Genomic DNA, 57,671 nt, shown 5'->3' with positions numbered 1-57,671 from the left:
TGATCGGCTGGGTCGTACGAGAGAAGTCTGTAAGGATTGGGTAAAATCGCTCCTTCTGTTCATCCAGATACTCTTTTTCCATCACGAGGATGTCTTCATTCACATGCAGGGTGCCGTGCGCACAGGTCACAGCAAGAAATCCTTCCGTGCATTGATAGATTTGGTGAATATTCTGGTGAAAGACTTGGCGAATGAAAGCTTCATCTAGCGGATCCAGCACTTCGGCTACCGAAATAATCTTGGCGGGAGACACCCGAAGCTCCCCTCTTTGTTTCGCTTCGGCTAACAAACGGAGCATTGAGGGTGGCGCCACGAGTACGGTTGGAAAAAACTCGTTTAGCCGTTGTATATGCTCTGAAATCGGATGTAACAGATCAAAAAAGGAAAAGCCAATGCGCCGCCGATTCACAGAGGTATAGAGATTGCTGTTGGCACGAAGGAAAAAGGCAATTCGATGCTCGTTCCACAGCTGCCCAGGAAGCGCCTTTGCCAAAATCATTCCCGCCCATCTCGCCCGCTCCTGTGGCCCGACGAGAAAAATCCCTCGGTTCCCCGACGTTCCCGAAGACAATCCAACTGTCACTTTTCCGATCTGCGGTGTAAAATCTCGTGAATCCTCCGCTTGAAAAGCGACTTGAAACGCATCCTCTTTGTGGATTCCAAGCGTATTTAGGGAACTGAAATTTTCCATCATAAGCTGTTTATCGATGGGTGCAAGCTCCCTCCACGCATCCGGCAGGAGATCTCCAAACCTTTCCTGGTAAAAGGGAGATCGGGGCAAAATAGTGCGCAGCAGCTTTTGTACCTGCTGCTCTTGCCAGGCTTCCAGCTGGCTGCGTGTAGCCCACTTTTTCTGTAGACGCTTGGTCATCCAGTATTGCCACAGTAACGTTACGATCTCCATGCAAACACTCCTTGGCTCATTTGCCATACTTCCGCACAATGCGTTGGCAAAATTTTCAGACTAGGCCAATGAACAGACAGCTCATGGAGTCGTTTCAGATTTTCCCTGTAAGAGCGAATATCTCCCATAATGAACTGAGCTAGAGCATGCGGGAGCAAGTTTTGCCTATAAGCTGTGCTCGACCATGCCGCATCTGCACAGAGAAGTACGTCGCCTTGCTCCTGATCACGCAAAAACAAGCCAAATTGGCCGATAGCATGTCCGCTCAGATCAACCAAGAGCATACTTCCATCTCCAAAGAAATCATAGGCCTGCGAAAACGGCTGATAGGTTTGCGAGAGTGCTTTTGGGACCCCATGATCTACAAATGTCACGCGCTTTTCAAAATCGGAAGGCAGTAAATCAGGCAGATACCCTTCGCGAAGGGCACTGAGCCCCCGCTTTCCTTTTATATGCTCGTATGCAGCGGAAAAACAGAAAAGCTTTGCGCCTGGGAAATCCTGCAGGCCACCGATATGATCTGCATGGAAATGCGAGAGCAGCACCCCCGAAATACGCTGTGCTTCGATCCCGTGAGCCGACAGCTGTGCCTTTATACTTTGCTGCGGCGTTGTCACAACCGGGGTGATTTTTTGGTAAAGCGCATAGGGAAACAAACGGGTCGCCTCGAAAAAACGTGGAGAGTAACCCGTATCAAATAAATACAAGCCATGTACCGGATGCTCAATGAGCGCAGCTATGGCATGAAAATCAATAGACTTCAGCCTCCCCCCTTTTATCGAAAACATCTCCAGCTGCCGGCAATAGCCTGTGTCCAAAAGGGTTAGCTTAACGTTCATGCTGTGTCCTCCACCATTTCGTAAACAATTCGATTCCTTCTTGCATGCTCACCCTCGGTTGGTAGCCAAGCTCGTCTTTCGCTCGTGAAATATCTAGCGTCTGGCTTTTTGCCAGCACCCCGACTGAGTAACGCGTCAATACTGGCTCTCGGTATCCCAGAACCGTTTTGGATGCCAGCTCGAGCATCCATGCTGCTGCATATGCCTCCCTGTATGATATTTGCTTGGCTCGCAGTGGCATGCCTAGTCGCTGGAAGACCTCTCTGAGCACATCGATCATCGTCACAGGCTCTCCATTGGTGATGTTAAAAGCCCGCCCCAGTGTCCGAGTAGGTGAATCCATACAAAGCAGCAGGGCATCGACGACATTTTCTACATAAGTCAAATCGATTGTTGCTTTTCCGCCATTCACCAAAGGCACGAATTTCTCCTCGTTTGCCCGAATCAACCTGGGAAGAACCGCGTTATCTCCCGGACCGAAAAGCCCCCGCGGCCTGATCGTGATCGTCGCCAGCCCTCCTTGAAAAGCCTTTTCGATCTCAAGCTCGGCCAAATATTTCGTTTGTGCGTATGAATTGGCAAAGCGCCTGGGAAGCGGTGCGGATTCTTTTATGTCCAGTCGGTCTTCAAAGTCAAAATAGATGCTGGGCGTGGAGACATGAACCAATCTCTCTACTCCATGTGCTTTGCAGCCCTCGATGGTATGGATCGTCCCTTCTACATTTGTCGCGTACATATCGGTGTATTTTCCCCATGGGGAGGAAAACGCTGCAGCGTGAAAGACGATTTCCTGACCTTTGCAGGCATGTCGAATCGCTTCCCTATCCGTGATATCCGCTTGGACAAACGCAATGCCACGATCGGTTAAATAGCGGCCAGCGATCTCGTTTCGCCCAATAACGGTAACGAGATGGCCATTGTCCTGGAGGCGCGTCGCCAGTTTTTGTCCGAGGAACCCTGTTCCGCCTGTCACCAATACTCGTTTCATCATGCCTCACCATTCCATTCTATATCGCTCGTGCTGCATTCCATCATACTTTTGCCAGTCTTTCGAGACTGCATCGCTAGATCAGTCAGCATGCGTACCTGTTGCAAGAACGGGAAAGGGTCTGTCCTGCTCCATACGACATCCCGCGCCGAACGAAAGTCCTGCAAAAAGCGCCGGCCATCTGCTGATGACCGTACCGCCGGAAGACCGTACGCCATCATTGCGATCCCCAGCATAGACGGATGATTGCCGTGAGGAACGAATAACTCTGATTGTGTTCCAAAAAACGCTGCCGTTGCTGCAGGCTGATCTGCAAATAAATGAATGCCGCTGGTAAGGCGTGGGTTACACTCGATCACGTAAAGCTCGCCTGTTTCGCCTTCTATGAAATCAAAGGCAATCTGCCCCGAAAACTGCTGTCCATGGACAAATCGGTGAACAAAGTCCTTGACCTTGAAGTGATTGGCGTATGAAAAATGAATCGTGGCCCCTTGTCCAGCCGTATAAGAGGTCTCGTAATCTGCATAAAGGGCCAGTCTCCCTTCATGCGCCACAGCGTAGCTACAGATTTGCCTGCCTTTGATGAAATCCTGGACAAGCCATGGCTCTTGTTTGGAAACGGCCGGCAATTTCCCAAGCGCTGCCGAACGTGGGTCTGTTACGATCCGTATGCGTGAGGCAAATCGGGAAAAAACGGGCTTCAGTACGACCTGCCTGCTCGAATGCTTCAACGCTTCCCTCAGCTGCTCTTCTGTCTCTACCTTACGAGTAAGAGGCACAGCAGCCCCCGCCTGTTTCGCCAATTGCTGAAAGCTCCATTTATCATGAAGAGGTCGCAGTATTTCTAGCCCTTCTGTCAGGACCCGCCCTTTCTCCAATAACCCATTCAGGCCACGCGAGACGTAGAATATCTCTTCGCAGGTTGGCAGGAGCATATCTACTTTTTCCTGTTCCATGATCCTTTGCAGCGCTTGGATATACCCCTCAGACTGTTGCCGCGGAGAAGGTACCCGATAGGATCGGGACACGGCCCGGGAACCCTGGCAAAGATGGTGACGGGCACTTTCCGCCACGATGACCCGATGCCCTGCCTGATGAAACAGGCGAGCGAGCTCCAGTGTAGCGGGCGCTCTCCCTCCTGTCAGTAATACCGTTTTTCTAGTACTCAAGGAGGAGTCCTCCAAGCGATAATCCTGCCGATGTTCCTAATAGCAGCAGGAGATCACCTCGCTGGACTTTTTCCTGCACGATTGCCTCATGCAAAGCCATTGGAATGGAGGCAGCAATCACGTTTCCATGGTTTTCGATGATATTCATCATTTGACTGCTGGAAAAACCCAGCTTGGTTCCCATGATTCTCAAAGCCATTCCACTTGCCTGATGCGGAACAACCAGCCGTAAGTCTTGCTTATTGATACGAACTGAATTCAGCAGCTCTTCGACAAAGCCGGTGATGAGCTGGGAAGTCATTCGAAATATCTTCTTCCCATCCATGTCAAACTGAAAGTCTGCCTCTCGTCCTTGTCCATATTGGCTCGGGTGTACCAGCGTTCCTCCTCCCCTGATTTCCGAATAATGAGCTCCTTCGCTGTAGGTTTGCATGCGAGAAGACAGGATACGGGAATTCTCCCCTTCCCCTGTTCGCCCGATCACCACGGCAGCAGCTCCATCGCCAAAAAGGACACAGCTCTCTTTTTGACCCCAATTTAGCCCTACGGAGGATACTTCGGTTGAGACGATGAGAATCCGCTGGTAGCATCCAATGGCTAATGAGCAGGATAACATATCCAAAGCCGTCACAAAGCTCAGGCAGGTCGAGTTCATATCAAAGCAGGGAATACCCGAATGGGATTGATGCAATTCTTTCTGAATGAGTGCTGCTGTGCAGGGAATTTCCTGCTGAGAGGTTCCACTTGCGCAAACGAGACAGTCGATATCAGAAAAGTCGAGCCCAGCCATTTCCAATGCTCGCTGCGCCGCGATGGCTCCCATCTGGGATGCCGTTTCGTCCGTCACGAAGTGCCTGATCCGCACTCCCGATTTTTTTGCAACCCACCCTGCAGAGAGGCCAAGCTTTTCATCAAGCTCCTCTGCCGTCACTTGTCGCTGGGGCAAGTATTTACCTGTCCCCAAGATTTTTACTTTTCTTTCCATGCTGCTGTTCTCCTCTACTTCGTTCACAATCTCTCTTTTCTTCCTACAATTTACAATATATGAATGGAGTGGTATGTCAATCTATCTTTCGATTCATAGAAATAATGCTCTCAAGTTGCTCGAATCTTATCGCTTTACCAAAATCCGCATAAGGAAGCCCTGAAAATGGCATCATTACCCATATAGTCAAAAAGGAAGGTTGTCCTCATAAGTGGGTAATGAATCAAGCGGAATCTCTGTGATTCAATTGTTTACGATATTCGCCCTGATGATTGGGCTTAAGAACCATGTGATCATCAATCCTATGCTGCTTGACGCTTCTGGAAGAGATGCTTGGATTACCGTTCTGGTGACCGGGGAAGGGGATCTTTTTCTTTTTTTTGTAAACGAATTCCGATTCTACCGAATGCATTTGAACAGCGTACCCAAGCGTCCACCCGAAGAGTCGAGTACAGAAATCTCCATCAAAGGGCCGAAAGACGGTTTTACGGAGGATATCACGACCAGCGTGGCGCTTATTCGCAAACGAATCCGCAGCCACTCCCTACACGTGGAAGAGTTTGTCATCGGCAAACGAACAAAGACCAAGGTAGCCTTGCTCTATTTTACTGATATTATCAGCCCCAAAATATTAGCAGAAGTAAAAACAAGACTTACCTCGATCGTAACCGATGGCCTTTACAGCATAAACCAGCTGGAAGAAGCTTTAACTGGCTCTAAGCTAAAAATTTTGCCGCTCATCGAATACACAGGCAGAACAGACTTTTGCGTGAATGCTTTACTGGCTGGAAGATTTGTGCTTGTCCTTGACGGAAATCCGATGGTTTTAGTCGGACCTGCAGGGTTAAGCTTGATTTTGAAGTCTCCTGAAGATATACATTTCAATTATACCTACATCTCTTTCGCGAGGGTCATTCGAATTTTCAGCCTTTTTCTCTCTGTCTTTTTACCAGCCGTATGGGTCGCTTTGATGGCGTTTCATCAAGATCAGCTTCCCTTTCGAATCATGGCTACCATTGCCGTTTCACGTTTGGGGCTACCCTTCTCCTCGCAGATTGAGATGTTCATCCTGCTGATGCTCCTGGAGATATTTCGGGAAGCAGGGATTCGTCTGCCCAATGCGATTGGCCAAACACTGACTTCTATCGGAGGGTTAATTATTGGCGATGCCGCTATTCGAGCAGGGCTCGTCTCCCCCTCGGTGGTTGTTGTCGGGGCCATCACAGCTATTTGCAGTGTAACATTGGTCAACCAATCACTCAGCTCCGTCAGCAGTATTTTGCGTTTCTTTTTCTTCTTTCTCGCTTGTTTTCTCGGGATGTAAGGGGTCATTCTGGGCATCGTCTTATTTGTCGCCTATATGGCAAGCCAGCGATCGTTTGGAGTAAGTTATTTGGCGCCGCTCTCCCCGTTGCTCTTGAAAACAGTCGTTCAGTCTTTTTTGCGAGTGCCATGGGAGATGCTGCGCCGCCGGCCAACCAGCATCCGAACACAGGACGATGATCGGTAAGGAGGGTGTGTGCATTGAAGGTAGATCGCATTTTTGTCCATTCCCTGCTCGTCCTTCTCTTGTTCCTTCCCGGATGCGGAAACTCGCGGGACATTCAGAATTTGGCCTATGTGACTGCTCTTGGTGTTGATTATGTCAATGGCAAGTATGTATCCTATGTGCAAGTTTTGAATTTCAGCAATATCGCCCGCTCAGAGGATTCCGTGCTAGGAAAGCCCGTTCCGATATGGATTGGTGTTGGAGATGGACAAAGTCTGTCCGGCTCCCTCACGGAAATCAACGCAACCTCACAATACCCTTTGTTTTGGGGACATCTCAAATCTGTGGTCGTGACGGAGAGAGCCTTGAAACAGGGAGTTGCCGAAATATGCAGTACGTTAAATCGCAATCGTGAAATTCGCTACAATATCCTCGTATACGGTACCAAAGATAATTTGACGGACATTTTGACGCAAAAGTCGATCTTTAACCTCTCTCCCCTGGACACGATCATGTTTACTGGCGTGCAAATGAGTAGCCAAAAATCTTTTTTAGTCCCCTTGAACGGAAACCATGCCATCGCGAATCTTCATGAAAAAGGGAACCCGGCCATGATCCCCTCTATCGCCATCTCCAAGAAGAACTGGCGGGAGGATCACCTGAAAAAAGGAATGTTTATGATTTCTGGCGCTTACTTTTTCGAGAATGAGCGGTTAAACACGTGGATGCCACTCTACGAGCTAAAAGGCATACGCTGGACGAATCACGAACTCGAAAAAACTCCTCTCCGCATACCGTCAAAAACTCCTGCGGGTATCGTGATCATGATGACTCATCCTCGCTTTAAAGTGAAACCTCACATCAAGGGAAATACCGTGACGTTTGATATACACGTAAAAGTAGAAGGAACGATTTATGAGCAGTTCGATGATATTCCGACAAGCACGCTTGAGCGGCATGCCGCCGAGGCCATCGAAGCGGAGCTGAGAAAAACGTTTGCGAAAAGCGTGGCCCTCAAATGCGATCCTTACCAATTACGCGAAATCATCTACCGTGATTTCCCTGCTGATTTTCATCGCCTGACCAAAAATAAGCCCTTCTTTTTAGACAAAAATTCGCTCGGAAGTGTAAAGGTAGAGGTGAAGGTGACTAGCACAGGCAAAATGAAAGGAGGATTTAATCGCAAACCGTAACAGCAGGCCCTTCAAGCTTAGAGGTGCCTGCTGTTTTTCTCGAGCAAAGCTTGTTTTCCTTTCAACAAGGCATTCAGCTTTTCCGTAAAAAAGAGCATTCCCGCAGCGCTCAGGACAATTGCCCACGGAAAAATGGCAATGGATGTTTGGGACGCCAAAAAACCAAAAAGCGGCGGCAGACAAGTACTTCCCGTATAAGCGAACGCCATTTGATAGCCTATCATGGACGGAGCGTTTTCCCTTCCAAAGCGTCTCGGTGTTTCATGGAGCATGCATGGATAGATCGGAGCAAAGCCGAGCCCCGTAATGATTATGCCTGCCAGTGAAAAGAAGGGCGGCAATGGCAGGATCAGCAAGCACGCCCCAAATAACGCTATCCACTGGCCGAGACGGATGAGGGATTGATTTTTTATCGTAAAGGTAACAAATCCCGTAATGAACCTGCCTACCGTAATGCCCGCATAGTAGAAGGAAATCCATTGAGCAGCAACAGCTGCAGGAACTTCTTTCACATAGACGACAAAGCTGCTCCCCCATAAACCAATCATCGCTTCGACTCCGCAGTACAGCAAAAAAGAAGCGAGTGCCAATCGCCCCCCTTTGATTTGAAGCGGATGAGAAGTATGGACACCTTCTGTCTCGATAAGAGGCGCTTCGATTAAGGGAGCCTTTGCTCGATTGGCTCCTGCTCGCTCCCATAAAGGGAGTGTAAGGAACAAAATCACCACTAACACAAATTGAACGCAGGCAACAATGAAATAGCCCTGCCTCCATAGGGTTTCCTCAGATATATAAGGCGCCATGATCAGCGGTCCAAGCATTGCCCCGACACCCCAAAAGCAATGCAGCCAGCTCATATGATGCGCTTTGTAATGGGCAGCTACGTAATGGTTCAATCCCGCGTCTACTGCTCCACCCCCTAGCCCAAGCGGAATGGCGAGTATCCATAGCCATAACAGCGATGGGGCAAAAGCCATTCCGAGCAAAGCGGTGGCAGTCATGATGCAGCTAACCAAAGTGACTTTACCAGTACCGAACCGCTTCAATACTGTTCCACTCGCTAAACTGGATACAATGGTGCCGGCAGCAATGCTCATAAAGAGGAAGCCAGCCATCTCCATCGGGGCCTTCAAATCCTTTTGCATCACCGGCCATGCTGCACCGAGCAACGAGTCAGGCAAGCCCAGGCTGATGAAAGCCAAGTAGATCAGGACTAAAAAGAAAGTCGCCATCCTTACCCCCCGCTTATATCTTCCCGTAGTCGGTCAAAAAACAGAACCTGCAACCATACCTATTCAGCGCCATTGGTTTCATTACGGAAAGGAGCAAATCAAAAAAGCGCTATCTTCCTCAAGCTGGTCGAGCTTTTCAACGGAGAGGCTGCTCAAGACCTGCGTGAGATTGTGTTGTGCGCTTTCCGCTCCCCATCGAGATGATGTGGCCATGTGGCCATTCCGGGAGGCTTTCAATTCGCCTGATCAGCAGCAAGTCCTTGTATGGCATGCTGAAAAGGTGCGTACCAGCTCTCTTTATCGAATGTGGAATCTAGGACCTTCAGTAGCAAATCCATTCGGCTCACAGACAGCTCCTCCTTGTTGGTTGGATTTCTTCAAGTATCTTCCCGTAATCGACTGCTCGGCATGGATGATCTGCTCAGGTATACCCTCGAACACGACCTGACCGCCCTTGCTTCCTCCATCCGGTCCACTATCGATAATCCAATCCGCTTGGCTGATCACTTCCAGATTGTGCTCGATCACGCCCTCCACCGTAATATTCGTGGCCTTCCCGGCGAAATCCATCTTCACTATCCTCCTTATAGTCCGGCAGCAAGATGGCCCCTTCATTTAATGATTTTGACATGTCCAGCGCCTTGCTCATGTCTACGACCAGCTTGCGTCCAATCCCGTTACACTCGGGACACATACCTTGTGGATCGTTGAACGAGCCACCCAGCCGCTTTTGATCCACGATCACAGCCATGCTCAGGTTTCGATCGCGTCTGTATCCGGCTGCGGATAGCGGGGCAGGAACGTACGCACGAACATGCTGAAGTTCTCGTTTAGCAAACGCGTAGACTCTGCGGCGGTCGTATCGAAGACGATCGAGGATTTCCATGGCACCATTCTTCGGGCTGGGAAAGTCGACTGCCCGACACGGGGGCTCGTACATGAAAAAACCGGGGGCAAATATACCCTCGGCTAGCTGATTCTTATTGTGGATTCAATAGAGGACTTCAAAGCAGCTTCAGAATCGGCCTATCGTTGTGCCAATCCAACTGAAGCGGTACGTGATAAGCACGCGACAGGTTTTCTGTGGTCAAAACCTCATGCTTTGCACCAGCCGCTATGATTTTCCCTCTTTCGAATAACGCGCAATGGGTAAACAGGGGGACAATTTCATCCAAATGATGGGTAACATAGATCAAAGTGGACTCAGCAACCGTTTTTTCTAAGGTCGACAGCACTTGCTCACGCTCGTATAAGTCAAGCCCGGAGCAGACCTCATCCAGTACCAATAGATCCGGAGATTTCATGAGCGCGCGGGCAAGCATGACTTTTTTCCGTTCTCCTTGGGAAAGAGAGCCAATCAACTGATCTTTCAGATGCGCCAAGCCGAATTGCTTGAGCTTCTCATACGCTTTTTCCTTCAGCTTTGGAGGCATTTCCTCATACATCCGCAAGTAGCTGTATTCACCGGTGGCGACGACTTCCCATACAGGGTCGTGAGAGGTCAGTCTTTCAAATAACGATTGGCTGACATACCCGATGCGCTTCCGAATCTCTCGTACATCGCATTCACCGTATGTATGTCCCAGTACCTTCACACTCCCCTTGCTGGGAAACAAGTAGCCTGTGATCAGCTCTAGAATCGTTGTCTTGCCAGAGCCATTTCTCCCTAGAAAGACCCACCGCTCCCCTTGATCAATCTGGAGATGCACATCTGTAATAACCTCGCGCTCCTGGCGTTGAAAAAAAATCTCTTCCAAGCGAACTACGCTGCTCATCAGCCGATTCCCCCGTTTTTCATACTCCGTCTTTTTTTCTTTCTACTTGTCCCGTCAAAACCCGATGAGACTCTTCACCGTCAAATATACCACTGGAAAGAGCAACGCGGGTATCAGATTCATCGTTTTAAACTTCTTCACCCCAAGAATGCTAAGTCCTGAGCTCAGAATCAAGACACCGCCGATAATTGAAATTTCCGTGAGCAGCTCAGGAGTAATAAAATCGGCAACATACCCTGCTGCCAAGTAGAAAAAGCCTTGCCAACAAAACAAAACGATGGCAGATAAAGCAATCCCGATGCCGAAAGTGACAGCCAGCACCATGGATGTGATCAAGTCCAAGATCGCATTGGTAAACAAATAGGTCTGATTGCCGTTCAATGCACTCTCAATCGGTCCGACTATGGACAAGGTACCGATGCAGAATAGCAGTACAGCCGTCGATAAGCCCTCAGCCAGGTTTCCTTTGGAGATACGAGAGACGAGGTTCTTAAATCGGCTCTCCATATCCAGCTTTTCACCAACAATACTCCCTACTGCGAGACTTACGATGAACAAAACCGGGTATTGACTATTCCCCATATGCTTCGAGATGGAAAAAACACCAAGCGCCGTGACGGCGAGCCCCATTCCCTGCATCAGGATGTCTTGATAGGATTCTTTCATCCCTCTCTTGAAAATACTTCCAATCATACTGCCAATGATGATCAATACAACGTTCACAATGGTTCCGAGCACAGTGATTTTCCTCTCCTTCATTTATTCTTGGAGAAAGAATAAACCCTCCAGTAGATGGAGGGTCAATAAAAAGTTGCTGCTCGCTTATAAGTCGACTTCTTTGGTTTCGGGACCGATCAGTGCGCCTATTGTAATGAAGAGTCCGCCTATGACCAGAATCACGATCGGGGTATAGACATACGGCATGAAGCGTTGCAAACCGAGCATGATAAATGGCGTTAGCGCTGGAATGATAAGTGCCAGACTGTAGCCTACTCCATAGCCGGAAGCTCGTACTCCGGTATGAAAGCGCTCCGTGATGTACGAGGTCAAGACGCCAAAGACCGGAATCACCAGCGAGTTCACCAGCAAAACCAAAAGGATGAGAGAACCAGCACTCTGGTAGCCGCTGCTGAGCAGATAATAGTAGAGAATCGGAGAAACGGTAAAGCCCAAGATGCCGAATAGAATGAGGACTGCTTTTCGTCCGATTTTTTGGCTGATGGCTCCTGCAAAAATAAACAGAAAGAACATGACAATGTTTGTGATGAGTTGTGCATTGGTGGAAAGGGTACTGTCTACCTTCAGCATCTTCAGCATACCAGGCAACGACGAAATGATTGCGTTGGTTGCAAACCACACACCGCTCATGACCAGAAATACTTGGCCGAGCTGGGCCAGATTTGCTTTGCTGAATAGATCCTTGAGAGGGTTATCCGCCTTTTTGGATTCTTTCCATACCTCTGATTCTGGTACTTTATAATAGGAGTAAATAAATAGGGCAAAAGATAGCATGGCACCGATGATAAAAGGAATTCTCCACCCCCACACGGCATAAGCGGAGGTCGCGTCTCCCGCCGGGAATAGCTTCAGGGTAGCCAGCGTCACAACGGATACGATAATCGTTCCAGCTGGAAAGCCGGCATTGATAAATCCGCCAAACAGTCCACGCTTTTGCTTGGGTGCGTACTCCATAGCCAAAGGATTCGCTGACGTATACTCGCCTCCCATAAAAATACCCGCAAACAGTCGGAGGATCGCCATTGTGATAATACCGCCGAGTCCCCAGGCAGCATACCCGGGCAATAGCGCAATCAACAGTGTCGAGACCGCAATGCCGAGAATGGATACCAGGGTCGTTTTTCTCCGCCCGATCTTGTCTCCGTAATAACCGAAGATCATCGAACCAATCGGCCGTCCAATCAGCGACAGGACAAATACCAGGAAATAGAGCGTCGTTTCTACTGTCGGCGAAAGATCTGCCGGCTGAAAATACACCATCGCAGGCGCTAGGGCAATAATCGGCAAATACACGTCAATCATATCGACTGTAAATCCAAAGAAGGCTGCCAGTAACGTTTTCTTTCCCTCTTCACTCAGCTTCACGCTGGATTGGTCTTTCGTTACAAGGATGCTGTCTGTTGCTGCTTTCCCCATGGATAACCCCCCTTAGGCTCTATCATGCTTGGAAACTGCGCCTTACGCGTTTTTACGCAAGGCACAGACTTTGACGATACCTTCTATTCCCTGTTTGAACAAAGCTACATCGGACGCCCATACGATATAGGGAATTTGATGTTGGAGCGCAAAACGATACTGCTCTTCATTAGTGACGGCGATTCCCGCTTGTTTCCCTCGCTGCTGACAAACCTCCAAAATGCGATGGACAGGCTGGGCGAGCCCTCCGTGCAAATAGTCGGCTCCAACTCCCAAGGATATTCCCAAATCGACTGGCCCGATAAATGCTACATCCCATCCCTCTACCTGGCAGATCGCATCCACCTGATCGTAAGCGCTTTCAGTTTCGATATGAATGGCTATCGTTGTCTGCTGGTTGGCTTTTGCCAAATAGTTTGGCGGTGTATTCCCGAAACCTGCTGCGCGGTGGGCGTAAGTTACTCCACGTGACCCTTCCGGCGGATATTTCGCTTTGTCTACAGCATCCTTGACCTCTTCCACTCCGTACAGCTGCGGGATCTGGATGCCTGTCGCACCCAAATCCAACGCTCTGAGCACGGAGCTCCTGGTCGCATCCGGTATCCTCACCATGCTCGTCATTCCATGGAGATCTGCTACGCGAACCATCTGCTCCACCTGAGAGAAGCTCAGGGTGGTATGCTCCATATCGATCACGATAAAATCAAAACCTGCCATCCCTAACAGCTCAATGATCTCAGCGGAATATATCTTCACAAAAGTCCCCAGCTGCGGCGCGCCCACTCTCAGTCTTTCTTTGAATGAAGAGTCCCTCTCCTGTCTATGCATCGTACTCTGCTCTTTTTGGTGTAAAGATGTCCAGATTGTATACAGGCTCATCGCCAACGACTTCTGCGTAATGTTCTACGTCTGGCGGCACCACGAGAAGTCCTCCTGCCTCCAGATAGACGATCTCTGCACCCACATGAAAATTCACCTTGCCGCTCACGATGTAGACAATCTGCTCGTAGGAATGATGATGCGGCTTCGGTTCATGTCCGGGGTGAAGTACGTGCAGGGCGAGCGTAGCCCCTTCCCCGCTGAATGCTTTTCGAGTCACTCCTTCGCGTACTAGCACTTCCTGCATCGTGTTCCAGTTTGCTGCCTTAATGGTTGCGTTCCCCATATTTTCCCTCCTGTGTATGTGGATTTCTAGCCTTCTACCAAAAACGTCGTGTTGGTGGCAGTCATTTGCTTGATTTCTTCTTTTCCAAAGCCATTGTTCAGCAGATTGGTAACAAAAGTGATCATTCCTTCATCTGGGAACGGATTGTTCACTTGTCCAAGGTCGCTGGAAAGGATCGTATGCTCCGGTCCGACATAGCGAATCATTTCATACAGCTGTTCCCAGTCCACTCCATACGTCGGTGTAATGACACCAAAGCACTGCTCCATGTAAGCTCCTAGCTGCACAAGCTCCTTCTGCTCCTCTTTGGAAAGGCTTACAGAAGAAAACGTGGGATGGGTGACCACGACCTTTTTCACGCCGTGTTCGCGTGCGGCACGTACCAGATGATAAATTTCTTCCTTGCCCAAGTGACCCGTGGCGAGGATCAGATCTCGCTGCGCCACGATCTCCACTACCTCTTGGGCGGCTGCCGTCAGCTTGCCATCCTCTAGAACGGAAAGACCAGCCTGTGTTTTGCCCTGCTGATTCAGCTCCAGCTGTACCTTCGCCCAAGGGGGTAGCTCTTCATAGCTGTTTTGCGCCAATAAGTATCGGAGCTCATTGGCGGCATCAAAAGTAGGCATCCAAACAATTTTGGCTCCATCGCGCGCTGCCATCTCGACAGCCATCGGATTGATTCCGCCTGTCGGATAGTTCAGGGCAATCGCCCCGATCGGATTGACGTCAGGATACAGCTTCTTCACCAATCTCGCCCGCTCTGCTGTACAGAAGTAATGAGATTTGATCCCGAAGCCTTTCATTCCTAGACGTTGAACCCGCTCCGCCATCTCGAGGTCATCGAGCTTTCGTTCGTTGACATCAGGTCCTGTGTGTACATGGAGGTCATACGCTCCCTCAAGCAACTCAGCGTACATCGTATCAGCTCACCTTCTGCTCAAAATGATATGGAAAATTTCCACCATTACATATGATGATGAGTCAAATTATATATAATCTGAATCATGACTGTATATTATAAAAAATATTGCGAAACTTCAAGAGCTTTTTTCCATGAATTTTCTCACAACGCGTTTGCGAAAATACCCTTCGTTTACGAATCATGTACAAAATTGACGAAATCATATATAATTACTATACGACATGATATATTTTTAGTGGATTCTTTATGAAAAGATTCCTACTTCTTACATCTATAGAATAACTAGAATGGGATTTGCGAGAATCATATTTCGAGGGAGCGTTTATTCCATGACAATCGGAGATTTTGAGGGGAATACCAAATCAGATAAAGTATACGAGTATTTGAAGGAGAGGATTTTGACCGGAGCCTATAATCCTGGAGATCGTCTCGTCATTCGAGAGGTATCTCGCCAGCTCGGTGTTAGTGACATTCCCGTACGTGAAGCGATCAAGAAGCTGGCTTCCGATGGTTTGCTCGAGCTGAAATCACATAGTGGCGCACGAATTGCACCTCTGAATATCAAAAACCTGGAGGAGATCTTCACGATTCGCGTTGAACTAGAGACGCTAGCCACTAGACTTGCCGTAGATGCAGCGACTTCCGAGGAGCTGGACCTCTTAGAAAGCCATGTACAGAGCATGGATGAAAGCATCCAGAATAACGACATTCCCACCTACACCGCGAGCAACCGCCAGTTCCACCAGCTGCTCTACCGCGCCTCCCACGCTCCTATTCTGGTAGAAATGATTGAGAATCTGTTCATGAGAAGCGAAAATTCAAAGATGATTTTCCACCATGATCCCGCTCGTCTACGCGCGTCCAATGAAGAGCACCGCGCCGTTGTAGAGGCGCTGCGCAGCAAGGACCGGGAAAAAGCCGTTTCCGTCATTCGGGCACAGAAAGAGAGTGGATTTAAAATCGTGATCGATGCCTTAAAGCTATCCAGATCACTGCTCGGGGGGTAAACCTGCCTCTCTGCTCGTTTTGACTCGTATCTGGATTTCGGTGACAAATTTGGATCTGTCATTCGTAAGACCATAATCGATCAACGTAATTTCAATTGCATCCTCTGTCATTTCGTAGCCTTTCCGCTTGAAATAATCCAAGAGCTTTTCATAGTAGAAAGAGGCGTCGGCATGCGTCCCTGTAAAGCGAATCGTGGCGTATTGGCCAGCAGGGAGCGTCGTTGCCTGCGCCTCCTCCATTTCCAAGCTTTCATTTTCCATGATGACAAAGATAGAGTCATACTCCTCAAAGCTCCGTTCCTTGACCTTTTCCACGTCAAGCAATAACCCGACTTTCCCCAGAAAAATCGTGGATTTCATCCTCGTACTGTTTTCCAGCAGGCGTATAGACATTTCCAGGCTGTCGTTCTTTTGAATTTTTTGTTTCAGACGTACGATCATGCGTTCCGGAATGGAAACTTCTTTGATCTTTTCCAGCTCTTCCTTCTGTGTGGCGTCCATGATCTGATGGATGCGGCTCGCAATCTTTTTTTCAATCTGCATAAATTCCTGGATGCGCCTTTGTGTTTCCCGCTGCTGTTCTTCCAGTAACTGCAGGATTCGGTCGATATCCCGGTTTTCCAAAAAGTACTTCACATTTTTCAGCGGGATGTTCAATGCTTTTAAGTACAGGATGGTATTGAGCTGTTCAAATTGCTCGATCGAGTAGTAGCGGTAGCCCGTTTTTTCATCGACGTGGGCAGGCTTAAACAAGTCGATATCATCGTAATATCGCAAGGTGCGGATATCGATTTGGAAGAGCTTTGAGATTTCTCCTATTAAAAACATCAGGCAGCACGTCCCTTGGACACTTTTCTCCAGCAGCGGAAAAAGCGAAGATAAAATTAGTATAGAAGCTAGCATACAATCATTCAATCTCCGCAATCTCTATGCCCTGTGTTGTTCCTTCTCCCTTCGAAAACCGTGAGCTTCAATGAAAAGCATTTGGACTGTGCTGGCTCGATGCGCATCGCCACTCCTTTTTCTATCGAGTCTAGCAAGCCTTCCTCTGAAAACGTACTGCAAGGCTCCACTCCCATGACGTAGCAGCGCCCGTAAAACGGGTAGTCTTTGAGTCCCTGAAATTCAAGCAATATGCTGCCCCCACTCGCAGTCCATGGCTTCCCTACCCAGGTTTGTGATCTTCTCTTCGATCGTCAGAGTCGCCGTGTTCGACTCCAGCTGCAGTACCCGCTCCAGACGAAAGGGAGATCTCGTTAAATCGGTACAAAATCGTACACGCAGCTTTTCGCCTGTTTTCTCAACCTGATACTTCCAGGGCACCATGCTTGCTTCTCCATGAAAGCCGTACAGTGCGCCTTTATAGTGGCATTCAATCCCCGCATTCGGAAACATGAGCTGCCAGCCTCCATGATAGGCATCCAGCCATCGCTGCTTGGAGCCCTCGCTGTGAAGCCTGCTCATTCCCGGCGCGCTCACACCCCAAGGGGCTTTCCACAAAAGCTCCAGATTTTCGCGTTTTTTGTACTGAATGCTGTGTATATCCGCTCCCTTCGCTGGCAGGACAACTACCCGCAGCAGCGGGGTATGCATCTCGATAGCGATCATTCCGTTTTCCAGTTTGCTTTCCTTGACGATGCACAGATTGTTAGGCATTGCCATCTGCCCCCCTTTTTCCTACTGAAAAAAACAGCCCAAGAAAAGAATCGGGCTGCTTCCATTCTAACGGGCACGCTTTTTCTGAAATTGGATAGCCGTAATGAGAACAGCAATGAGAATCAACAGTCCTCGAACGATGTATTGCACGTATTCGTTAATATTTAATAGCACCATGGCGTTGATCAGTACCCCGAGAAAAATCAGCCCGATAAAGGTGCCCCACACCTTGCCAATTCCACCCATCAAGCTGGTTCCCCCGATAATAACGGCCGCAATGACTAGCATCTCCCACCCTTTTCCAAAGTTGAATGATCCAGACATCACTTGCGATGACACGAGGATTCCGCTCAAGGCTGCACAAAGCTGAACGGCAACCATGCAAATGATCTTCACCCGGGTAACATGGATTCCAGAGAGACGTGCGGACTCGGGATTGCCTCCGACGGCATACACCTCACGCCCAAATTTCGTATGGTTCATGATGACAAAAACGACAGCGAAGACCAAGAGCAGAATGATCGCCGGGATTGGTATCGACCAAATCTTCCCCGAGCCAATCACGCTGTACCAGGATGGAAGCGTCGTAACGGGAAACCCTTTTGATACAACAGCAGCCAGTCCGTAGATAACATTGAGCATCGCGAGGGTGATGATAAACGAAGGCAGCTTGTATTTTGTCAGTATCCATCCGTTAAAAAGTCCTAGCAAGCCGGCTGCGAAAAAAGCGACAACGATTCCTACGAGGGCTGCTTGATCGATTCCCATCCAGCCTGCTTCGGACAACCATCCGCTCACCAAACCGACAATCACCCCTGTTAAAGCAACCGTCGAGCCAATCGACAAATCAATCTCGCCTGCAATAATCACCATCGTCATGCCAAACGCGATGCATCCCTGCAGGGCCATGTTCCTCAGGATGTTCAGCAGATTATCCGTCGTGAGAAAGCCAGGAGAAGCGAAGGTCATCGACAGAATAATCACGAGGAGGATGATCTCCAGCACGTATTTGTTGACGATTTTGCTCCATAGGGCTGCTTGGCCCTGCTTCGTAGTATGGTTAACCTCGATCGGGGTCGATTTCACGTTCCTCGCCTCCCATACTCAGCGCATACACATCTTCCATCCGCAGCTCTTCCGGTTCGTATTCTCCCACAATCTGTCCATCGCGCAGGATCAAAATGCGGTGACACACCTCCAGCAGCTCCTCCAGCTCGGATGAAACGATGATGCTGGACACACCTTTGCGCGACTGATCCCAAATGATTTGAAAGATTTGTTGCTTGGCGTTCACATCGATACCTCGGGTCGGCTCGTCAAAGAAAATGACGCGGGGGTTGCTATTCAACCAGTTTCCCACGACCACTTTCTGCTGATTGCCACCCGATAAAGAAGAGATCGGATGCTCGATGTCGGTCACCTTGATTTGCAGATCAGTCAGTTGACGATCGACAAGCTGGAGTTCCTTTTGACGATCCAGAAAAAGACCTTTTCGGATCTGGTCGAAATTGGCAAGACATAGATTTTCACGGATGGAATGGATTTGAATCAAGCCTTCTTGTTTTCTGTCCTCCGGGGTCAGGGCAAACCCCCTTTTTTTCATTTTTTCAGGAGTAGGGGCAGGAATGCACTCCCCTTGATACATAATCTCTCCGCTGTCAAAACGCTCTGCGCCAAAGATGGATTTTAACAGCTCTGTACGCCCTGAGCCGAGCATCCCAGCAATTCCGAGAATTTCTCCTTCATGCAGCTGAAAGGAAATGTCTTTCCATTTGTTTTTTCGGGTTAATCCTTTTACCTCCAGGACAATCCGTTCCGATCGGCGTAAATCACTCGGACGCGTCCGAATTTCCACATCGCCAAACATCATGCTGATCAGCTCACGCCGGGATAGCTTTGCCATAGGTGCTGTACCAATCAACTGGCCCTCTCGCAATACCGTGCAGCTGTCCGCTATTTCCCATAGCTCGTGCAAGCGATGCGAAACGTAGATGATAATCACGTCCTGCTTTTTTAATTCGCGGATCATCGCAAAGAGCGCTTCTACCTCGTTCTTCGCCAAGGCTGAGGTGGGTTCATCCAACTGCAGCACCTTTGGCCGAAAGCTCATCGCCTTTACGATTTCGATCATCTGCGCTTGCCCGACACTTAAGTTGTAGACCATTTCGTCTGCGGGTATATCAACGCGCAGCTCTTGCATTAGCTCCTTTGCCTTCGCATACGTTTGCTTCCAGTTGACGAGTGGACCACGCATGGGGGTTCGGCCAAGCAGAATATTTTCCGCTACGGACATCCCGGGAACGAGGCTTAGCTCCTGATACACGGTAGCAATTCCTTTGGCAAATGCTTGACTCGGGTCTGTGAACTTCAAGGGAGTGCCATCGAGCACGACCTCGCCGCTGGTCGGCTGGACAGCTCCCGAAAAGATTTTGAGCAGAGTGGACTTTCCAGAGCCATTTTTCCCGAGCAGCGCATGCACCTTGCCACTTTCAAAGGAAGCGGATACTTGCTGCAAGGCAACCGTGCCAGGGTATATTTTGGTTATGCTTCTCGTCTCCAATCTCGTCACATGGGGCCACCACCATTCCCTTGCAAAAATAGAAAGCGGGCCCTGCAGAATCGGGAAGAGGCATACTGCAGGAACCCTGGAAATGCGAACCGAACACCTATTTCCCCATCTTTGCTTTCAGGTCTGCTTCAAATTTGGCGATGCCATCTGGATTGGAGCGGCTGAGCAAGATTCCGTCTACAATCTCGGTCTTCCCTTTGCTCGCACTGACGTCTTCTCCCTTTACTTGCTTGATCAAAAGCTCCATTGCCTTGTAGCCCATGGTGTATGGATCTTGACCGGTTATCGCCTGCAGGATGTCGTCATCTGCTTTCAGCATAAAGATTAGCTGGTCGCTGGCATCGGTGCCAAAGACTTTGATCTTCCCTGCTTTTCCAGCATTCTTAACGGCCATGACCGCACCGATCGTCCCGCCTTCATTTGCGGCCCAGATGATGTCGACATCTGGATGAGCGGTCAGTACGTCACCTGTCACAGCTACTGCTTTATCCTGGATCCATGCGTCCTGATCGGCCACAATCTCGACGTCCGGATTTTCCTTTTTTACTTCTTCCACAAACCCCGTATAGCGTGCCGCACTTTGCTCAGGGAGTAGCGACTTGTATTGGATGATCGCAATCTTCGCTTTGCCGCCCAATTTTTCTTTGATATAGGCAGCTGCTGCTTTGCCTGTAATCTGCCCGATGTTCTGATTGTCGGATGTAAAACCACCAACAATGAATGGGGCATTGCTCAAGGAAATATTCGTGACCGCTACCTTCACCCCTTGCTCATCTGCCCGCTGCAATGCCGCTATGGAGGACTCCTGATTCAATGGGGCAATTGCAATTCCGTTCACCTTTTGAGCAACGTAAGTATTGATCAGCTCTGCCTCTTTTCCTTGATCGTTTCCTGTATTGCTCGTCAAAATTTTCACTCCGGCAGCTTTGGCAGCATCCTCATACCCAATGGAGAGCAGCTTCATGAATTGGTCTTCCTGAAAAACGACACCCGCAACAGTCAACTCCCCTCCGCCCGATGAGCCTGATGAGCCAGATGCTCCACTTCCAGCACTGCCACTGCCATTCCCGCCAGCAGGTGTACTACTGCATGCGGCGAGCATAACCGTCAGGAGTGTTGAGACACCAATCAGAAGCGATTTCCTCCACTGCTTCATTGCCGATTACCCCTTTCCATTTGTAAGGAATCTGACAAAGCGAAAGTAAGCGCTTACTAAAACACCTCAGCTGCTGTTTTGGGAATTTTCCGTCAAAACGGCGCCTTACGTATTGATACCTTCCAATCGATTTACTCCTGGGTCAGTAAACACATCGAACTCATCCCGGCTCGTACTGGAAAATTCGGAAACGATTGCCCCTTCGTCGCTCGCCTGAAACCAGTGCTTCGTATGCGGGGGAATCGTGTATTGCTCGCCTGGCCTCAAAACGATTTCGTGTCTGGCTGTGTAAAAGGCTTCTTTTCCTGCGGGAGGAATGCCTTGAATGTTTGGCGTTTCCTCCCCTTCCACGTACAGATAGACAGTTCCCCAACGGCAGCGAAACGTTTCCATTTTCCCATCTTCGCCATTTACTGGTGGATGCAGATGCTCCGGGCACGTTTGTCTTGGGAAAAGCACCAGCTCCTTGGCGCAGTAACGATCAGTATTGATGTACGTAAACAGCTGCAGCCCTTCGATCTCAAGATGCCCCAATCCCATATCCGCAATCTCGATTTGTTTCTGCTCTTCTTCTGTCAGCAATAATCCCGCTTTGTGTAAAAGCTCTACCGTGCGCTGCTTTACTTCTTCACGATTGGCCATGGACAAAAACCTCCCTGAAATTTAGACGAGAACGAGCTTCGGACTTTCTTTTTCCTGGAACTCGCGCTGGTACTCCTCTTTTACTTGCTTGGTCGAAATCACGGCATCGACGTGCTCCCATCCAGCGAATCTGTTGAAGGCTGTTTGTTCAAATTTTGTATGATCCGCGACTACATAGACGTGACGGGTCACGGTCATCATTGTACGTTTGACTTCTCCTTCGACCATGTTGGAATTCATGAGACCGCGCTGCTGGGAAAGCCCGCTGCAGCCAATAAAGGCGTGATCCACCTGCAGCTGCCGTAAAAACTGAACGGTTGTGGGGCCGACCAGCGATTGCGTGGAATGACGTACATCGCCTCCCGTCATAATGACCTGCAGATTCACATTTTGCGACAGCAAAGAAGCAATATTAATCGCATTAGTAATGACCGTGATGTTTTTTTGAGCGAGCAGACCTCTAGCGATTTCGAGAGTGGTCGAGCCTGCATCCAGCAGCACAGACTGCCCCTCCTGAACGAGGGAAACCGCCTTTTCGGCAATTCTCTCCTTTTCCGGCTTGTGCGAATCCTCGCGAATGGAAAGCAGGATGTCTTCTTCCAAATCTTCGGTGTAAACGACGCCGCCATGAACCCGCTTAAAGGTGCCCAGTTTTTCCAGCTGCACCAAGTCGCGGCGAACAGTCATATCCGATACCCGAAAATGCTCGATCAATTGTTGAACCGTAACGTTTTTCTGTTTCTCGATAAACTCTTTCATCTGTATTTGTCTCGTGCTGTTCAGCATGATTTTCCCCCTCGAAAGCGAAAGCACTTGCCTCGATTCATTCAATTCCACAAACAAACATTTTCAAACAACATTAAACGCGCGATCGATCCTTGGGTCCGATCCATACCGTTGCCGCCTCCTGCCACTCCCAGCAGGCTGGAGCCTGTCGCAGAGGAAGTCGATCGCCCCTCTCACGTACCCGCACGGATACTTGCTCCCACGGAACCACGCCGCTTGTAGCATCGATCGCTTCCACACAAAAAGCACCGACGGCAACGGCATGATTCATCGCGCTCTTTGGTGAAAGCCCTTTGAGCAAACCCGCCAAAAATCCAGCGATGGTGCAATCTCCTGCACCTGTCGTTCCTTTTACATTTGTTTCAAAGCAAGGTGCCCACAGCTGCCTTTCGGACCAGCTTTCCACGTCACCAATCAGTCCTGCCCCTATTTCTAATAGCCGCTTTTTGGAGCCTGTTTGCAAATACAAACCGGATTCTCCCAGCTTGATGACAACCATTCCACATCCCATACCAAGCAGCTCTTCCGCAAGCTCGCCAATCACTTCTTCTCCGACGAGAGACAACATTCCGTCCTGGCCCGTCCGAAGCTGCAGCTCATCATAGAAAGGGCGCTTCAGCATAAACAGGATTTCCTCCAAGCTGGGCAAGAAAATATCTACATGCGGCAAGGTTTTGCGCAGCACGCCTACCCAGTCGATGCTCCCAGATTCTGCATCCGGGTCAGGCATCGCCATGTCCAAAGAAGTGGCTACCCCTAAACCTTTTACTCTTTCCATGAGCTGCGCAAGATTATGCCCTTCACGTTCACGAATTCGTTTCATTTGTGGCGGATAGCCAAAATGGAACAGCTTTGCTCGCTCGACCTGTTCGGTTTTGATGTCCTCAACAGCAAATGTATCATTGGCGCCAGGACAATGCAGAAAGATGCGATCAACACCAGGAATGCTCAAGACGATGGAGTAAGAGGTGTGCTGTCCCTCTTCTACGATCATGGTCTCAGCCAAACGAGGATCCACTCTCTTCAAGGAATCAAGGAGAATCCTGCCGAATTCATCATTGCCCACCTTGCCCATGAGACTCGTCGATATCCCCAAACGATGCAGGGCAACCCCCGTATTGGCAACGGCTCCGCCTGTTGCGATCGTCGCAGCTCCTACCTCGATCAGCTTGCCTGGCAAGAAAAATTGCTTTAGTAATTTCCCTTCCTGGATGGAAGGGATGACATCCAGACAAACAAGTCCAGCGACTACGACTTCCGGTATATTAGGGGTCATTTCGTTACCACTCCTTATTCCAGGTTGACAATCACACCCTTCCGATGGGATTCCAAAGCAGCTGAAAATAACTGATGGGTAAAAGCAGCTTCTTGTGGAGTGGCACATGTGAAGGGCTGGTGCATATTTGGGCCATTTACGACTTCATCGCAAAACGCTGCCCACATCTGCAAAATCGCATCGGAAAAGCCAAATTCAAAAATATTTCCGGTAATCGTCGGGTATGCAGAAGCATAGGGCAAATCTTCCGTGCGCCAAGCCTGCTCTCCTCCGGGCCGATAAAGCATCGTACGTAATTCTTTCGGATTTTTGGTACTGAATTCGACGGAGCCTTCCATCCCAAGCACACGTATGAACCAGGTATTGTTATGACCTGGAGCAATGCGCTTCATCGATAGACTCATGGGGAAAGCATGTGAATCCGCTTTCACCTCGCAAAGCAAGGTAGCGTTGTCCCACGTCTCACAAGGGACCAGACTGCCGTCTGCTTCTGGCCTTTGCTCCACCAGATTACTTAGGATCGCTCGCACATTTCGCGGCTTCCACCCTAGACGCAGCGGTAAGTGCAGGACGTGCATCCCCAGATCCCCCATGCAGCCGTATTCGCCATTCGTAGCGATCCGGCGCTTCCAGTTGATCGGCTTTTGCGGATTCAAGTCGCTGCTATGTAAAAATCCTGCTTCCACCTCGATGACTTTCCCCACGTTTCCTTTTCGCACAAAATCATAGACCTTCAAGCCCCCTGGAAAAAAAGGCAGCTCAGAGGAGCAGCGCACCACCACATCTGGACGCTCCGAGATGGCTTCCTGCACTTGCTCATTTGCTACCCGATCGATACCAAACGGTTTTTCGCCCAGCAAATGCTTGCCTGCCCGAATAATCGCTGTGTATAGCTCTGCGTGCAAGTGATGGGGAACCGCACAGTAGATGGCATCGATTTCTGCCAGCGAAAGCAGCTCCCGGTAATGCTTTGTCACATGACGAATGCTGGGGAAATGGGAAGTGAACCACATTGCAGCAGCCAGATTGGCGTCACAAACAGCGACGATCTGCGGCTCGGCTTCCGTATCCAAAAGATGACACCAGCGCGAAACGGCACTGGCAAACTCCTTGCCCATCAAACCGCATCCGATGACTCCGAATCTCACCTTCTTTTTTGACATCGTCAGCGATTCTCCTCTTTCAAGATTTGCAGCGCGTGCTCGACAGTCGCTCCTTCATGAACAATTGCCATGAAGGCCCGGGTTATTTCCCTTGGTTTCGGATGTTGGACGACATTTCGCCCATAAACAATTCCGGATGCACCTTGTTGCATGAGCTGAAAGGTCCTTGTGAGAATCTCCTCCTCCGACGCTTTTCCGCCTCCACGTACCAAGACAGGAATTCCAGAAGCGGCTTCAATCACCCGATGATACTCCGTGATGTCATCGCAGGGATCTGCTTTGATGATGTCTGCCCCCAGTTCTACCGCCTGTCGCACAAGCGGGATAATTTTCTCGATGTTCCCGTCCACCATATAACCACCGCCCTGCTCATTTGGCAGCATGACCAACGGTTCAACCATCAGCGGCATCCCGTATTTTTCACAGGCGGGTTTGATTGCACAGACGTTCTGGATACATTGATGATAAACCTCAGGCTGGTTCGGAATAAAGAACACATTGACCACGACACAAGCAGCATCCAGCGAGAGAGCCTGCTCCACCGGATTTCGAATCATCTCGCTGAACAAATGTCTTGGCAGCTCTTTTCCGTAAACATTGGCAACATCAGTACGCAAAACAAGGGACGGTTTTTGTCTGCCGGAAACTCGCTGCAAATACTTCGCCTGACCGACGCTGAGCTGAATCGCATCCGGATCGGCCGCCACGACCGTCTTTACAGCGCGCTCCATCGACTCGATCCCGGACAGAAAAGCATACTCATTGAAAAAGCCGTGATCCATGGCCACATCAAAGCATTTTCCATCAGCAGCAAAGAGCCGGTTGAGCCGGGCAGAAGGCGACATCTCCATCACTCCATTAACGGAATATTTTCGTTTGTAAGATATATGCCTATCATAGACAGGAGATAACTGGAAATCAACATAATTATCACAAACAAACATTAACAAACAAACAACTTGTTTATCGCTAAGGAATGTCGTTCACTCTGTTCACTTCTACTACAATTTCACCCGCTGCCTTCTAGCCTCGATACTTCGGCATACGATGTTAGCACGGTGAGATGGGAGGTACGACTATTGGGTATCAAAAGGACGATGGAGTGTTTCCATCATTTTGTTATGTGCCTATCGATCGCGATCGAGCTTTTGATTGATTTTTAGCTCATTCGCTTTTCCTATTTTTCGCACAGTCATTTGTTTACATAATAAATGTTATGTTGTCCGAATGGCCTTACCCGCACCCTGTTGACCTAGTCATGCTTAAAACGCAAAAAGAAAAAGCTTCATCCGCGATTGGACGAAGCTTTGTTATTAAGCAGATTCCGAGCTGCTTGGAAATATGAGCTTGTACTCGGTTCCTTTCCCAGGCTCACTGGTGATTTCAATCTTGCCGTTCATTTTTTTGATGATCCCAAATGAGACCATTGTCCCCAGACCTGTCCCTTTTTCCTTGGTGGAATAATACGGTGTTCCCAGTCTCTTGATCTGTTCCGCAGTCATCCCAATCCCTGTATCGTTCAGATTGATGATGATATGATCATTCTTTTTGCTTGCCTTTATCTCCAGCATTCCCCCATCACGGAGGGCCTCGATCGCATTTTTCCCAATATTGATTAAAGCTTGACGGAATTTGTAGCGATCCCCGATGATCTGGAGCACTTGATCTTCAGGAAGCACTTTGTGAATTTGGATATTGTTGTAATTGGCATACGTGATCAGTAGATTCGATAAATAGGTGATCTCTTCGTGTACGCTGATGGCTTCAATCGATTCCGGATCTGGCTTTGCCAAGGATAAATAATCACTGATGATGAGCTGCGCACGATCCAGTTCTTCCAAACAAATTCTTTGATAGAACTGCTTCTTTTGCTTGTCCACATCATCGGCAGCGAGCAATTGGATAAAGCCTCTTACGGTTGTCAGCGGGTTGCGGATCTCATGGGCGACCGAAGCCGCCATGTCACTGACGATTTTGGTTTTTTCGCTTTTAATGACCTCTTCTTGCATATAAAAGTACGATTGCAAAAACTCTATGGCATACACGCAAACGCCAATAATGACCGCTTGCAGGATATAGGTATTCAGGGTTGCGAGCGGATACTGCAATACTTGCTGCAAGCTCCCTTGCGTGATGAAAAAATACGTCGAAAATGTAGTGAGCTTTATCGCCGTACACAACAGAATCGCGACGGCAATTTTTTGATACAGCTTTTGATAAGGATAGTTTTTGTACAGCAAAAGAACAAAGGCGAAGCTCGGCAGTATGGATACTGCATAAAGAAAATTGTTGGGATTGCCTAACAAAAATCGATAAATGAGTAAGGTCAAGTAGAGCAGAATAGAGACGACGGGCCCACCGTATAGAGAAGCGATCGCCAAGGGAACCGACCGAAAATCATACGTGACTTCATTTACTTTTACCGGAAACGACATGCTCAGCAGCAAGGCTGTTGCGAAGAGGACATAAAATAGTAACCGGTGATAAAATACGTTGCTTCTGTTTTTATACAGATAGGGATAGAAGACAAGCGGGGAAAAAATGATAAAAATATTGAGTAAAAAATCCTTGAGGTAAACGAACGCCGGCCCCTCCCTTTTCGTAACGAGAAGTATATACCCTCTTCATACACATTTTAACATTTATGAAAAAATGTGCACAGAGTTAATTGTGCCAACAAAATTGGCGTGACTTTGTCGTTGAAATCGTGATTTGTTCCTATCGTAGCATGTCTTCTCTTTCGCACTCTGTCAAGTCTATTTTCCATTCGGAGCTCCATTGTCATTCCATCTATTGCTGACTGAATCGTCTGCTTGGTACAATCTATTCGATACATACTTAGGCGTATGGAGGGGTGTAAGCGTGAAATTCTTTCCTTTGAGTGACACGAATCTCGAGGTTTCTTCACTCGTGTTGGGCTGCATGCGGCTCAAGCAGCTGTCGATATCTGAAGCAGAGTCATTGATACGATCTGCGATTGAGCAAGGAATCAACTTCTTTGACCACGCCGATATTTATGGCCATGGCGTATGCGAAGAGATCTTTGCGGAAGCTCTCCAAATGAATCCCAGCATACGCGAAACCATGATCCTGCAAAGCAAATGCGGCATCCGCTCCAAAGAAAACTACTACGATTTGTCAAAAGAGCATATTCTCCGATCCGTAGACGGAATTTTGAAGCGACTTCAAACCGATTACCTGGATATACTCCTTCTCCATCGTCCGGACCCGCTTGTAGAGCCTGATGAGGTTGCCGAAGCCTTTGATCAGCTGCATAGCCAAGGCAAGGTGAAGTACTTTGGCGTGTCCAACCATACACCGGCACAAATCGAGCTGCTCCAGCGCTCGCTTCCGCACAAGCTGATCGTCAACCAAATCCAGCTAAGTATTGCCCATACACCCGTGATCGACTCTGGTGTTTCGTTCAATATGAAGGTCGATCAGTCCATCAATCGTGATAGCAGCATCGTGGACTACTGCCGCTTGAACAACATCACCCTTCAGGCATGGTCACCTTTTCAGCATGGATTTTTTAAAGGGCCTTTTCTTGGAGATACCACCAACTTCCCTGAATTAAACCAAATCATTGACACCATTGCAAAAAAATATGAAGTGACCAATACAGCGATCGCCACCGCCTGGATCGAACGTCATCCGGCAAACATTCAAGTGATCCTCGGCACGACGAAGCCGGAGCGCCTGCTCGACGCTTGCAAAAGCTCGGGGGTAACACTGACGCGGGAAGAATGGTACCAAATCTACAAATCCGCTGGAAATATCGTGCCGTAGCTGTCCCGTTCTCCAAAAAAAGAAACGAAGGCCGGATCAGCCGACCTTCGTTCTTTTGTGCGTTCTTCAAATCTTCCGTTTGTATTTCAGTATATCCTTGATTTCTTTGTAGGTGCGAAATGGTTTGCTCATCACACGATAAGGGAGTGAAAACAGGAAGTGAGGTAAGTTATCCCCTGCCTCATTTTTAAACCGCTTCGGCTTGCTGAAGACACGCTCCATGTAGTTTAAGTACAGCTCTCTTTGAATGTCCGCCCCGCGCGAATCCGATAGGGAGCATACTTCGCAGCGAATTTCATACAAAATGTTGTCGACATACGTCACTTCATGGATGGTATCGTCCATGCATTTGATACAGAACAACGAAGCCTTCATCTTATCCTCTTTCACTTATACTCACCCCCTTGGCCTTCTCCAGTAATCGCTCTGCCAAATATTCATCTATGATCAACTTGTCGAAATAGTTGCCTTGCAAACCTGCCCAAACTGCCGCAAGCTTTTTCGTGCCTGAGACAACACCTACAACCGTCGGGATATGTTTGAGATCTGCAAGCTCGATTCCGATGACCCGGTTATTCAAATTGTTATCGATCGGCTCTCCTGTCTTGTCAAAGAAACGGGAGCTAATGTCCCCCACTGCTTCGCCATCCCGCAATTGCCGGATGTCTTCTTCTTTCAGATAGCCCATCTCTGCCATGGTGGATTCGTATGGATTTCCGATCCCAACTATGGCCAGCTCGACACGGCGCGCTTCCTCCTGAATGGAGCGTATGTCCGGCGAGTCTACCAACTGCTTTTTCAGCTCGATGGAGTCCGCGATGGCTGGTGCGTAAAGAAACTCACAGGTTCCTCCCAGCTTTTTAGAGAACTCGTAAGCAAGCTGGTTGGAGTGAATTTCAATGCGGTGCCGACCGATTCCCCCTACTAGAGGGTATACTTTCATTTTATGATGTCTCTCAAATGGATATTCATTGACCAGATGGTATAGCGTCGTTCCCCAGGAGATACCGATCCGCCGTTTGTTGCGGATCCACTTCGGAAGGTACTGTGCTGCTGCTTTCGCTACCTGCTGCTTGATGATTACTTCATTTGTAGAGCCTTGAGCGGGTACGACAATGACCTCATCCATCTTCAAGGCTGCTTCCAGCTCTTGCTCCAGCTCAACCATGCTTACAGTCTCGTCCCGAATGTAGATTTCTACGACTCCTGTATCTTTGGCACGCTGCAGCATTTTGGAAATTACCGGCCGGGAAACTCCGATTTTTTTGGCGATTTCCGCCTGTGTGAGTCCATTGACGTAGTACATTTTGGCGATGCGTACCAGTTCGCGTTTTTCTGTCCAGTTATCCATATGTATCCCTCATTAAAAACGTTACTATACTCTTCTTCCTTACATATTATAACAGATTTCCCCTGTTTTTTAGAAAGAAAAGAGGAAGACGGCTGTTGCCTTCCTCCCACTGTTTAATCATTGTTCTCCATTTGTTCACGAAGTCGCATGATCGTATTTTGTTCGGTGATCTCAATATCATGGAAAGTAATCACGGAGCCTTGGGCAACGTCTCTGCTAAGCCGAATATTTGGACCAATCAGACCAATCGGCAGCGCTTCTTGTTCTCGCCTATCAGCTGCCGTGATGATTTTCCCGTACGCAGAGAATCCTCCGATGCCATCGAGCGCTTCGCCAGCCCGCAAATCTTTTTTGGCTACGGCCACCGTTTCTGCCACCATCCCAAAGTAGGGAGCAATTGTGGCTTCCTTTTGCAGGTAGGCACGGGCGATGGAGAGCGGAGTCTCCAGACTGGTCAAATGATAAGGCCGATACAGGACGTAGTTTGGACCCGAACCCATCTTCAAGTACTTCATCGTGTCATGTACCTCTTGCATCGAGGAAGAGATGATTGCAAACACTCCGGGCGCAACGCCGTCCACATAATCAACGATCTTGGTACGATGCAGCATGCCGCCTGCCTCTGTCAGAGAGAACAGCCCTGGCAGCTCAGCCAGCTGCGCTTTGCGGCCATGCATCCCCGGAACATCCGGAACGAACCCGGTTGCGTTTGCCACTGCCGTCATTTCCACCATCGTCTTGGTGCCGTCCTGGAACGAAGCAAGCATCTTGGGACTGGAGCCTTTGGCAGCAGCTTCTCCCCGTGCCGTATCGGGATTGGCGTGAACATTCAGAGCGTTGTTCTTTCCTTTTCCGAGCGCAACGATCTCAAAGCCTAGCGCGTCGGCAAAGTCATGAAGCTCCATAATCGCACCTGGCTCATCCCCAGCAGAACCCGTATAGACGACTCCTGCATCATCTGCCAGCTTCTTCAGCCATGGTCCTACGGTGACATCCGCTTCTACGTTCAGCATGACGATATGCTTTTTATGGCGGATGGCTTCCCAAGCTATTTTCGCCCCGATGTCTGGCATACCAGTCGCATCCACGATCACATCCACATTGGATAGCTGTGGGATCAGCTCGGCTTCTGTGGTCGCGACCGAATAACCCGAGGCAATCGCTTGATCCGCTTTGTCAAAATCCTGCGTCTCCAGGATGCGAGTATCTGGTACACCTGCTCTGCGATAGGCAGCTTTGATGTTTTCCGGAAACAGGTCAGCCGTGATGACGACTCTCATTCCGTGCATGCCTTCTATTTGCGAGATCAAACCGCGTCCCATTTGCCCAGCGCCGACCAGACCGACGCGAATGCAGCCTCCTTCTTTTTCTAGTGCTGCAAGTCGTCTATTGAATCCCAACATGGTGTCTCTCCCTCTTTTCTCTTGATTGGATGTTGTGAATTACGGACGGATGAAGGCGACTTTCAGGCCAACTTCCAATGGGGGAAAGTCAACCTTTGCTACGTGGATATTCCCAGGCAGCTGCGGGGTTTCACTTCCATCCGCTTTCACAGTGCAATGACCGATGTTTTGAAGGGTTTCGTTTGCTTTCTCGCCCACACTCGTCACTTGCAATTGCGTATCTCCCAGAAGTAGAATGTCCCCTGGCTTGATTTCCTCTGTATGCGTTGATTTGGTATGCAGCACGGCCATATCGTGCAGCTCTTCCGGGGCGTCCTGATTGAAGAGAATCAGCATATTTTCATTCAAAAAGTCTGGAACCATCGCTCCAATCGAGACAACAGTGCTGGTAAACAAGGTGTTCATGGAATACCTCCTGAAATGATTACTCGCTGTAGAGTCCAAAGCTTGCTACGTAGGCAATGACGACTGCGATCGGGCCCGTGATCTGGCGGGAGAGCAGTACGGCTGGTACCCCCACTTCGATGGTCTCTGGCATTGCTTCTCCCAACGTCAGCCCTACTGGTACGAAATCGCAGCCTACTTGCGGGTTGATGGCAAAGAGCGCCGGCAACGCCAACTGTGGCGGGATCGTGCCACGACCAATCTCTACCCCCACCAAGACACCGACTACTTGCGCGATGACGGCACCTGGTCCAAGCAAAGGCGAGAGGAACGGCAGTGCGCAGACGATCGAGATGATCAACAGGCCGATGATATTTCCTGCGAGCGGTTTGATGACGTTCGCTAAAATATCGCCAATCCCGGTGAAGAGAATGATCCCGATCAAGGTACTGACGAACGCCATGAACGGAAGAATATTGCGCAAAACCTGCTCGACCGTATCACGACCTGCCTGATAGAAGGTTCCGACCACGCCCCCCATCAGGCGACCAATTTTCTCAATGAACCCGGTTTTCTTCGGCGGCTGATTGCCCTGCATGCTGGCGACTTTCGCGCGGGCTTCCGCTTTCAGCTCCTGTGCCGATTTTTTTTGCTGGCTTGCGGCATTACTCGCGGCAGCAGTCGCCACTTCATCCATTAAGGACACATTGTTCTCTTTTACGCCGGAGACAAAATTCGTCTCTTTGATGAAGTTAATCAGTGGACCAGAGGGAGAAGCAGGAGTCACGTCTACGGTAAGAACGCCTAGCTTTGGATACACACCGCAGCGTGCTGTTCCACCACAATCGATCACGACGCATGCCATTTCATCCGGCTCTACTTTGCTGGAAAAGCCATCGACGGCAATCCCGCCCGTCAGCTCCGCGATTCGGGCTGCAACGGGATGAATCCCTCCACCTGTAATCGAAGCGATATATGGTTTTTCGTCTGTCGGCAGGATGGTAAGAGGACCTCCCCACCCACTTGACGCTTTTGTTACTTGCACCGCACGATAGTTGCTCATGTCAACGTCTCCCCTCTTCACTTCCTTATACTGCTGCTTGTGCTTCGCGGCGTTTCATCATCGCCTTTGTGATGTACTCGGTTACGATACCGCGAATCAAAATGACGAGGATCCCGACCAGGAAGTAGCGAATCGCCAAAGGCCCGAGAGACAGTCCCAACTGAGTGATGCCGGTCGCAATACCCATGTAAACGAAGAGCTCAGAAGCGTTCGCATGAGGGAACAATCCCGTGATCGGATGGCAGAACGATACGGCAGAATCGTAGAAGGCCGGTTTTTGATACTCCGGCAAGAATTTACCGAATGTGTATGCCATCGGGTTGGTCAGGAAAAACATGGATAAGATCGGGAAAATGGTGTATCGCAGGATCATATTGCCTGTGCATTTGGCAGCGAAGCGTTCGATGCGTTCTTCTCCAACGAATTTGATGAATGCGTTTACAGCTGTGATCAAGCAAATCAATGTAGGAATGATTCCTGTCACTAATCCTACGAAGGTCTTTCCGCCTTCCTGAAACATTCCGATAAACCCTTCTGCAAGATGTACAAAAAAGTCCATTTACGCATACCTCCCGATTAAAAAATAAAAACCAGATGAAAGTATTCATCTGGCCCGCGGCCCAACTTTTTTATCCAATTTGTTCTTGTTCCCTTTGTTGCTGCTTGGCCTGCGCGGCCCGGATTTGCTCGATTGCCATTCGAAGCGCTGTCTGCACCGGCTGCTTTTGCTGTTTGGAGGCAGTGTCGTACAATGTGTCCATTGATTTGCCAATCGGTTCCCCGTACTTCTGAAACCGGGAGAAAACGCTGACCCCCGACATCCGCTTGCACTGAGTCACAATTCCTTGTGGATCGGTAACGAGAATGACGACGGCACCGACTCCAAAGCGTCGTTTGTTCACTCCCACTCCCAGGTAGCCGTTCGGTTGCTGCTGCATGAGACGCAGCTCCTGATAGTAATGGCGTGACTGTAGCTGTGTCAGCACAAGCTGCAAAATCCAAAGCCCTGCGAACAACAGAACAACGTACCCCCAAGTCAAGTGACCACCTCCCTTTACAAATGTTCTTACTAGTTACAATTGTAAATTGAAAACGTTTTCATGTCAAACAGATTCTTTCTTAGGCGTGGATGCCTTTCCCTAGCCATTTTGCTGCTGCCTCCATGAAGCTCTCTGAAACGGTAGGATGCGGATAGATCATGTTCGCGACATCGTCTACGGTTGCTTCCAGTGACAGGAAGGCCGTGCCTGTTGAAATCATTTCTGTGACGTGGGGGCCGACCATGACGACTCCCAGCACTTCTCCGTACGTTTCTTCTGCAATCAGCTTGGTAAAGCCGCTGTTCTCGTCTGAAGCCATCGCTTTTCCGTTTCCTGCATGCGAATAAATCGTCGTCTTCACGGCATATCCTTGTGCTTTTGCTTCCTCTTCGCTCAAGCCCACGCTGGAAATCTCAGGCGAGGTATAAATGCAGCGAGGAACTGCTTTCATATTTCCCTTTTGTTTTTTGCCTGCTGCATTGATCGCTGCTGTTTGACCTTCTGCACTCGCGACATGTGCGAGCTGCCATCCGCCGATCATATCTCCCGCCGCATAGATGCCTGGTATCGATGTTTCCAAGTATTCGTTGACCTGGACAAACGGGCCGTTCTTCTCTATGTTCAAATTTGCTATAGCGGACAAATTTGGCTTTCGACCTACAGCTACGAGCAATGCGTCAGCAGGAATCGCTTCGGAATTTCCCTTCGCATCCTGTGCATGGATTTCAATTCCTGTATCACCCTTGGAGATCGAAGTTACTTTTAAACCCGTCCCAATCGTCACCCCTTTCTTGCGCAACGACTTGGTCAGGATACTAGCTGCGTCTTTGTCCTCTTGAGGGATGAGTCTGTCCGCCATTTCAATCACAGTCACCTTCGACCCCAGGCTTGCAAAAATGCAGGCGAACTCTACTCCGATGAAGCCTCCTCCGAGAATCGCGATTGACTTTGGAACCTGCTCTACATCAAAGATTGTGTCACTCGTAAAATAAGGTACCTGTGCTAGTCCTGGAATCGGTGGTACAGAAGGCGTGGAACCCGTTGCCAGAATAATCGAGCTTGCTTTGACGACCGTGCGCAAACCGTCAGCTGCTTGAACGGAAATGCTCTTGTCAGGCTTCACTTCGCCAAAGCCTTGCACAAGATCGATTTTTCCGACTTTTAATAGACCCGCAATACCAGTGCGAAGGGTTGCGATTACCTGATTTTTTCGGTTCAGCATCTTCTCGAGAGAAAACGCCACTTCTCCGGTTTCAATGCCCCAGCTTGCGGCATTCCGGATCTGGTCCAAGATCCCTGCCTGATGCAGCAGCGTTTTGGAGGGGATGCAGCCCCGGTTCAAGCAGGTACCGCCCAAATGGTCTGCTTCAATCAGTACTACGCGCTTCCCTTCCTTTGCACCGCGAATGGCTGCTACATATCCTGCTGGGCCTCCCCCAATCACTGCGATATCGTATGTTTGCGACATTGTTAGCTCCTCCTTTTACGCCAGCAGGTGGTATGGTGCTTCTAGGTATTCTTTGATATCCTGCAAAAAGGCTGCCGCAGGAGCACCATCCATGACACGGTGATCAAAGGAAAGACTCAAAGACATCATCGGGCGCAGCACAATCTGTCCATCGACCCCCACAGGCTTCTCATGAATTCTTCCCACACCTAAAATGGCGCTCTCCGGTTGATTGATGATCGGGGTGAAGGCATCGATCGCGTACATTCCTAAATTGCTGATCGTGAATGTTCCGCCACGCATGTCATCTGGCAGCAGTCGTCCTTCCCGGGCCAATCCTGCCAGTCGTTTGGTATCTGTGGTCAGCTCGGCGAGACCTTTGCGATCGGCATGCTTGACGACAGGGACGAGCAGTCCATCGGAAACCGCTACAGCCAATCCAACATGAACCGAATCGTGATACACAATCGTTTCGTCTTGCAAGGAAGCATTGACCTTTGGATGACGCGCCAAAGCAGCTGCGACAGCTTTCATGATAATTTCGGTATAAGACAGGCGATGACCGGTCGCTTCCTCGATGGAGGGAAGCAGTGTCGCTCTGACTTCCTGCACGCGTGTCATGTCCGCCTCTGTCGTCAATGTCACATGTGGAGCGGTGAATGCACTCTGCGTCATTCGCTGTGCGATTACCTTGCGCATTCCCTCGAGCTTACTTGACTTACTCGAGGAAGCAACTGTTTCAGGAGCTTGGCTCACAGCAGGCTGTAACTGCTCTTTCCGTGCTGCAATCGCATGCTCGACGTCTACTTTTTGAATACGTCCATTCGGGCCGGAGCCTTTTAGTTGGCGAAGGTTCACATCATTTTCACGTGCAATCCGTCGAGCGACTGGCGTGGCTCTGAGATTAGCGCCATGCGAATGGGTTTCCTCCATATTCATTGCTGTTTCCTCTTGCTCTTCCTGTTTTTCCACGACCTGCAGCGTATCAGCTGCTTCCAAAGAAGGAGGCGCGTCTGCTACCACCTCTCCTGCAGCGCCGACATATCCAATAACCTGGTTGACAGGTACGACTTCATCTGGGCCATAGTATATTTTCAGCAGCGTCCCTGTCGTGTAGGACTCTACCTCAATATTGATCTTATCCGTTAAGACTTCCAGTAAAACGTCACCTTCACGAACCGAGTCTCCCTCTTGTTTAAACCATTGGATGACGGTTCCGGTTTCCATCGTCATACTCAGTTTTGGCATGAATACTGCAGTTGCCATCTTGCTTATCCCCTTCCTGTCAGCGGAATACCGTTTCCTTGACTGCTTGGATGATATCTTGTTCTTGTGGAATGGCTGCTTTTTCGAGGACAGGATTGTACGGAATCGGAACTGCCTTTCCTCCCAGTCGTTTGATCGGCGCATCTAGGTAATCGAAGGCTTCGCTTTCCGCGATCAGGCTCGCTATTTCTCCGCCAAAACCGCCGCGCTTGACTGCCTCATGGACGACAACCACACGCCCCGTCTTCTTGACTGATTCGACGATCGTCTCGATATCCAAAGGCACCAGCGTGCGCGGATCGATAATTTCTACGCTGATTCCTTCCTTCTCCAGCTCAACTGCTGCCTGCAAAGCTTTGTGTACCATAATCGCAGTTGCCACGATGGTCACATCGGTTCCGGCACGTTTGATATCGGCTTTTCCAATCGGCAAGCTATAGGACTCCTCCGGCACATGGCCCTTCGTCCGATAGAGCAGCTTGTGCTCGTAAAAGATGACAGGGTTGTCGTCATCGATGGCGGCTTTCAGCAATCCTTTAGCGTCATAGGCGGTAGAAGGCTGTATGACCTTTAGCCCCGGAATATGCGCCATCCATGCTTCCAGGCTTTGGGAGTGCTGGGCTGCAGCACCTGTCCCCGAGCCAGAGGGCGTGCGCAGAACGAGTGGAACCTTGCCTTTCCCGCCGAACATGTACCGGTTTTTCGCTGCCTGATTCACGATCTGATCCGTCGCAATCGTGATGAAATCGGAAAACTGCAGCTCCACGATCGGGCGCATTCCCGTCATGGCTGCTCCAACAGCTGCCCCTGCGATCGCCGCTTCCGAGATCGGTGTATTTCTCACGCGCTCTTTTCCAAATTCCTCGATCATGCCGCGCGTCACACCAAACGCGCCACCGTAGACGCCGATGTCCTCCCCCATGATGAATACATCCTGATTGACCCGCATTTCCTGACTCATGCATTCCCGCACCGCTTCCAAATAAGTAAGCTCTCTTTGTGCTGACACTGTGTTCCCTCCCTCGCCTATGCGTAGACGTCTTCTTCTAGAATTTCGATGGGCGGCATCGGGCTTTCCTCAGCAAACTTCACCGCATCCTCTATTTCCGCTCTTGCCTCCGCTTCGATCCGGGCTGCGTCCTGTTCACTGAAGATTCCTTCACTGATCAGCACCCTTTTCATTCGCTCAATCGGATCGCGGTTGTTGCGCCAGTCCATTTCCTCTTCCCGAGTCCGGTACTTTTTCGCATCACTTTTCGAGTGGCCTTTCCAACGGTAGGTTTTCGCTTCGATCAGAGTAGGACCCTCGCCTCTACGGGCACGTTCTACTGATTCATGGGTCACATTCATCATGGCAAAAATATCATTTCCGTCTACGACTGCTCCAGGAATGCCGTACGCTGCAGCTCGATCTGCGATGTTGGCGACCTTCACCATCTCTTTTACCGATCCAGACATGCCGTACTGGTTGTTTTCACAAATAAAGACGACAGGCAAATTCCAAATGGCGGCCATGTTCATCGCCTCGTGAAAGCTCCCTTCATTCGATGCCCCGTCTCCGAAAAAGCAGAGGGTGACATAACCGAGCTGCTTCATTTGGGAAGTCAGCGCAGAGCCAACAGCGATCGGGATCCCTCCACCGACAATGCCATTCGCCCCCAGATTTCCTTTCTCTACATCGGCTATATGCATGGAGCCGCCTTTTCCTCGACAGTAACCGGTGACCCGTCCAAACAGTTCCGCCATCATCCGGTTGGCTTCTGCACCCTTGGCGATGCAATGGCCGTGTCCTCTGTGTGTGCTCGTAATCTTGTCACGATCCTCCAGTACCGCAATAGCACCAGCTGCAGAAGCTTCCTGCCCTACACATAGGTGCGTGGTCCCGTGAATCATCCCTTTGGCAAAAAATTCATCGACTTTCTCATCAAAAAAGCGGATCACCCACATTTGGCGAAACAGCTCCACCAGCTTTTTCTCTGTAACCATCGATGGAACACTTACATTGATAACCAAATTCCTCTCCTCCTCAAGTTGTCTTTCTCGCCAGGCTTGTATATAGCAGAAACGGATCAGATGGAGGGAATATTCCCCCACCTGACCCGTGGTCCAAGCGTCGGTCTTGCCTATTGAGATTATGGAGTTGGCTGCTTTTGCTGGCTTTGATCACGCTCGTATTCTTCGCGCGTCATCTTTTTGACGGAGATGAGAAACACTTCATCTTTTCCTTCGCAAATCAGCTCTTCGTGTTCAAACAGTTTGTAGACCTTCGTTCCGGGAGTTACCTTTTCAATGACCTTCATGCGTGTCACCTCCGGATGTCTTTACATTTGTTCTTAGTAGTTACATTTGTAATTCATTATAAATATTCTGATAACCTAGTCAAGTGGCAAACGTTTATTCTTCCCCAAACTTTCTCTCCACAAGAGTGGAAAGCGAGTCGATCGCTTCTTCCTCATCTGGTCCTACGGCCTTTAGTGTCAATACCGATCCCATCGTTGCTGCCAGGGAAAGAACATTGAGAATGCTCTTCGCGTTTGCCACTTTTGTCCCCAAAAGAATCGTGATCTCTGACTTGTACCCCGCCGCCAGCTTTACAAATTCTGCAGCAGGACGGGCATGCAAACCAGTTTTATTCAAAATCGTTACTTGTTTTTCCATATGGAATCCTCCCTGATGTTTCACCATTTTCGAGTAATGCTTGCAAATCGGGTGATTGATTCGCCTCTTGTCTTTCGCTTAAAAAAGAATAAAGCTCCTCCACAGCTAACTGGCAGTGCTCCGTGATCGCCAGCATGTAAACGTATTGGACGAATAGACCTGGCTCCCATTCCACTGGATGAGCGAGTCTGGCGGCAGCAATTCCCGGACGGATTGTTTGCAGTGTATCCGCATGCGGGATAGCCGCTCCCAGCAAGAATGTATTCCCCATCCGTTCCCGTTCCCAAACCTTCTGGGCAAAATCTTGCTCGACAAACCCTTGTTCTCGCAAAAGGCTTGCAAGGGCTTCGATGACTCGTTCCTTACTGGCCCGCTCCTCACAATTCCAGATCAGTTCGGGATGCAATAATTCTCGGAGCCCGTAAGAATGCGGCGGCAGCGATGGGGAGAGTGTTCCATTTGCCACGAGCAGCAATCTCTTGATAAAGCTGATTCCTGTTTCATCTATGATCTCTTTAATGGAAATAAAAGGAATTCCGTCCAGCATCGGATTGACTGTCCCTACCACTGCGAAAATATGATATTTTTCCAGCCATTCCTTGTATAGCTTGCGAATGGAGAGCGAGCTTGCCTGAAGAATCGTCACCTGTTCTTCTGTTGCATCCAGCTTTTCCTTCAAGAGCATATCCAGTCTTTTCGCCGCTCCTTCTCCAGTCAGGCAAATCGTCACGATCGCAACCGGCTTTGAATTGGTCGTATAGACGGACGGCAGCGCATTCGTTGGCATTGTGCGCAACCGATTCACGATCTGACTCATCGACTCGCTCGAGTACAGGCATTTTCGCATGACCTCAATCACCAAGGTCGTTGTCACGTTTGGCAGCACCTGCACACGCACGCCGGTCCGCACCTCCCACTCGGCTTCACTCAACAAATTACTGCCCATATCCGCGAGCAAAATGACGCCCTCTCCCTGATCCACCTGCCGTATCGAAGCACTGATACGTTCGATCGCAGAAGAGAGGTCGTCGTTCCAGTACAGCTCGACTGCGAGCGCATGCTTCCTCTCAAACAAGCGCGCCGCAACCTCGACCATGCTTTTTGCTACCTGCCCATACGAGGTGACGACCACGCCGATCACCGGTTTTGGTTCTGTGAATACCGAGCATTGCTTCAAATACATCTCGAGCAGCGCTACTTCCGAATCCGGCAGGGTGATTCCCCATATGGTCTGCACGACCTTCGCCATTTCCAGGGCGACTTTGTACTCCATCGATTCGCAGTCCGACTCCAGCGGAAGCTCCCTCGTTTTAGGATCCGGCCATCGATCCAAGAGGCCGTGCAGGTGAATCGCCAAGGCATAGGAAATTCGCTGGTAATCCAGTGTCATATGCCGCTCCGCAATCCACAGCATTTGTTCGACCGCCGAAACCACCTGATCGCCGACAAGCTTTACCAGCTGTTGCAGGCGCAGCGCTCTCTTTTCATGTTCACCTGCTGCAGGCTCTAGACGAGTATCCAGCTCTTTGTTTACGATCAGCTCAATCAGTTCTTCGCTTTGGCCCTGGTTTTTCAGGTTGCGATACCGTTCAACAACCCAGTTGTATAAATGCTGGGCGGAATCTTCGCACAACTCACTGCCGAGATCGGAGCGCTGTCCCGGAATAAACAGGAACTGATCTTTTTTCAGCATGGGCAGCTCGGGTGCCAGCCCGTTCAATTGCTGCTGACTTACGACGTGCATGGGCAAATCGTACCGATCCACTTGCACCACGGACTTTTCTTCCTGATGGATCGTTTTGAGAAACGCTTTCGCCAGCAGTACCCGGATGTCACTGTGCAGCTGCCCCATATTGGCGGGACATTCGTACATCATGAGGGAGGCAATCACTTCTTTTTGGACGACGACCTCTTTCCCGATCCGATCGGTTTCTTCGTTCAAAAAATGCAAAATTAGCGAGAGCCGCTCCTGCTGCGTCCACTCGGATAAGGCAGGCAGCTCAATGGTCATCGGGATGCGTCTGCGCAGTGTCAGCAGCAGGCTCGACTCCGGGCTTTCCGTAGTCGCACCCACGATCAATATCGTCGCCTTTTGCTGGAACTGAACCTCTCCGAGTCGCCGATATACCCCTTTGTCGATCAGATAAAAGAGGTTCTCCTGCCCTTCTGGCGGCAAGCGATGGATCTCATCCAGAAACAGAATGCCCCCATCCGCCTGATCCACTAATCCGAGCTTGTCTTGCTGCGCACCTGTAAATGCACCTTTCACATATCCGAATAGCTGGGACAGCAAGAGCTGCGGGTTTTTGGCATAGTCCGCGCAATTAAAAATGATAAAAGGGGCATTTCGCTTCATCACTTGCTGCTCAATCGCGAAATGATACATCGCTTCGGCCATCCTGCTCTTCCCGACGCCACTCGCTCCAAAGAAAAGCGTATGCAGCCCATTTGGCGGGTAAAGCGCAGCTGCCTGTGCTTGCTGGATCGCTGCTTTGAGCGTCCCCTTTGCGCCGATCAAGCTGGCAAAGGTCACCGCCTGGCTGGCTTTGCGAGCTTTTTGACGCGTGCGTTCTTCCGTTTTGGGCGTATCCTCTTCTTCTGAGAACGCTTCCATTTTGCCACGCAATTGATGGACCATAAAACGCGAAACCTCATAGCCCATCTCATTTAAACGACTGGTAAGCTCTCGACTCGGCATGCTAGGGGTTTGCTTCAGAAGGTGCTCCATTTCTTTGAGCAGGAGTGGCTGCCTGCGTTTTCGAGAATCAGGAATCTGCAGCTTGTGTCGAAGCAAAGTCACCTCGTCACGTCGCACTCCCAATTGACGGGCGATTTGCTCATCGGTTAAGGGAGCTTTTTTATCCTCGTATTCGATGATGTGCCTGATGCGTTCCTCCATACCATCCCCCCACAATCTATCACAAGCAACATTTGTGCCAATGGTTAAAACTCGCATTTTCCTCGCCATTTCGCTCTACATTATCTACCATAACATAATTCAAAAACGGTATCAGAATATTCTGTGGCATTTTTTGTGCACGTTTCTCCACAATGTATACCTTTTCGTTGACGATTATGAGAGGAACCGCTAAGATAAACGTATTCAAATCCTTTGGATCATGGGTCAGGGACGATTCCCTGGCCTTTTTTGCGTCTATAACTTTACTTTCACTGGAGGGATACGATGTATAAAGGGATTGCCGCCTCACCCGGCTATGCCGCAGAACGCGCTTTCGTATGGAAGGAACAAGCATTATCCATTCCCCATGAAACAATCACAGCAGACCAAGTGGAGCTGGAAAAGCAGAAAGTCCGCGACGGCCTAGAGCAGGTCAAACAGGAGCTTGCCTTCACACGAGAAGATGTCCGCGAGCGCTTCGGTGAAGAGGAATGCGCCATTTTTGACTCTCACTTGATGATGCTAGAGGACCCTATTCTACTAGAAGAAATCGATCGAGAAATCCTCGATTCAGCCAAAAATGCTGTCTGGGCAGCCCACGATGTCCTAACGACTCACGCTTCTGTTTTTGAATCGATGGACGATGCCTATTTGCGCGAGCGTGCCGCTGATTTTAAAGACTTGCGTGGCAAACTCGCGAGACGACTTCTCGGTATCTGTGACGTATCTCTTGAAGCGCTAGATCGACCAGTTATTCTAGTCGCCCATGATCTGACGCCCTCCCAAACGGCTCGGCTGAATCCGGAATGGGTCAAAGGAATCCTGACAGAAATAGGCGGACCGACCAGTCATTCTGCTATCCTGGCACGCACACTGCAGATTCCTGCTGTCGTGGGTTGTGGTCCGATTGCCTGCGAGATTACCGATGAAACGATTCTTGCTCTAAATGGAAATACGGGAGAGATCACGATCCATCCAGAGCAGGAGCAGGTCGAGCGCTACCACCGGGAGCAGCACGCCTTCCAAGAAGAACAAACGCGATTGCGCGCCGCCGCTTTTGAAACCGTATACACGGCAGATGGAAAAAGGATTGAGATTGCAGGGAATATCGGGAACCCCGCGGACTGCCGCTCTGTACTCGCGAACGGCGGAGACGGTGTAGGCTTGTTCCGCTCTGAGTTCCTTTTCCTTGAGCGGGATCAAATGCCGAGCGAAGAGGAACAGTTCGAGGCGTACGCCGAGGCGGCACGTGAAATGGCTGGGCGCCCTGTCATTATTCGAACGATGGACATTGGCGGAGACAAGCAGCTGCCTTATCTGCCGATGGAGGCGGAAGAAAATCCATTCCTCGGATTTCGTGCCATTCGACTCTGTCTGGCTGAAAAGGAAATGTTCCTAACCCAGCTGCGCGCCATCCTGCGAGCTTCCAGCCAAGGCAAAATCAGAGTGATGTTTCCGATGATTGCGACAGAGGAAGAATTGCTCGAGGCGAAGTCTCTGCTCGCACAAGCGAAGGAACAGCTGCGAGAAAGACAGCTTCCATTTGACGAGAAGATCGAGACAGGAATCATGATCGAGATCCCTTCCGCAGCCATCATCGCCGATCAGCTTGCTCCTCATGTCGACTTTTTCAGCATTGGCTCCAATGACTTGATCCAGTATACCTTTGCCGCTGACCGCATGAATCAAAAGGTCAGCTATCTGTACAATCCGGTTCACCCGGCTATCCTTCGTCTGATCGGTCGAGTCGTCCAAGACTCGCATACACATGGCAAATGGGTCGGCGTTTGCGGGGAAATGGCTGGCGATCCTCTTTACGCAAAGGAACTGATTGCCCTTGGCGTCGATGAATTGAGCATGACTCCTTCGCTGATCCCCAGAATGAAACAAGCGATCAAAGGCATGTCCGCTACTACTCTCATCTATAAATAATTGCTGCCAAAACAAGACCCACAAATGATTTTGTGGGTTTTTGCGCTTTTCAGGTTGATTGAAACGGACAATTCCTTTAGGTATACCTTGGAAATGACGAAGGCAAAGAAAAAGCATTATCATTCATATAAACGTCGGCTCATTTCATCCAGGTAGGGATAGTATCCGAACAAGTTGAATGGGCTCGTTTACAAGCTTTGCGCGATATTTATAATCTCCTGAATGGTGGACTGTACTTCATTACTCTCCTTGATTACAAACATATGGTCTGCTTCTCCACCTATTGGTGGCAACGCATTGCCATTATGAGACTCAGCTTTTTGCCGACTAAGCACTTCTTCAAAAGTAGAAGCACTCCTGAAAATAACGGTACTACGCTGACTATTGGCAATTCGAGATTGAAGAATAGCGTCGGGAATATCAAAATTTACGATTATGCTTACAAAACCTTTTTGACGGAACCGCTCGAGTAAATCCAGACGACCTTTGCGATCACGATTGGCGTTACATAAAATGAGATGAAAATTTGTTTCATTAACAGCATAATCGACGATCGTTCGAGAGATAGCGTCCTTGAGTGCATTGACTCCTTGTTTAGGTAGCAAGCTTTTATAATAGGTCTGGATAAATTCAGCATGGTTATCTCTGTCAATCACAACGGAGTTTTGTAAGTGCTGTTCTAATTCTTTAGCGAGCCTTTTCATTCATGCCCCCCTTCCATTCTCAAATCATTAGTCGAACAAAGCCGGCTGTTAGCTTAGCAATCAAATCGTTATGTCTGCCCCACCAATAGTGGCTTCTATCTCAAACATGGGATTGTTGTTGCCACCCAGGTTATAAAATTCCATCTGAATGTTTGTATCATTTCAACCGTTCCAGGAGAATATCCTCCCTACTGTAAGCTAACTTTCCTGTCTACGCTTGCAGAAAGAAGAGTAAGCAACAGTCTTTATGAATAGAGCCAAAGAAAACCACCCTGTACATGCCAGCAGGCAACACTCAGGGTGGTTGTTCGTTTTCGTCCTTTATAATGCTTTGTTCTCAGATTGCGAAGAATTCTTTTGCTTGCGCTGGACCAGATAAGCGACGCCCAAGCCAATGACGGCAATCCCGATAATCCCTACGTAGCCTAGCTTTGCTCCAAACAAGAAGATTGCCGTAGTCGGAACCGCCCCATCGACAAGAGAGGATATCGCACTTGCCCCGTCAGGGAATTTGAAGCCGGCGTTTTGGGCTGCTTGCGTAAACAGCGGCGAAATATAAGTAGCCAAAAGCAAGCCAAATGCGAGCGAGATCGTTGCCCCGATCACGGTACGGATGACGTTTCCTTTAAAAATAGGCACCATCAAGCATACGATGAATGGAATGGTGGCCAAGTCTCCAAAAGGAAGAACCTTGTTGCCCGGCATCAAAACGGCTAGGCCCAAAACAATCGGAATCATCAAAAGTGAAGCGGCAATCGTGGCCGGATGACCGACCGCCAGTGCTGCGTCCATGCCGATATTGACTTCCCGTCCAGGAAAGCGCTTACGAACAAATTCACTCGCAGCTTCCGAGATCGGTATCAAGCCTTCCATCAAAATACTGACCATTCTCGGCAAAATCAGCATGACGGCAGCGGTTTTCACGCCCAAATCGAGAACCTTCTGAAGATCCCATCCAGCCAAAAGCGCGATAATAATGCCTAAAATAAGTCCTAAAACAGTCGACTCACCCAGCAAGCCCAAACGTTTTTGAATCGTTTCGGGGTCTGCTTTCAGGTTGCGGAAGCCCGGAATCCGATCAAACAGCTTTTCCAGCGGCAGAGCGATCAAGTAATACGGTGTCGACGTTCCGTGCGGGAAGGAAATGTTCGGGTAGCCATAATAGTTGGATACGTGCTTCGCCGTGAGATCCGCCAAGACAAGAAGGATAATGGCATGGGCAATCGAAGTCAAAATCCCCAAGGTAATGTTGTTCGACATGACTGCGACCAGCGAACCTGTAAATGCAATATGCCACAGATTCCAGAGGTCGATGTTCAGCGTTCGTGTCAGACCGAGCACCAGCATGCCCAGATTGACGGCAAGCCCGATCGGAATCGCAAGTGCACCGACTGCCGATCCAAACGCAATGGCCGAGGTAGCTGGCCAGCCTACGTCAATGATCGTAAGCTGGATGCCCAGGTTTTTGACCATGTCCTGGGCAGCGGGTCCAAGACTTCCCATCAGCAGGCCAATCACAAGGTTGATCCCAATGAATCCAATCCCGACCGTCAGACCTGCACGGAAGGCTTCCCCCGGCTTTGTTTTCAAGATGATCCCAAACAGAAAAATGAGAACGGGCAAAACAACCGAGGGGCCAAGGTCTACGAGGTACTTGATAACGTCCATAGTGAACCTCCTTTGTTCAGGCACATAATTGATTTTAGGATGTTAGCTTTGCTTCAATTTGTTCAAACACTTGCTCTTTTCCGATTCCTGTCAGCAAAGGTACTGCATTGATGACTTTTTCTTGCAGCGAAGGAGGTACCGTCGTGGTGGAAATGATCAGGTCGTATTGATCGGCTTTGTTTAGCACGTCACTGACTTTGGACTGATCCAACGAAGCATCGATGCCTTTGTCCCGTAAAAACGCTTTCAATTTTTGCATGACGACAGTCGAAGTAGCTACACCGGTACCACAGATGACGAGTACTTTTTTCTTGTTCATGATTTCTCCTCCACCTGCTCAAGCTGGGCGAGTACCTTCCATACCTCTTCCGTTCCTTGAGCATCCATAATTTTCTGCATATTCGCCTGATCCTGAATCAGGTTCATGACTTGTTCCAAAATGAATAATTGCGTCTCGCCTCGCTCGGGAGCAAGCAAAAAAACCACTTGTACAGGCAGGTCATGGTTTGGATCTGCCATATTGCGAAAGCGCACACTCTGTCTAGCTACTCCTACAGCGATCGTCGGTTTCCGAACGTGCAGGGGGTCCGCATGAGGGATAGCGACATTCACCTCACCTGTGAGCAAACCTGTCGGGTAAGATTGCTCCCGTACACACACCGCCTCGATGTACTCCGCACCTACTGCTCCCGTTTGTACCAACGTGTCTCCCAACTGACGGATCAGCTCGGACTGCTCCAGGTGTTCTTCAAATATGCGAATATGGTCCTTCCCAATATATTCAGACAAACTCACTCTTTTATCGCACCTCCTTTCCCTTTTGAATTAGCAATTCCCGTGCCAAAATCGTTCGCATGAATAAAGCCTTATTCCGCAAGCCTTCACAACATTTTCCACACAATTTCTGGCGGTCTGCACACAAATTCTTCTGCATGGTTTGTGGGCGGTTTTGCGAAAGGGAGAAAGGATAACGAAACCAAGCGCTACTGCTCCTTTTTTGAAAAGCTCTCCCGATGAAAACGAGTGATGAAGGAAAACAAATGCTCGCCGCTGGTTGAAATCGGCTTAGGGTCGAGCTGATAGTACATCGCCCGATAAGGTTCTGGGACCCAAATGTATTTGTGCACATATTCCGTTGAATGAAATCCCGCTTTTTCCCAAAACTTCGCGCGCTCTGCATTCGTCTGGGTGTCTTCCGCTTCCACTTCTATGAGGAGGATCGTGTAGTCGCCATCCGCTTTTGCCCATGCCTTCAGTAGCGCGAGAAAGACGGAGCCGATCCCTTTGCTTCTCAGGTCAGCCCGCACGGCAAAATAGTCGATGATGATAGCACGGCTAGCTTCGACTGTTCCCGTGATCGCCATCGCCACGAACTCCCCCTCACTCTTCGCTAGATGCAATTGACAGAGCTGTTTTTGAAACATGTTGCGGATGATCGCTTTGCTTTTCCTCCCATGCTCCGGAAAAGCCGCATAGTAGATAGGCTCCGCTTCACGCCACAAGACTTCGTCCCAATGATCTGTGGTAATGACATCCATGCCCTGCATCCCCTTTCTGTTCGAACCTCCTATCGGCTTTCCCACTCTCTTCCTTTTTCATGAAAAAACCTTGAATCAAAGAGAGGTGCATGGGCACGCTTTCCGATTCAAGGGTTGTACTTTTGCTAAATAGCAGACCGAGCTAATCATTTTGTTTCAGTTGTACGCCGTTGATTTGCAAATGGGCACGGAACATCTCAAGGATGGAAGGCACCGCTTCTTTTTCCGGCCAGGACGATGTGTTCCATATACCTGCTTGTTTGAAAGCTCGCGGGCAATGGATGAAACATTCTTCTACTTTTACGACCACGCCAATATTGAGCGTTTTGCCTTTCCATTCTTGCTGAGCCAACAATTCAGCATTTTTGGTTAAAGTAGCGGTACCATTGATTCGCAGCACTTCTTCCAGCCCAGGAATCACAAAAATCATGCCAATCTGCGGATTCTCCAAAATATTCAACATGGAATCTACACGCCGATTCCCCAATCTTTCCGGATAAATGAGATGGTGATCGTCCAGTACCTTCACAAAGCCAGGCTCGTCACCGCGCGGAGAAACATCTCCTTTTCCTTCTGAATTGGCCGTAGATAAAAAGAACAGGGGGGATTTTGACAAGTATTTCCGGACGTGTGAGTCTACTTGCGCAATCGTTTTTTTGACGACAGTTTCATGAGGGGCTCCCACGAGACTTCTTAATTCATCCGCGCTAGTGATGCGATCTTCCGCTGTCATTTGATTCCACATCGATTCCCGCTCCTCTCTAACCACTATGTATGCCTATCTTTTAAAACATTGCGAATGATTCTCATACTTACTCCTCATCTTAATGGCTCATCGGATTGAATGCAAGCCTCTCCAAACAGCCATTTCATTGCCGACATAAATCGGATCGAAAAGAAGAAGGAGTCGTGTGTACCAAGCGGATCCGTTTCCAAGCGGAGGTTCCCCGGAACAAAGCCTTTTTCCAGAAGGACGTGATGAGCTTCTTTCGTTTTACTGACCATTTGGGACTGAATCGTCTTTTTGTAGATTCCTTCCAGCTCCCCTGCATATATGTACATCAGGTGGTCCAATGCTGGCAGCGATTTGCTCCGAATGAATTCGACAAAGCTACCATACCAAAAAGAGGCGGAGATCAACGCGCTCTTGCCGAATATCTCCGCATGCTCATAGAACGCGTAAATACTGACCAGGCCACCGAGCGAGCACCCAGCAATGGCAGTGTTTTCTTTCTCCGGTAGTGTACGATAGGTTTGGTCTATATATGGCTTTATCTGGTCGACAAGTGTTTGCAAGTAAGCCTTCGCACCTCCGCCAAAATCTCTACCGCCTGGAACAAGCGAAGCTGCCGGCCAAGGCGTGTACTCATCGTTTCGCTCGTGCGGTTTGATCCCGACAAAGATGATTTCGGGAAGCTGCTTGGTGAGAAACAGATGGTCCACGTAATTGTAACTATCCAGTACGACGCTGGCTTCATCCTGAACATAGACGACTGGATAGCGGTGATTGCTCTCAAAATAATGAACAGGCAAGTAAATACGCAGCTCAAAGCCGGCAACTTCTTCGATGATGATCCGTTTCTTTTTCATTGCTCTTCCTCATTTCCACGGTATTTCCCCTATTATAGAGAGAGTTCGTGGCACTGAACATGTACGATATCCAGATGCTCCATGGAGCAAGTACGGATGTGCTCATGAAAAAACTCCGTTATTTGGCAACGGAGTCGTTTTGCATGTGATTGCTCAGTCTTTCCTGACCCCCGCTTCCACCACTTCAAGGAAGGCTGACATCATGACCGACGTAATGACTACGGCAACAAACGCAGTTCCATTCTCAAGCTCTTGGCGTACACTTGCTGGATTGGCTGCGATATTACCTAGAGGAATATTTTGCTGCTGGGCTCTTTCTCGCAGCTGTGCGATAACGTTTTGCACCTCAGGATGCCGAGCTCCCTCTTCCTTGTAGCCCATGGAAATCGACAAATCAGTCGGCCCAATGAAAGCCATATCGATACCAGGCACACTGACAATCTCCTCAAAGTTTGCCACTGCCTCCGGTGTCTCGATATGGACGATGACCAAGGTTTGATCGTCTGCGGCATCCAAAAAGCCGATCCCGTGATCCTTTCCGTAGCGAGCAGGACGTGTCGTATAATTCGCTCCCCTTTGCCCGAGTGGAGGAAACTTCACCCTCTGTACCACTTTTTCAGCGTCTTCCCTGTTGTTCACCATCGGTACCTGGATTCCTTTCGCCCCTCGGTCCAACGCCTTTTGAATGCAGGAAGGGTCGTAGGCAACACGAACAATGGGAACCAGATCGACGCATTCTGCCGCACGGATCATATTTTCCAGGTCTCTCGGACTAAACGCCCCGTGCTCGTCGTCGATGACGAGAAAATCGAAGCCGGCATGCCCGAGCATTTCTACCATTTCCGGGCTATAGATCCCTACAAAAGCGCCAACTGTTTTCTCCCCGTTCTTCAGTTTTTCTTTCACTCTATTTTTCATCATCGGTAACCAGTCCTTTGCTTTTCAGCTAATCTCGTTGCTATTCGAGAGTTTGGCGACATTCTCCTCTTTCCGTTGATGAATCATTGATAAACAGGTGTGACCCAATCCATGTAGCGCTCGTCTTTACCTCTCACAGCCGAATCGTAAGCTTCCTGCAGCTGTTTCGTAATCGATCCCATCTTTCCTGTACCTACAGGACGACGGTCTACGGAAGTAATGGCGGCGATTTGCGCCCCTGTACCTGCCAGGAGCATTTCATCGCAAATGTACAGCTCGGTTCTGTCTATCTGGCGAACCTCGTAGGACAGCCCGAGATCATCGGCTAGCTGCATGATCGCACGTCTCGTAATCCCTTCCAGAATGTCAGAGGTAATCGGTGTTGTAACCAGCACACCATTGCGTACGATAAAAAGATTGGCAGAGCTTGCTTCCGATACCTGTCCGTCACTGGAGAGCATGATGGCTTCATCATAGCCATCTGCTGTCGCTGCATCATTCGCCAAGGCGGGGTTTATGTAAGCGCCTGTCACTTTGGCACGGGAAGGAATCATGTTGTCGGAAATGCGCTGCCAGCTGGAGACGGTAGCAGCCAGCCCGGCCGTATCCACGTAATTGCCCATCGGAACAGAAAAGATCGCCAGTTCATCGCGGAGTCCTGTGAGAGTGACCTTGATGACTTGCGAGGCTTTGAAAGCAAACGGGCGGATGTACACGTCCTCGCGGTAATCGTTTTTGGCAAGCATGAGACGCGTCCGTTCGACCAGTTCTTCCGCATTGTACGGAAGGTTGATTTTCAGAATCCGGCAGGACAAGAGCAAACGCTGGTAATGCTCCAGAGCTTTTAGGACCTACAGCTGCCCTTCTTGTGCATTCCAGTAGGCGCGGATGCCTTCGAAGCAGCCGGTGCCGTAGTTGAGCGCGTGTGTGGAAATATTGACATTTGCTTCTGCGAGGGGCATGATTTGTCCCTTAAAAAAGCAATAGCCGGACGTGATCTCCTGATTTGGAGATGGGCCTTTCGTGGTCTCGATGATTTCCATTCGTTACTCCTCCTTTGCGTTACCTGTTGGTCAAAAAACAACCTGGAAGGTGATTCGCTCTTCCTTCCAGGCTGTGTGCACGTTATCTTGCTGTACGAAGCTTTTCGGTTGGTTTCATATAGGTGATGCGGCTCTGCTTGACCTTCATCGCGATCACGCTTTCCAGTACTTTGGCAGAAGCAAACGATGGATCAATAACCGGAACATCGTAGCCATGCTCCTTCAGCTTGTTTTGCAGTGTCTCCGCCACACCCATCATACCTGTGCAGCCCAAGATTAAAGAATGAGCTTTATCGATTTCGATAGCTTTTACCATTTCCTCGAACAGCGCTTGCTCCATTTTCTCTTTGTCCACGAGGTCGAGCACAGGGATGTCGACGTAACGGATCGACGCTAGCTTGCCGTAAACGCCAACGGATTTCGTCACATTCTCGATCATGGCAATCACGTTTGGCAGAACGGTAACGACTGAGTAAGATTTGGCCAGCATACTTGCGAACAGCATCGAGGATTCACCGGCACCTACGACAGGAATATCCACTGCCTCACGAGCCGCTTTGACACCGGGGTCAGCGAAACACAAGCTGATCACACCATCGCAGCCTTCGTTTTGCGCTTCTATGGCTTTTTCCAGCATGTTCGGAATCGCCAGTGCTTCATCGTACTCGCCTTCTACAGAAGCTGGGCCGTAATCGAGGTGGCGAACCTGTACTTCGACCGATTCATCCAAGTAATGCGCAAATTCCTGATGAACCTCCTCGTTGAAAATATCCATGATGGTTGGCAATAAGACTCTGATTTTCATCTGAATCTCCTCTTTTCTATTATTTTGGAGCTGCCGTGGTCAACAAAATGGAACCTTCGTGGAATGTTTATACCTCTACCGGTGCTGCAAGCGTCCCTGCCGCTTTTACGCGAATACGGGTGGCATTGCCCAGATAGGACAAGGGAATGTCCTCAAATTCAACGATTTCAACGGTTTCCGGTTCAGCTCCAGCTGCGATGGCTTCATCGATCGCCATCCGTTTCGCCGTTTCCAGCGTCTGCTCGCGGCCCGTTTCATCCAAGGAAAAGACCCGATCAATCTGTCCGCTGATTTGCGCAATCGCGGCACCAATGGCATTCGCCACACCGAAGTTTTCAGGGCGGATGAGCTGTGATGCGCCTTTTAAGGAATCAGGGAACAGAATGCTTCCGCCACCTACCAGAATGACCGGAACGGGCTCTGCACTGGTCTTCATCTTGTCAATCGCTTCCTCAGCCATCTCGACGATCCGGCTGTAGATCTGCTCGAGAAGCCCTTTATCCAGATGGGCCACTTTTTGCGGATCACCCAGATTCACTTTTCCGAGCGCAATCACAACATCCGTCGTAGTCAGCGTATCCCCGCCAAAGGCAAGACCTTTCTGTGGAAGCTGATAGCCAACGCTGTCAGGCCCTACCGTAAACTGTCCGTCGTCTTTGATTCGCACAATCGTACCCCCGCCCAATCCGATGGAGATCAGGTCAGGCATGCGGAAGTTCGTGCGTGCCCCACCGATTTCCACGGCCAGTGAGGACTCGCGCGGGAAGGAATTGACGAGGACACCAATGTCTGTCGTTGTTCCGCCTACGTCTACCACGAGAGCATTTGCCAATCCAGACAGATAGGATGCGCCGCGGATACTGTTCGTAGGGCCGCAGCCAATCGTGAGGATCGGGTACTTGATGGCGTACTCGATGCTCATCAGCGTCCCGTCGTTTTGTCCGAAGAAGACTCTTGCGTTGACGCCTTCTGCTTTCAGTGCGTCTATGAAGCCATAGGCGGTCGTTTTTGCTACCGTCACGATTGACGCATTCAGGATCGTTGCGTTTTCGCGCTCCAGCAGACCTACGCTGCCGATCTCGTACGACAGGGAAATGGGAACTTCATCGCCTAGAACTTCTCGCAGGATTTCCCCAGCTCTCAGCTCGTGATCTTTGGCGACAGGCGAAAAGACAGCCGCCACCGCTACCGAATCTACATTTCCTTTGATCTCATTGGCGATCCGATACAGCTCCTCTTCATCCAGCTTCACGATTTCGCGCCCATCGAACTCGTGACCGCCACGCACGATGTAGACGCGCTTGCCCAGCAGTGCTTTCAAGTCATCCGGTACGCCAACCAACGGCTTGATCGCCAGGGATGCAGGCGCTCCAATGCGGATATAGGCGATTTCATTCAGTCGTTTTCTTTCTACAATCGCGTTGGTGCAATGCGTGGTTCCGAGCATCGCGTACGTAATCTGCTCGCGAGGAACACCTGCTTGCTCGATCACTTCTCTCATGGCTGCATAGATCCCGCTGCTGACATCCTGCGTTGTAGATGATTTTGTTTTCGCCAGCACTTTGTATTCACTGTCCAACAAAACAGCGTCCGTATGCGTACCACCTACGTCAATTCCGATGCGGTAATTCATTTCGCAACACTTCCTTTCTCTACCAGCTGCTCTACCGGGATGTAGTCGGCATCATAACGGAAGTAACGTGGTCCCACCGTTTCAATCCCTTTTTCTGTCCGCCATTTTGGATGGCAAGGCATGCCGATGACGACACAACGTGCACCGTAGCGCAATCCTTCCGTGGTGATGGGAAGTCCGGTTTCCGCATCCAGGACGGCAATCAAGTCAGGAGTGACGCAAAGCAAACGATCCTTAGTACGGGCCAGGAGATGTTCGTTTTGGAAGCGGATTTCGAGATTTTCACCTTTATAGGCCTGCAATCCTTCGATTTTGGCGACTCCACGTGCCCAGCCGCCTTCTGTTTTGCGATCTACGTCTACCACTTTACCGCGGAACAGCTCAAAGCCGCTCGTTAGCTTCAGTACCTCGTTGACCGGGTCTACATTCGTTTCCTTCGCCAAACGGATAGCACGGCCGATTTCTTCTTCCAGCTGCAAGATGCTGTGAATACCGCTTTCCTTCAGGTTTTTACCCAGCATCGGGTAAATGGCGCAAGTGGCGGATCCGCCTTTTTGTACCGTAACGCTGCGCGCAATGCGTTCCGTCCAGGAATTGTCGATCGTATCCATGATGGTGACATTGCCTTTTTCATCCGCTAGCACCATTGGCGTAGCCGAAATGCCATCGAGGTAAAAAGTCGTCATTTGCAGCTCAGGGAATGCACGACCCATTCCGTCTACATCCACGACAGGGAGACCAAGCTGTGCCGCAAGAGCCAATGGCAGCATGGAGTTGATTCCGCCAGCCTCGATTGGATACGTGGCAAAAACTTCTTTCCCCATGTATTTCTCCAGGGATTGAAAGGTTTGCGCGACTTCATGGCCGCTCGGAATTTTCTCAATCAGGACGGTAGGAGCACCCATACCACCCGATGCGACGACGAGAGCGTCATCTGGAACTTCATCTACCGACAGCAAGGTAATAGGTCCGTATTCTTCTACTGCCTGCAGAGCCATCAATTTGCCGATGTACGGATCTCCTCCGCCTCCGGTTCCGAGTACGGCCGCACCAATTGCGATGTCTTCTATTTCTTGTTTACCTATCTGTCTCACATGTACCTCTCCTTTGATTTCAGATTTACCCTGCTTTTTCCATTTTCACATTCCATTTTTGATCCAGAGATGCCCCGAATACCTTCATACCGGCGTAGTAGACAATACCGGCGACCAGCAAGGAGTTGATCGAAGGAATCCCCCATTGAACCATGTAGCCGACTCCAAAGCCTAGAGCCCAAGCGACGAGTGAAACTGGATTCCACGTTTCACTCACCGCTGGCAGCTCCCCGCGCTCTCGACTCTCATCCAATACTTTTCTGCTTCGTTTTAAGATGAAATAATCAACTACCATGATTCCGGCGATAGGTGGGATCCACACCCCGAGAAAAATGAGGAAATTAACGAATTGATCCAAGATACCGAGAACAGATAAAATGGTTCCTGCAATTCCGACAATTAGCGTGATAAGTCCGCGATTCACGTTCTTACCGAACAGGGCATGGATGATGTTGGTGAAACCTAGCGAAGCCGAGTACAGATTAATATCGTTGATTTTTACAGTAGCAAAAATGACGGTTGCAGCTCCGATCCAGCCAGACGTCTGCAAAGCAATTGTCACTACGTCACTCGTTTTGACAGCGTGTGCCATTAGGACCGCGATCAGATTGATGATAATTTCTCCGATGACGACGGAGATCAAAGTCGACCAAAGCACGTCTTTGCTGCTTCGGCAATAGCGGGTCATGTCTGGGGTTAGTACTGCCCCAACCATGAAGCTTCCTGCGACCATCGTCGCCGCCGCGCCCAAGGAAAGAGCTGGACCAGGCGCTGCAGAAGACATGAGCTCAGGCAGCGAGTGGCTTTCAAACACGTTGTAGATACCGTATGCAATGGTCAATAAAAATCCGGGGACCGCGATCTTGGCCGTTACTCCCAGCCACTTGAAACCAAAAATAACGATCACGGTGACAAACAATCCTGTCAAAGTGGCAGCGAGTGGAAATCCTAATGCCCCACCGACGGCGTCATTGATCCCGTTTGCAAATACGGAGTTCTGCACACCGAACCAGCCGATGGTAGAAACCGCGATGACGAATCCGATAATACTGGACCCGTATTTGCCAAACCCCGTCCATCTGCTCAGCATACTGGTCGAAAGCCCCTCGCGCGCACCAGCAATTCCGATGAGGAGGATGACTACTTCCAGGATAATGGCACCGAGAAAGCTAGCTAATGCAGCGTCCCAAAAGGACATGCCATAACCGAGAAATGCACCGAGAATGAACTGACTGAGAGAAGTAAACGCCCCAATTCGAATGACGAGAATTTCCCACATCGGCACGCGTGCCTCTTTCGGCACCCTGCTCAGCGAGAAGTCGTCTGCCATGTTTGAATGACCTGCCATGATATCGCCCCTCCTTTACCTTCTTTGTTTTTCTGGATGGAACAGAAAAGACTGAATGTTCACCTCCGAACAGTTTGAATATTCTTTGTTGCAAATGGCATGCCAACCTGAAAAGCTAGATATTTCTTGCATTTTGGGTTGCATTTGAGAAAATTCTCAGCTCAAAAACCAATCAAAATTTACAGTTAATGATTGTTATGGACTATTTTTATATTCTTTTCTCATTTTTTCTCTATTTTTCGCAATATTTTATTTTTTCTCAACCTGAGAACTCTCCGTCATAAAAAAGAAGCCGGATTTGCAAGGAGCAATGCCCAATGCAAATCGGCTTCATGCTTGATACTTTTTTCTACTCATCAGATGTACTTGGTCGCCATCCTATTTCTTGTGACCAAATATGGGCTTTCTGCAGAATATCCCAAACGATCGGACCTTTTCCTTCCACATATTTCGGACGTTCCGCTCTGTATAGCTTCATTAATCGATGCTTTTCTTGGGCGTAGCGCAAACAATCATCAGGGTGAACACGTAAAAAATCCCTGAAAAGCAAGGTAACTTGTTCGGAATAACTACCGGCCTCTCTTACATGAACATGCGTCCTGCGATTTCCCGGTATCTCCCGAAAATACCTCTTCGTCCTGTCCCGATTTTCTTCTCGTAACACGAACCCCACGTTTTCAATCTTCGTCTGATAGGTTGAGATATCATCATAGTTTCTTACAGATATTTGGATATCGATAATAGGCTTTGCTGCCAGACCAGCTACAGAAGTTGAGCCGACATGGTCGATTCGAACAGCCGAATCTCCCAACGACTCTCTTAATCTAGAAGCAACTTCACGAAACAGACTTTTCCATCTAGGGTCATACTCGGATATTCTCCACTGATCCTCCACTGACACTCACCTCAGGAGTCGTATTCTCAAGGTTGAAATGATTCCTTTGGATTACCGCAGATGCTGAAAATCCAAAGTCCCTATGGCTTTTACTTTGATACGTATTGCTTTCGTCGGCATATAGGCAATGGGG

58 protein-coding genes and 3 pseudogenes (2 of these 61 cut by a window edge) are annotated in these 57,671 nt (G+C 49.5%); 5 read left to right on the top strand and 56 right to left on the bottom strand.

Annotation, left to right across the window (positions count from 1 at the left end):
• The 5 genes in view from EDM55_RS10920 to EDM55_RS10900 are tightly spaced (each overlapping or abutting the next) and all read right to left on the bottom strand, a layout consistent with a single transcriptional unit that may run on beyond the window.
• A protein-coding gene (locus tag EDM55_RS10920; protein ID WP_122960343.1) for a F390 synthetase-related protein crosses the window boundary here: on the bottom strand, positions 1 to 904 show its 5' portion. Its footprint begins 428 nt before the window's first position; 904 of the gene's 1,332 nt are visible here — the first part of the coding sequence; its start codon is at positions 902 to 904; its stop codon lies beyond the left edge, outside the window.
• The gene (locus EDM55_RS10915) at positions 892 to 1,743 is read right to left on the bottom strand and encodes an MBL fold metallo-hydrolase (protein WP_092269771.1); all 852 of its coding nucleotides are present in this window, start codon (positions 1,741 to 1,743) and stop codon (positions 892 to 894) included. The genes EDM55_RS10920 and EDM55_RS10915 overlap by 13 nt, the downstream gene beginning before the upstream one ends.
• The gene (locus EDM55_RS10910; protein ID WP_122960342.1) at positions 1,733 to 2,734 is read right to left on the bottom strand and encodes an NAD-dependent epimerase/dehydratase family protein; all 1,002 of its coding nucleotides are present in this window, start codon (positions 2,732 to 2,734) and stop codon (positions 1,733 to 1,735) included. Before EDM55_RS10910 ends, EDM55_RS10915 begins: the two co-directional genes overlap by 11 nt.
• The gene (locus EDM55_RS10905) at positions 2,731 to 3,900 is read right to left on the bottom strand and encodes an ATP-grasp domain-containing protein (RefSeq protein ID WP_122960341.1); all 1,170 of its coding nucleotides are present in this window, start codon (positions 3,898 to 3,900) and stop codon (positions 2,731 to 2,733) included. Before EDM55_RS10905 ends, EDM55_RS10910 begins: the two co-directional genes overlap by 4 nt.
• On the bottom strand, positions 3,890 to 4,885 hold the full coding sequence (locus EDM55_RS10900) for a beta-ketoacyl-ACP synthase III (protein WP_092269780.1): 996 nt from the start codon (positions 4,883 to 4,885) through the stop codon (positions 3,890 to 3,892). Before EDM55_RS10900 ends, EDM55_RS10905 begins: the two co-directional genes overlap by 11 nt.
• Positions 4,886 to 5,153: 268 nt before the next feature.
• Between EDM55_RS10900 and EDM55_RS10895 the strand changes: the two are divergent.
• A pseudogene (locus EDM55_RS10895) lies at positions 5,154 to 6,395 on the top strand (spore germination protein).
• Positions 6,396 to 6,409: 14 nt separating this feature from the next.
• The gene (locus tag EDM55_RS10890) at positions 6,410 to 7,567 is read left to right on the top strand and encodes a Ger(x)C family spore germination protein (protein ID WP_122960340.1); all 1,158 of its coding nucleotides are present in this window, start codon (positions 6,410 to 6,412) and stop codon (positions 7,565 to 7,567) included.
• 17 nt (positions 7,568 to 7,584) lie between these two features.
• Here EDM55_RS10890 and EDM55_RS10885 read toward each other — a convergent pair whose 3' ends face one another.
• The 9 genes and pseudogenes from EDM55_RS10885 to EDM55_RS10850 form a co-directional block, all read right to left on the bottom strand.
• Positions 7,585 to 8,799, bottom strand: a complete 1,215-nt coding sequence (locus tag EDM55_RS10885; protein WP_122960339.1) for an MFS transporter — start codon at positions 8,797 to 8,799, stop codon at positions 7,585 to 7,587.
• 239 nt (positions 8,800 to 9,038) lie between these two features.
• Positions 9,039 to 9,146, bottom strand: a pseudogene (locus tag EDM55_RS31425) (DinB family protein); the annotation flags it as partial.
• A pseudogene (locus EDM55_RS31420) lies at positions 9,097 to 9,693 on the bottom strand (P-loop NTPase family protein). The pseudogenes EDM55_RS31420 and EDM55_RS31425, both read right to left, overlap by 50 nt.
• Before the next feature lie 110 nt (positions 9,694 to 9,803).
• On the bottom strand, positions 9,804 to 10,574 hold the full coding sequence (locus EDM55_RS10875; protein ID WP_122960338.1) for an ABC transporter ATP-binding protein: 771 nt from the start codon (positions 10,572 to 10,574) through the stop codon (positions 9,804 to 9,806).
• Positions 10,575 to 10,628: 54 nt separating this feature from the next.
• Positions 10,629 to 11,312, bottom strand: a complete 684-nt coding sequence (locus EDM55_RS10870) for a DUF554 domain-containing protein (protein ID WP_122960422.1) — start codon at positions 11,310 to 11,312, stop codon at positions 10,629 to 10,631.
• Positions 11,313 to 11,396: 84 nt separating this feature from the next.
• Positions 11,397 to 12,728 (bottom strand): MFS transporter, encoded by a 1,332-nt coding sequence (locus EDM55_RS10865; protein ID WP_122960337.1) that lies wholly within the window; start codon positions 12,726 to 12,728, stop codon positions 11,397 to 11,399.
• A gap of 42 nt (positions 12,729 to 12,770) precedes the next feature.
• On the bottom strand, positions 12,771 to 13,556 hold the full coding sequence (locus EDM55_RS10860) for an HpcH/HpaI aldolase family protein (RefSeq protein WP_170184301.1): 786 nt from the start codon (positions 13,554 to 13,556) through the stop codon (positions 12,771 to 12,773).
• Positions 13,549 to 13,893: a cupin domain-containing protein gene (locus tag EDM55_RS10855; RefSeq protein WP_092269795.1), complete on the bottom strand. Its 345-nt coding sequence runs from the start codon at positions 13,891 to 13,893 to the stop codon at positions 13,549 to 13,551. The genes EDM55_RS10860 and EDM55_RS10855 overlap by 8 nt, the downstream gene beginning before the upstream one ends.
• Before the next feature lie 26 nt (positions 13,894 to 13,919).
• Positions 13,920 to 14,810: a DUF6282 family protein gene (locus EDM55_RS10850; RefSeq protein ID WP_092269798.1), complete on the bottom strand. Its 891-nt coding sequence runs from the start codon at positions 14,808 to 14,810 to the stop codon at positions 13,920 to 13,922.
• A gap of 334 nt (positions 14,811 to 15,144) precedes the next feature.
• Here EDM55_RS10850 and EDM55_RS10845 point away from each other — a divergent pair, with 334 nt between their 5' ends.
• On the top strand, positions 15,145 to 15,822 hold the full coding sequence (locus EDM55_RS10845) for a GntR family transcriptional regulator (RefSeq protein WP_170184302.1): 678 nt from the start codon (positions 15,145 to 15,147) through the stop codon (positions 15,820 to 15,822).
• On the opposite strand, the gene EDM55_RS10840 is transcribed toward EDM55_RS10845, so the two are convergent.
• From EDM55_RS10840 to EDM55_RS10785, 12 genes are all read right to left on the bottom strand, one after another.
• Complete coding sequence (locus tag EDM55_RS10840; RefSeq protein WP_122960421.1) at positions 15,805 to 16,650, bottom strand: MerR family transcriptional regulator; 846 nt, start codon at positions 16,648 to 16,650, stop codon at positions 15,805 to 15,807. The genes EDM55_RS10845 and EDM55_RS10840 overlap by 18 nt on opposite strands.
• 83 nt (positions 16,651 to 16,733) lie before the next feature.
• Positions 16,734 to 16,955 carry a hypothetical protein gene (locus EDM55_RS10835; protein ID WP_092269807.1) on the bottom strand — a complete coding sequence of 74 codons (222 nt, stop codon included), beginning with the start codon at positions 16,953 to 16,955 and terminating at the stop codon, positions 16,734 to 16,736.
• Positions 16,948 to 17,478 carry a DUF4432 family protein gene (locus tag EDM55_RS10830; RefSeq protein ID WP_170184303.1) on the bottom strand — a complete coding sequence of 177 codons (531 nt, stop codon included), beginning with the start codon at positions 17,476 to 17,478 and terminating at the stop codon, positions 16,948 to 16,950. Before EDM55_RS10830 ends, EDM55_RS10835 begins: the two co-directional genes overlap by 8 nt.
• A gap of 66 nt (positions 17,479 to 17,544) precedes the next feature.
• Positions 17,545 to 18,564: an ABC transporter permease gene (locus EDM55_RS10825; protein ID WP_092269811.1), complete on the bottom strand. Its 1,020-nt coding sequence runs from the start codon at positions 18,562 to 18,564 to the stop codon at positions 17,545 to 17,547.
• Positions 18,539 to 20,047, bottom strand: a complete 1,509-nt coding sequence (locus EDM55_RS10820) for a sugar ABC transporter ATP-binding protein (RefSeq protein ID WP_092269814.1) — start codon at positions 20,045 to 20,047, stop codon at positions 18,539 to 18,541. Before EDM55_RS10820 ends, EDM55_RS10825 begins: the two co-directional genes overlap by 26 nt.
• Before the next feature lie 97 nt (positions 20,048 to 20,144).
• Positions 20,145 to 21,203, bottom strand: coding sequence for a substrate-binding domain-containing protein (locus EDM55_RS10815; RefSeq protein WP_092269816.1), 1,059 nt, complete (start codon positions 21,201 to 21,203; stop codon positions 20,145 to 20,147).
• Between the two features lie 105 nt (positions 21,204 to 21,308).
• Positions 21,309 to 21,845: a D-lyxose/D-mannose family sugar isomerase gene (locus EDM55_RS10810; protein ID WP_092269819.1), complete on the bottom strand. Its 537-nt coding sequence runs from the start codon at positions 21,843 to 21,845 to the stop codon at positions 21,309 to 21,311.
• Between the two features lie 21 nt (positions 21,846 to 21,866).
• Positions 21,867 to 22,631, bottom strand: coding sequence for a DeoR/GlpR family DNA-binding transcription regulator (locus EDM55_RS10805; RefSeq protein WP_122960334.1), 765 nt, complete (start codon positions 22,629 to 22,631; stop codon positions 21,867 to 21,869).
• A gap of 73 nt (positions 22,632 to 22,704) precedes the next feature.
• Complete coding sequence (locus EDM55_RS10800) at positions 22,705 to 23,907, bottom strand: carbohydrate kinase family protein (RefSeq protein ID WP_122960333.1); 1,203 nt, start codon at positions 23,905 to 23,907, stop codon at positions 22,705 to 22,707.
• Between the two features lie 14 nt (positions 23,908 to 23,921).
• Positions 23,922 to 25,070: a Gfo/Idh/MocA family protein gene (locus EDM55_RS10795; RefSeq protein WP_122960332.1), complete on the bottom strand. Its 1,149-nt coding sequence runs from the start codon at positions 25,068 to 25,070 to the stop codon at positions 23,922 to 23,924.
• A 2-nt stretch (positions 25,071 to 25,072) separates the two neighbouring features.
• A complete protein-coding gene (locus tag EDM55_RS10790) occupies positions 25,073 to 25,915 on the bottom strand; it encodes a class I fructose-bisphosphate aldolase (RefSeq protein WP_122960331.1) in 843 nt (280 codons plus the stop codon).
• Between the two features lie 468 nt (positions 25,916 to 26,383).
• The gene (locus EDM55_RS10785) at positions 26,384 to 27,583 is read right to left on the bottom strand and encodes an ATP-binding protein (protein WP_246070813.1); all 1,200 of its coding nucleotides are present in this window, start codon (positions 27,581 to 27,583) and stop codon (positions 26,384 to 26,386) included.
• 349 nt (positions 27,584 to 27,932) lie between these two features.
• Here EDM55_RS10785 and EDM55_RS10780 point away from each other — a divergent pair, with 349 nt between their 5' ends.
• Positions 27,933 to 28,859 (top strand): aldo/keto reductase, encoded by a 927-nt coding sequence (locus EDM55_RS10780; RefSeq protein WP_174769249.1) that lies wholly within the window; start codon positions 27,933 to 27,935, stop codon positions 28,857 to 28,859.
• A gap of 66 nt (positions 28,860 to 28,925) precedes the next feature.
• On the opposite strand, the gene EDM55_RS10775 is transcribed toward EDM55_RS10780, so the two are convergent.
• From EDM55_RS10775 to EDM55_RS10715, 14 genes are all read right to left on the bottom strand, one after another.
• A complete protein-coding gene (locus EDM55_RS10775) occupies positions 28,926 to 29,249 on the bottom strand; it encodes a hypothetical protein (protein WP_092269836.1) in 324 nt (107 codons plus the stop codon).
• A complete protein-coding gene (locus tag EDM55_RS10770; RefSeq protein WP_122960329.1) occupies positions 29,236 to 30,210 on the bottom strand; it encodes a sugar-binding transcriptional regulator in 975 nt (324 codons plus the stop codon). The genes EDM55_RS10775 and EDM55_RS10770 overlap by 14 nt, the downstream gene beginning before the upstream one ends.
• Positions 30,211 to 30,323: 113 nt before the next feature.
• A complete protein-coding gene (locus EDM55_RS10765) occupies positions 30,324 to 31,613 on the bottom strand; it encodes an NAD(P)H-dependent oxidoreductase (RefSeq protein ID WP_092269842.1) in 1,290 nt (429 codons plus the stop codon).
• 39 nt (positions 31,614 to 31,652) lie between these two features.
• On the bottom strand, positions 31,653 to 32,018 hold the full coding sequence (locus tag EDM55_RS10760) for a PTS glucitol/sorbitol transporter subunit IIA (RefSeq protein WP_092269846.1): 366 nt from the start codon (positions 32,016 to 32,018) through the stop codon (positions 31,653 to 31,655).
• A gap of 19 nt (positions 32,019 to 32,037) precedes the next feature.
• Positions 32,038 to 33,060 (bottom strand): PTS glucitol/sorbitol transporter subunit IIB, encoded by a 1,023-nt coding sequence (gene srlE, locus EDM55_RS10755; RefSeq protein WP_122960328.1) that lies wholly within the window; start codon positions 33,058 to 33,060, stop codon positions 32,038 to 32,040.
• Between the two features lie 25 nt (positions 33,061 to 33,085).
• A complete protein-coding gene (gene srlA / locus EDM55_RS10750; RefSeq protein ID WP_092269852.1) occupies positions 33,086 to 33,619 on the bottom strand; it encodes a PTS glucitol/sorbitol transporter subunit IIC in 534 nt (177 codons plus the stop codon).
• A gap of 70 nt (positions 33,620 to 33,689) precedes the next feature.
• The gene (locus EDM55_RS10745) at positions 33,690 to 34,100 is read right to left on the bottom strand and encodes a transcriptional regulator GutM (RefSeq protein WP_092269855.1); all 411 of its coding nucleotides are present in this window, start codon (positions 34,098 to 34,100) and stop codon (positions 33,690 to 33,692) included.
• 79 nt (positions 34,101 to 34,179) lie between these two features.
• Entirely contained in the window at positions 34,180 to 35,568 is a 1,389-nt protein-coding gene (lpdA, locus tag EDM55_RS10740) for a dihydrolipoyl dehydrogenase (protein WP_122960327.1), read from the bottom strand.
• A 15-nt stretch (positions 35,569 to 35,583) separates the two neighbouring features.
• The gene (locus tag EDM55_RS10735) at positions 35,584 to 36,813 is read right to left on the bottom strand and encodes a dihydrolipoamide acetyltransferase family protein (protein WP_122960326.1); all 1,230 of its coding nucleotides are present in this window, start codon (positions 36,811 to 36,813) and stop codon (positions 35,584 to 35,586) included.
• A gap of 19 nt (positions 36,814 to 36,832) precedes the next feature.
• Positions 36,833 to 37,822 (bottom strand): alpha-ketoacid dehydrogenase subunit beta, encoded by a 990-nt coding sequence (locus EDM55_RS10730; protein WP_258957751.1) that lies wholly within the window; start codon positions 37,820 to 37,822, stop codon positions 36,833 to 36,835.
• Positions 37,823 to 37,839: 17 nt separating this feature from the next.
• Positions 37,840 to 38,799, bottom strand: coding sequence for a thiamine pyrophosphate-dependent dehydrogenase E1 component subunit alpha (locus EDM55_RS10725; protein ID WP_122960419.1), 960 nt, complete (start codon positions 38,797 to 38,799; stop codon positions 37,840 to 37,842).
• Positions 38,800 to 38,945: 146 nt separating this feature from the next.
• Positions 38,946 to 39,113, bottom strand: coding sequence for a hypothetical protein (locus EDM55_RS30230; protein WP_170184304.1), 168 nt, complete (start codon positions 39,111 to 39,113; stop codon positions 38,946 to 38,948).
• Positions 39,114 to 39,207: 94 nt separating this feature from the next.
• Positions 39,208 to 39,471, bottom strand: coding sequence for an HPr family phosphocarrier protein (locus EDM55_RS10720; protein ID WP_092269863.1), 264 nt, complete (start codon positions 39,469 to 39,471; stop codon positions 39,208 to 39,210).
• Positions 39,443 to 42,370, bottom strand: coding sequence for a sigma 54-interacting transcriptional regulator (locus tag EDM55_RS10715; RefSeq protein ID WP_170184305.1), 2,928 nt, complete (start codon positions 42,368 to 42,370; stop codon positions 39,443 to 39,445). The genes EDM55_RS10720 and EDM55_RS10715 overlap by 29 nt, the downstream gene beginning before the upstream one ends.
• A 285-nt stretch (positions 42,371 to 42,655) precedes the next feature.
• On the opposite strand from EDM55_RS10715, the gene ptsP reads away from it, so the two are divergent.
• A complete protein-coding gene (ptsP, locus tag EDM55_RS10710) occupies positions 42,656 to 44,302 on the top strand; it encodes a phosphoenolpyruvate--protein phosphotransferase (protein ID WP_122960324.1) in 1,647 nt (548 codons plus the stop codon).
• A gap of 188 nt (positions 44,303 to 44,490) precedes the next feature.
• Here the strand turns inward: ptsP and EDM55_RS10705 are convergent, their stop codons facing one another.
• The 16 genes from EDM55_RS10705 to EDM55_RS10635 all read right to left on the bottom strand — a co-directional run.
• Positions 44,491 to 45,006, bottom strand: a complete 516-nt coding sequence (locus EDM55_RS10705; RefSeq protein ID WP_092269872.1) for an ATP-binding protein — start codon at positions 45,004 to 45,006, stop codon at positions 44,491 to 44,493.
• A gap of 321 nt (positions 45,007 to 45,327) precedes the next feature.
• The gene (locus EDM55_RS10700; RefSeq protein ID WP_092269875.1) at positions 45,328 to 46,674 is read right to left on the bottom strand and encodes a PTS galactitol transporter subunit IIC; all 1,347 of its coding nucleotides are present in this window, start codon (positions 46,672 to 46,674) and stop codon (positions 45,328 to 45,330) included.
• A gap of 34 nt (positions 46,675 to 46,708) precedes the next feature.
• Positions 46,709 to 46,993 (bottom strand): PTS sugar transporter subunit IIB, encoded by a 285-nt coding sequence (locus tag EDM55_RS10695; RefSeq protein WP_092269879.1) that lies wholly within the window; start codon positions 46,991 to 46,993, stop codon positions 46,709 to 46,711.
• Complete coding sequence (locus tag EDM55_RS10690) at positions 46,990 to 47,469, bottom strand: PTS sugar transporter subunit IIA (protein WP_122960323.1); 480 nt, start codon at positions 47,467 to 47,469, stop codon at positions 46,990 to 46,992. The genes EDM55_RS10695 and EDM55_RS10690 overlap by 4 nt, the downstream gene beginning before the upstream one ends.
• Positions 47,470 to 47,657: 188 nt before the next feature.
• Positions 47,658 to 48,212: a GNAT family N-acetyltransferase gene (locus tag EDM55_RS10685; RefSeq protein ID WP_122960418.1), complete on the bottom strand. Its 555-nt coding sequence runs from the start codon at positions 48,210 to 48,212 to the stop codon at positions 47,658 to 47,660.
• Between the two features lie 142 nt (positions 48,213 to 48,354).
• Positions 48,355 to 48,957, bottom strand: coding sequence for an MSMEG_1061 family FMN-dependent PPOX-type flavoprotein (locus EDM55_RS10680; protein WP_092269886.1), 603 nt, complete (start codon positions 48,955 to 48,957; stop codon positions 48,355 to 48,357).
• Positions 48,958 to 49,031: 74 nt separating this feature from the next.
• Complete coding sequence (locus tag EDM55_RS10675) at positions 49,032 to 49,802, bottom strand: alpha/beta hydrolase (protein WP_122960322.1); 771 nt, start codon at positions 49,800 to 49,802, stop codon at positions 49,032 to 49,034.
• Between the two features lie 153 nt (positions 49,803 to 49,955).
• Complete coding sequence (locus tag EDM55_RS10670; protein WP_246070803.1) at positions 49,956 to 50,723, bottom strand: HpcH/HpaI aldolase family protein; 768 nt, start codon at positions 50,721 to 50,723, stop codon at positions 49,956 to 49,958.
• 80 nt (positions 50,724 to 50,803) lie between these two features.
• On the bottom strand, positions 50,804 to 51,559 hold the full coding sequence (locus tag EDM55_RS10665; RefSeq protein WP_259676081.1) for a branched-chain amino acid transaminase: 756 nt from the start codon (positions 51,557 to 51,559) through the stop codon (positions 50,804 to 50,806).
• 12 nt (positions 51,560 to 51,571) lie between these two features.
• A complete protein-coding gene (locus EDM55_RS30915) occupies positions 51,572 to 51,763 on the bottom strand; it encodes a hypothetical protein (RefSeq protein ID WP_246070805.1) in 192 nt (63 codons plus the stop codon).
• 82 nt (positions 51,764 to 51,845) lie between these two features.
• Positions 51,846 to 52,568, bottom strand: coding sequence for an aspartate/glutamate racemase family protein (locus EDM55_RS10660; protein ID WP_122960321.1), 723 nt, complete (start codon positions 52,566 to 52,568; stop codon positions 51,846 to 51,848).
• A 67-nt stretch (positions 52,569 to 52,635) separates the two neighbouring features.
• Entirely contained in the window at positions 52,636 to 54,201 is a 1,566-nt protein-coding gene (locus EDM55_RS10655) for a hydantoinase/oxoprolinase N-terminal domain-containing protein (RefSeq protein ID WP_122960320.1), read from the bottom strand.
• On the bottom strand, positions 54,198 to 55,295 hold the full coding sequence (locus tag EDM55_RS10650; protein ID WP_122960319.1) for an S-methyl thiohydantoin desulfurase family protein: 1,098 nt from the start codon (positions 55,293 to 55,295) through the stop codon (positions 54,198 to 54,200). The genes EDM55_RS10655 and EDM55_RS10650 overlap by 4 nt, the downstream gene beginning before the upstream one ends.
• Positions 55,296 to 55,320: 25 nt before the next feature.
• The gene (locus EDM55_RS10645) at positions 55,321 to 56,643 is read right to left on the bottom strand and encodes a purine-cytosine permease family protein (protein ID WP_122960318.1); all 1,323 of its coding nucleotides are present in this window, start codon (positions 56,641 to 56,643) and stop codon (positions 55,321 to 55,323) included.
• A 349-nt stretch (positions 56,644 to 56,992) separates the two neighbouring features.
• On the bottom strand, positions 56,993 to 57,538 hold the full coding sequence (locus EDM55_RS10640) for a GrpB family protein (RefSeq protein ID WP_122960317.1): 546 nt from the start codon (positions 57,536 to 57,538) through the stop codon (positions 56,993 to 56,995).
• Between the two features lie 51 nt (positions 57,539 to 57,589).
• Positions 57,590 to 57,671: the final stretch of a hydantoinase/oxoprolinase N-terminal domain-containing protein gene (locus EDM55_RS10635; RefSeq protein ID WP_170184306.1), read on the bottom strand. 1,310 nt of this gene lie beyond the right edge of the window; the window shows 82 of its 1,392 coding nt (coding positions 1,311–1,392); its start codon lies beyond the right edge, outside the window — the gene reads right to left on this strand; its stop codon occupies positions 57,590 to 57,592.

This window comes from Brevibacillus centrosporus (assembly GCF_003710815.1).
Lineage (GTDB): Bacteria > Bacillota > Bacilli > Brevibacillales > Brevibacillaceae > Brevibacillus > Brevibacillus centrosporus.
Note: the sequence above shows the minus strand (reverse complement) of the source record. Positions and strands in the feature narration are given on the sequence as shown.

What these genes read in the sequence shown, in the direction of transcription:
- EDM55_RS10915 (WP_092269771.1), bottom strand. Translation starts at nt 1,743, where the DNA reads ATGAACGTTAAGCTAACCCTTTTGGACACAGGCTATTGCCGGCAGCTG.
- EDM55_RS10910 (WP_122960342.1), bottom strand. Translation starts at nt 2,734, where the DNA reads ATGATGAAACGAGTATTGGTGACAGGCGGAACAGGGTTCCTCGGACAA.
- EDM55_RS10900 (WP_092269780.1), bottom strand. Translation starts at nt 4,885, where the DNA reads ATGGAAAGAAAAGTAAAAATCTTGGGGACAGGTAAATACTTGCCCCAG.
- EDM55_RS10885 (WP_122960339.1), bottom strand. Translation starts at nt 8,799, where the DNA reads ATGGCGACTTTCTTTTTAGTCCTGATCTACTTGGCTTTCATCAGCCTG.
- EDM55_RS10875 (WP_122960338.1), bottom strand. Translation starts at nt 10,574, where the DNA reads ATGAGCAGCGTAGTTCGCTTGGAAGAGATTTTTTTTCAACGCCAGGAG.
- EDM55_RS10865 (WP_122960337.1), bottom strand. Translation starts at nt 12,728, where the DNA reads ATGGGGAAAGCAGCAACAGACAGCATCCTTGTAACGAAAGACCAATCC.
- EDM55_RS10860 (WP_170184301.1), bottom strand. Translation starts at nt 13,556, where the DNA reads ATGCATAGACAGGAGAGGGACTCTTCATTCAAAGAAAGACTGAGAGTG.
- EDM55_RS10855 (WP_092269795.1), bottom strand. Translation starts at nt 13,893, where the DNA reads ATGGGGAACGCAACCATTAAGGCAGCAAACTGGAACACGATGCAGGAA.
- EDM55_RS10850 (WP_092269798.1), bottom strand. Translation starts at nt 14,810, where the DNA reads ATGTACGCTGAGTTGCTTGAGGGAGCGTATGACCTCCATGTACACACA.
- EDM55_RS10845 (WP_170184302.1), top strand. Translation starts at nt 15,145, where the DNA reads ATGACAATCGGAGATTTTGAGGGGAATACCAAATCAGATAAAGTATAC.
- EDM55_RS10840 (WP_122960421.1), bottom strand. Translation starts at nt 16,650, where the DNA reads ATGTTTTTAATAGGAGAAATCTCAAAGCTCTTCCAAATCGATATCCGC.
- EDM55_RS10830 (WP_170184303.1), bottom strand. Translation starts at nt 17,478, where the DNA reads ATGCCTAACAATCTGTGCATCGTCAAGGAAAGCAAACTGGAAAACGGA.
- EDM55_RS10815 (WP_092269816.1), bottom strand. Translation starts at nt 21,203, where the DNA reads ATGAAGCAGTGGAGGAAATCGCTTCTGATTGGTGTCTCAACACTCCTG.
- EDM55_RS10810 (WP_092269819.1), bottom strand. Translation starts at nt 21,845, where the DNA reads ATGGCCAATCGTGAAGAAGTAAAGCAGCGCACGGTAGAGCTTTTACAC.
- EDM55_RS10805 (WP_122960334.1), bottom strand. Translation starts at nt 22,631, where the DNA reads ATGCTGAACAGCACGAGACAAATACAGATGAAAGAGTTTATCGAGAAA.
- EDM55_RS10800 (WP_122960333.1), bottom strand. Translation starts at nt 23,907, where the DNA reads ATGACCCCTAATATACCGGAAGTCGTAGTCGCTGGACTTGTTTGTCTG.
- EDM55_RS10795 (WP_122960332.1), bottom strand. Translation starts at nt 25,070, where the DNA reads ATGTCAAAAAAGAAGGTGAGATTCGGAGTCATCGGATGCGGTTTGATG.
- EDM55_RS10790 (WP_122960331.1), bottom strand. Translation starts at nt 25,915, where the DNA reads ATGTCGCCTTCTGCCCGGCTCAACCGGCTCTTTGCTGCTGATGGAAAA.
- EDM55_RS10770 (WP_122960329.1), bottom strand. Translation starts at nt 30,210, where the DNA reads ATGGATAACTGGACAGAAAAACGCGAACTGGTACGCATCGCCAAAATG.
- EDM55_RS10765 (WP_092269842.1), bottom strand. Translation starts at nt 31,613, where the DNA reads ATGTTGGGATTCAATAGACGACTTGCAGCACTAGAAAAAGAAGGAGGC.
- EDM55_RS10760 (WP_092269846.1), bottom strand. Translation starts at nt 32,018, where the DNA reads ATGAACACCTTGTTTACCAGCACTGTTGTCTCGATTGGAGCGATGGTT.
- srlE (WP_122960328.1), bottom strand. Translation starts at nt 33,060, where the DNA reads ATGAGCAACTATCGTGCGGTGCAAGTAACAAAAGCGTCAAGTGGGTGG.
- srlA (WP_092269852.1), bottom strand. Translation starts at nt 33,619, where the DNA reads ATGGACTTTTTTGTACATCTTGCAGAAGGGTTTATCGGAATGTTTCAG.
- lpdA (WP_122960327.1), bottom strand. Translation starts at nt 35,568, where the DNA reads ATGTCGCAAACATACGATATCGCAGTGATTGGGGGAGGCCCAGCAGGA.
- EDM55_RS10735 (WP_122960326.1), bottom strand. Translation starts at nt 36,813, where the DNA reads ATGGCAACTGCAGTATTCATGCCAAAACTGAGTATGACGATGGAAACC.
- EDM55_RS10725 (WP_122960419.1), bottom strand. Translation starts at nt 38,799, where the DNA reads ATGGTTACAGAGAAAAAGCTGGTGGAGCTGTTTCGCCAAATGTGGGTG.
- EDM55_RS30230 (WP_170184304.1), bottom strand. Translation starts at nt 39,113, where the DNA reads ATGAAGGTCATTGAAAAGGTAACTCCCGGAACGAAGGTCTACAAACTG.
- EDM55_RS10720 (WP_092269863.1), bottom strand. Translation starts at nt 39,471, where the DNA reads ATGGAAAAACAAGTAACGATTTTGAATAAAACTGGTTTGCATGCCCGT.
- EDM55_RS10715 (WP_170184305.1), bottom strand. Translation starts at nt 42,370, where the DNA reads ATGGAGGAACGCATCAGGCACATCATCGAATACGAGGATAAAAAAGCT.
- ptsP (WP_122960324.1), top strand. Translation starts at nt 42,656, where the DNA reads ATGTATAAAGGGATTGCCGCCTCACCCGGCTATGCCGCAGAACGCGCT.
- EDM55_RS10705 (WP_092269872.1), bottom strand. Translation starts at nt 45,006, where the DNA reads ATGAAAAGGCTCGCTAAAGAATTAGAACAGCACTTACAAAACTCCGTT.
- EDM55_RS10700 (WP_092269875.1), bottom strand. Translation starts at nt 46,674, where the DNA reads ATGGACGTTATCAAGTACCTCGTAGACCTTGGCCCCTCGGTTGTTTTG.
- EDM55_RS10695 (WP_092269879.1), bottom strand. Translation starts at nt 46,993, where the DNA reads ATGAACAAGAAAAAAGTACTCGTCATCTGTGGTACCGGTGTAGCTACT.
- EDM55_RS10685 (WP_122960418.1), bottom strand. Translation starts at nt 48,212, where the DNA reads ATGGATGTCATTACCACAGATCATTGGGACGAAGTCTTGTGGCGTGAA.
- EDM55_RS10680 (WP_092269886.1), bottom strand. Translation starts at nt 48,957, where the DNA reads ATGTGGAATCAAATGACAGCGGAAGATCGCATCACTAGCGCGGATGAA.
- EDM55_RS10675 (WP_122960322.1), bottom strand. Translation starts at nt 49,802, where the DNA reads ATGAAAAAGAAACGGATCATCATCGAAGAAGTTGCCGGCTTTGAGCTG.
- EDM55_RS10670 (WP_246070803.1), bottom strand. Translation starts at nt 50,723, where the DNA reads ATGATGAAAAATAGAGTGAAAGAAAAACTGAAGAACGGGGAGAAAACA.
- EDM55_RS30915 (WP_246070805.1), bottom strand. Translation starts at nt 51,763, where the DNA reads ATGGAAATCATCGAGACCACGAAAGGCCCATCTCCAAATCAGGAGATC.
- EDM55_RS10660 (WP_122960321.1), bottom strand. Translation starts at nt 52,568, where the DNA reads ATGAAAATCAGAGTCTTATTGCCAACCATCATGGATATTTTCAACGAG.
- EDM55_RS10655 (WP_122960320.1), bottom strand. Translation starts at nt 54,201, where the DNA reads ATGAATTACCGCATCGGAATTGACGTAGGTGGTACGCATACGGACGCT.
- EDM55_RS10645 (WP_122960318.1), bottom strand. Translation starts at nt 56,643, where the DNA reads ATGGCAGGTCATTCAAACATGGCAGACGACTTCTCGCTGAGCAGGGTG.